General features: G+C 62.8%; 65 protein-coding genes, 1 tRNA gene and 1 pseudogene (1 of these 67 running past the window's edge). 20 read left to right on the plus strand and 47 right to left on the minus strand.

Features of this window, described 5'->3' with window-relative positions; translation table 11 throughout:
• Both AC1DKD_RS04205 and AC1DKD_RS04210 read left to right on the plus strand, forming a co-directional pair.
• On the plus strand, positions 1–812 hold an 812-nt coding region (locus tag AC1DKD_RS04205; RefSeq protein WP_477142971.1), incomplete at its 5' end, for a hypothetical protein.
• Between the two features lie 220 nt (positions 813–1,032).
• A pseudogene (locus AC1DKD_RS04210) lies at positions 1,033–1,687 on the plus strand (SOS response-associated peptidase).
• A gap of 475 nt (positions 1,688–2,162) precedes the next feature.
• Here the strand turns inward: AC1DKD_RS04210 and AC1DKD_RS04215 are convergent.
• Positions 2,163–2,444 carry an excalibur calcium-binding domain-containing protein gene (locus tag AC1DKD_RS04215; protein ID WP_441626866.1) on the minus strand — a complete coding sequence of 94 codons (282 nt, stop codon included), beginning with the start codon at positions 2,442–2,444 and terminating at the stop codon, positions 2,163–2,165.
• A gap of 399 nt (positions 2,445–2,843) precedes the next feature.
• Here AC1DKD_RS04215 and AC1DKD_RS04220 point away from each other — a divergent pair, with 399 nt between their 5' ends.
• Positions 2,844–3,977, plus strand: coding sequence for a PD-(D/E)XK nuclease family protein (locus tag AC1DKD_RS04220; protein WP_441626868.1), 1,134 nt, complete (start codon positions 2,844–2,846; stop codon positions 3,975–3,977).
• Positions 3,978–3,980: 3 nt separating this feature from the next.
• A complete protein-coding gene (locus AC1DKD_RS04225; RefSeq protein ID WP_441626870.1) occupies positions 3,981–4,277 on the plus strand; it encodes a cyclic-phosphate processing receiver domain-containing protein in 297 nt (98 codons plus the stop codon).
• A 97-nt stretch (positions 4,278–4,374) separates the two neighbouring features.
• Here AC1DKD_RS04225 and AC1DKD_RS04230 read toward each other — a convergent pair whose 3' ends face one another.
• From AC1DKD_RS04230 to AC1DKD_RS04260, 7 genes are all read right to left on the minus strand, one after another.
• Entirely contained in the window at positions 4,375–4,665 is a 291-nt protein-coding gene (locus AC1DKD_RS04230) for a hypothetical protein (protein ID WP_441626872.1), read from the minus strand.
• Complete coding sequence (locus AC1DKD_RS04235) at positions 4,662–5,087, minus strand: hypothetical protein (RefSeq protein WP_441626874.1); 426 nt, start codon at positions 5,085–5,087, stop codon at positions 4,662–4,664. Before AC1DKD_RS04235 ends, AC1DKD_RS04230 begins: the two co-directional genes overlap by 4 nt.
• Positions 5,088–5,239: 152 nt before the next feature.
• Positions 5,240–5,623 (minus strand): ubiquitination-like system serine protease family protein, encoded by a 384-nt coding sequence (locus AC1DKD_RS04240; RefSeq protein WP_441626876.1) that lies wholly within the window; start codon positions 5,621–5,623, stop codon positions 5,240–5,242.
• Positions 5,620–6,168 (minus strand): glycoside hydrolase family 19 protein, encoded by a 549-nt coding sequence (locus AC1DKD_RS04245; protein WP_441626878.1) that lies wholly within the window; start codon positions 6,166–6,168, stop codon positions 5,620–5,622. The genes AC1DKD_RS04240 and AC1DKD_RS04245 overlap by 4 nt, the downstream gene beginning before the upstream one ends.
• Complete coding sequence (locus AC1DKD_RS04250; RefSeq protein WP_477142972.1) at positions 6,161–6,583, minus strand: hypothetical protein; 423 nt, start codon at positions 6,581–6,583, stop codon at positions 6,161–6,163. Before AC1DKD_RS04250 ends, AC1DKD_RS04245 begins: the two co-directional genes overlap by 8 nt.
• Positions 6,584–6,671: 88 nt before the next feature.
• Positions 6,672–7,754: an acyltransferase family protein gene (locus tag AC1DKD_RS04255; protein WP_441626882.1), complete on the minus strand. Its 1,083-nt coding sequence runs from the start codon at positions 7,752–7,754 to the stop codon at positions 6,672–6,674.
• Between the two features lie 443 nt (positions 7,755–8,197).
• Positions 8,198–8,272: transfer RNA gene (locus AC1DKD_RS04260), tRNA-Arg, on the minus strand.
• 165 nt (positions 8,273–8,437) lie between these two features.
• On the opposite strand from AC1DKD_RS04260, the gene AC1DKD_RS04265 reads away from it, so the two are divergent.
• Together AC1DKD_RS04265 and AC1DKD_RS04270 are read left to right on the plus strand one after the other, a co-directional pair.
• Positions 8,438–9,478 (plus strand): site-specific integrase, encoded by a 1,041-nt coding sequence (locus AC1DKD_RS04265; protein ID WP_477142973.1) that lies wholly within the window; start codon positions 8,438–8,440, stop codon positions 9,476–9,478.
• A gap of 23 nt (positions 9,479–9,501) precedes the next feature.
• Entirely contained in the window at positions 9,502–11,340 is a 1,839-nt protein-coding gene (locus AC1DKD_RS04270; RefSeq protein ID WP_477142974.1) for a hypothetical protein, read from the plus strand.
• A 351-nt stretch (positions 11,341–11,691) separates the two neighbouring features.
• Here AC1DKD_RS04270 and AC1DKD_RS04275 read toward each other — a convergent pair whose 3' ends face one another.
• The 38 genes from AC1DKD_RS04275 to AC1DKD_RS04460 all read right to left on the minus strand — a co-directional run bounded on the left by AC1DKD_RS04275 (position 11,692) and on the right by AC1DKD_RS04460 (position 41,583).
• Positions 11,692–12,531 (minus strand): S1 family peptidase, encoded by an 840-nt coding sequence (locus AC1DKD_RS04275; protein ID WP_477142975.1) that lies wholly within the window; start codon positions 12,529–12,531, stop codon positions 11,692–11,694.
• 152 nt (positions 12,532–12,683) lie between these two features.
• Positions 12,684–13,475, minus strand: a complete 792-nt coding sequence (locus AC1DKD_RS04280; protein ID WP_477142976.1) for a DNA adenine methylase — start codon at positions 13,473–13,475, stop codon at positions 12,684–12,686.
• Between the two features lie 139 nt (positions 13,476–13,614).
• A complete protein-coding gene (locus AC1DKD_RS04285; protein ID WP_477142977.1) occupies positions 13,615–14,172 on the minus strand; it encodes a lysis system i-spanin subunit Rz in 558 nt (185 codons plus the stop codon).
• Positions 14,156–14,452 carry a phage holin family protein gene (locus AC1DKD_RS04290; protein WP_477104052.1) on the minus strand — a complete coding sequence of 99 codons (297 nt, stop codon included), beginning with the start codon at positions 14,450–14,452 and terminating at the stop codon, positions 14,156–14,158. The genes AC1DKD_RS04285 and AC1DKD_RS04290 overlap by 17 nt, the downstream gene beginning before the upstream one ends.
• Positions 14,453–14,461: 9 nt before the next feature.
• Positions 14,462–15,103, minus strand: coding sequence for a glycoside hydrolase family 19 protein (locus AC1DKD_RS04295; RefSeq protein WP_477142978.1), 642 nt, complete (start codon positions 15,101–15,103; stop codon positions 14,462–14,464).
• Between the two features lie 82 nt (positions 15,104–15,185).
• Positions 15,186–15,536 (minus strand): hypothetical protein, encoded by a 351-nt coding sequence (locus tag AC1DKD_RS04300; RefSeq protein ID WP_477142979.1) that lies wholly within the window; start codon positions 15,534–15,536, stop codon positions 15,186–15,188.
• Positions 15,533–15,790, minus strand: coding sequence for a hypothetical protein (locus AC1DKD_RS04305; protein WP_477142980.1), 258 nt, complete (start codon positions 15,788–15,790; stop codon positions 15,533–15,535). Before AC1DKD_RS04305 ends, AC1DKD_RS04300 begins: the two co-directional genes overlap by 4 nt.
• Complete coding sequence (locus AC1DKD_RS04310) at positions 15,787–17,013, minus strand: hypothetical protein (protein ID WP_477142981.1); 1,227 nt, start codon at positions 17,011–17,013, stop codon at positions 15,787–15,789. Before AC1DKD_RS04310 ends, AC1DKD_RS04305 begins: the two co-directional genes overlap by 4 nt.
• Positions 17,013–17,222 carry a hypothetical protein gene (locus AC1DKD_RS04315; RefSeq protein ID WP_447429498.1) on the minus strand — a complete coding sequence of 70 codons (210 nt, stop codon included), beginning with the start codon at positions 17,220–17,222 and terminating at the stop codon, positions 17,013–17,015. The genes AC1DKD_RS04310 and AC1DKD_RS04315 overlap by 1 nt, the downstream gene beginning before the upstream one ends.
• Entirely contained in the window at positions 17,222–17,485 is a 264-nt protein-coding gene (locus AC1DKD_RS04320) for a spike base protein, RCAP_Rcc01079 family (RefSeq protein WP_477142982.1), read from the minus strand. The genes AC1DKD_RS04315 and AC1DKD_RS04320 overlap by 1 nt, the downstream gene beginning before the upstream one ends.
• A 62-nt stretch (positions 17,486–17,547) precedes the next feature.
• Positions 17,548–18,093, minus strand: a complete 546-nt coding sequence (locus AC1DKD_RS04325) for a hypothetical protein (RefSeq protein WP_477142983.1) — start codon at positions 18,091–18,093, stop codon at positions 17,548–17,550.
• Complete coding sequence (locus tag AC1DKD_RS04330) at positions 18,090–18,986, minus strand: tail fiber domain-containing protein (RefSeq protein ID WP_477142984.1); 897 nt, start codon at positions 18,984–18,986, stop codon at positions 18,090–18,092. The genes AC1DKD_RS04325 and AC1DKD_RS04330 overlap by 4 nt, the downstream gene beginning before the upstream one ends.
• A complete protein-coding gene (locus AC1DKD_RS04335) occupies positions 18,986–19,912 on the minus strand; it encodes a hypothetical protein (RefSeq protein WP_477142985.1) in 927 nt (308 codons plus the stop codon). The genes AC1DKD_RS04330 and AC1DKD_RS04335 overlap by 1 nt, the downstream gene beginning before the upstream one ends.
• A 1-nt stretch (position 19,913) precedes the next feature.
• A complete protein-coding gene (locus AC1DKD_RS04340) occupies positions 19,914–21,401 on the minus strand; it encodes a hypothetical protein (RefSeq protein WP_477142986.1) in 1,488 nt (495 codons plus the stop codon).
• Positions 21,398–26,188: a tape measure protein gene (locus AC1DKD_RS04345; RefSeq protein WP_477142987.1), complete on the minus strand. Its 4,791-nt coding sequence runs from the start codon at positions 26,186–26,188 to the stop codon at positions 21,398–21,400. The genes AC1DKD_RS04340 and AC1DKD_RS04345 overlap by 4 nt, the downstream gene beginning before the upstream one ends.
• Before the next feature lie 47 nt (positions 26,189–26,235).
• Positions 26,236–26,559, minus strand: coding sequence for a DUF1799 domain-containing protein (locus tag AC1DKD_RS04350; RefSeq protein WP_477142988.1), 324 nt, complete (start codon positions 26,557–26,559; stop codon positions 26,236–26,238).
• A 59-nt stretch (positions 26,560–26,618) separates the two neighbouring features.
• Complete coding sequence (locus AC1DKD_RS04355; RefSeq protein ID WP_477142989.1) at positions 26,619–26,966, minus strand: hypothetical protein; 348 nt, start codon at positions 26,964–26,966, stop codon at positions 26,619–26,621.
• Positions 26,967–27,041: 75 nt separating this feature from the next.
• Entirely contained in the window at positions 27,042–27,974 is a 933-nt protein-coding gene (locus AC1DKD_RS04360) for a phage tail tube protein (protein ID WP_477142990.1), read from the minus strand.
• A gap of 3 nt (positions 27,975–27,977) precedes the next feature.
• Positions 27,978–28,196: a hypothetical protein gene (locus tag AC1DKD_RS04365; protein WP_477142991.1), complete on the minus strand. Its 219-nt coding sequence runs from the start codon at positions 28,194–28,196 to the stop codon at positions 27,978–27,980.
• Positions 28,197–28,205: 9 nt separating this feature from the next.
• Positions 28,206–28,637 carry a hypothetical protein gene (locus AC1DKD_RS04370; protein ID WP_477142992.1) on the minus strand — a complete coding sequence of 144 codons (432 nt, stop codon included), beginning with the start codon at positions 28,635–28,637 and terminating at the stop codon, positions 28,206–28,208.
• Positions 28,634–28,939, minus strand: a complete 306-nt coding sequence (locus AC1DKD_RS04375; protein WP_477142993.1) for a hypothetical protein — start codon at positions 28,937–28,939, stop codon at positions 28,634–28,636. The genes AC1DKD_RS04370 and AC1DKD_RS04375 overlap by 4 nt, the downstream gene beginning before the upstream one ends.
• Positions 28,939–29,157 carry a hypothetical protein gene (locus AC1DKD_RS04380; RefSeq protein WP_477142994.1) on the minus strand — a complete coding sequence of 73 codons (219 nt, stop codon included), beginning with the start codon at positions 29,155–29,157 and terminating at the stop codon, positions 28,939–28,941. Before AC1DKD_RS04380 ends, AC1DKD_RS04375 begins: the two co-directional genes overlap by 1 nt.
• Positions 29,158–29,222: 65 nt before the next feature.
• On the minus strand, positions 29,223–30,158 hold the full coding sequence (locus tag AC1DKD_RS04385) for a hypothetical protein (protein WP_477142995.1): 936 nt from the start codon (positions 30,156–30,158) through the stop codon (positions 29,223–29,225).
• Positions 30,159–30,217: 59 nt separating this feature from the next.
• Positions 30,218–30,592, minus strand: a complete 375-nt coding sequence (locus tag AC1DKD_RS04390) for a DUF2190 domain-containing protein (protein ID WP_477142996.1) — start codon at positions 30,590–30,592, stop codon at positions 30,218–30,220.
• A gap of 37 nt (positions 30,593–30,629) precedes the next feature.
• On the minus strand, positions 30,630–31,988 hold the full coding sequence (locus tag AC1DKD_RS04395) for a S49 family peptidase (RefSeq protein WP_477142997.1): 1,359 nt from the start codon (positions 31,986–31,988) through the stop codon (positions 30,630–30,632).
• Between the two features lie 42 nt (positions 31,989–32,030).
• Entirely contained in the window at positions 32,031–33,617 is a 1,587-nt protein-coding gene (locus AC1DKD_RS04400) for a phage portal protein (protein WP_477142998.1), read from the minus strand.
• Positions 33,614–33,829 carry a DUF6148 family protein gene (locus tag AC1DKD_RS04405; protein ID WP_477142999.1) on the minus strand — a complete coding sequence of 72 codons (216 nt, stop codon included), beginning with the start codon at positions 33,827–33,829 and terminating at the stop codon, positions 33,614–33,616. Before AC1DKD_RS04405 ends, AC1DKD_RS04400 begins: the two co-directional genes overlap by 4 nt.
• Positions 33,830–33,832: 3 nt before the next feature.
• A complete protein-coding gene (locus tag AC1DKD_RS04410) occupies positions 33,833–35,938 on the minus strand; it encodes a phage terminase large subunit family protein (protein ID WP_477143000.1) in 2,106 nt (701 codons plus the stop codon).
• On the minus strand, positions 35,922–36,452 hold the full coding sequence (locus tag AC1DKD_RS04415; RefSeq protein WP_477143001.1) for a terminase small subunit: 531 nt from the start codon (positions 36,450–36,452) through the stop codon (positions 35,922–35,924). Before AC1DKD_RS04415 ends, AC1DKD_RS04410 begins: the two co-directional genes overlap by 17 nt.
• A 148-nt stretch (positions 36,453–36,600) precedes the next feature.
• Positions 36,601–37,239 carry a hypothetical protein gene (locus AC1DKD_RS04420; RefSeq protein WP_477143002.1) on the minus strand — a complete coding sequence of 213 codons (639 nt, stop codon included), beginning with the start codon at positions 37,237–37,239 and terminating at the stop codon, positions 36,601–36,603.
• Between the two features lie 323 nt (positions 37,240–37,562).
• Positions 37,563–37,937: a hypothetical protein gene (locus tag AC1DKD_RS04425; RefSeq protein ID WP_477143003.1), complete on the minus strand. Its 375-nt coding sequence runs from the start codon at positions 37,935–37,937 to the stop codon at positions 37,563–37,565.
• A gap of 289 nt (positions 37,938–38,226) precedes the next feature.
• Positions 38,227–38,622, minus strand: a complete 396-nt coding sequence (locus tag AC1DKD_RS04430; protein ID WP_477143004.1) for a sigma factor-like helix-turn-helix DNA-binding protein — start codon at positions 38,620–38,622, stop codon at positions 38,227–38,229.
• Between the two features lie 14 nt (positions 38,623–38,636).
• Positions 38,637–38,957 carry a hypothetical protein gene (locus AC1DKD_RS04435; RefSeq protein WP_477143005.1) on the minus strand — a complete coding sequence of 107 codons (321 nt, stop codon included), beginning with the start codon at positions 38,955–38,957 and terminating at the stop codon, positions 38,637–38,639.
• Positions 38,954–40,087: a hypothetical protein gene (locus AC1DKD_RS04440; protein ID WP_477143006.1), complete on the minus strand. Its 1,134-nt coding sequence runs from the start codon at positions 40,085–40,087 to the stop codon at positions 38,954–38,956. The genes AC1DKD_RS04435 and AC1DKD_RS04440 overlap by 4 nt, the downstream gene beginning before the upstream one ends.
• 2 nt (positions 40,088–40,089) lie before the next feature.
• A complete protein-coding gene (locus AC1DKD_RS04445) occupies positions 40,090–40,275 on the minus strand; it encodes a hypothetical protein (protein WP_477143007.1) in 186 nt (61 codons plus the stop codon).
• A gap of 5 nt (positions 40,276–40,280) precedes the next feature.
• Complete coding sequence (locus AC1DKD_RS04450) at positions 40,281–40,685, minus strand: hypothetical protein (protein WP_477143008.1); 405 nt, start codon at positions 40,683–40,685, stop codon at positions 40,281–40,283.
• Positions 40,682–40,945, minus strand: a complete 264-nt coding sequence (locus AC1DKD_RS04455; RefSeq protein ID WP_477143009.1) for a hypothetical protein — start codon at positions 40,943–40,945, stop codon at positions 40,682–40,684. The genes AC1DKD_RS04450 and AC1DKD_RS04455 overlap by 4 nt, the downstream gene beginning before the upstream one ends.
• A gap of 65 nt (positions 40,946–41,010) precedes the next feature.
• Positions 41,011–41,583, minus strand: a complete 573-nt coding sequence (locus AC1DKD_RS04460) for a hypothetical protein (RefSeq protein ID WP_477143010.1) — start codon at positions 41,581–41,583, stop codon at positions 41,011–41,013.
• Between the two features lie 599 nt (positions 41,584–42,182).
• On the opposite strand from AC1DKD_RS04460, the gene AC1DKD_RS04465 reads away from it, so the two are divergent.
• The 13 genes from AC1DKD_RS04465 (at position 42,183) to AC1DKD_RS04525 (ending at position 51,883) form a co-directional block, all read left to right on the plus strand.
• A complete protein-coding gene (locus AC1DKD_RS04465) occupies positions 42,183–42,923 on the plus strand; it encodes an XRE family transcriptional regulator (protein ID WP_477143011.1) in 741 nt (246 codons plus the stop codon).
• A gap of 229 nt (positions 42,924–43,152) precedes the next feature.
• Positions 43,153–43,485 carry a hypothetical protein gene (locus AC1DKD_RS04470; RefSeq protein WP_477143012.1) on the plus strand — a complete coding sequence of 111 codons (333 nt, stop codon included), beginning with the start codon at positions 43,153–43,155 and terminating at the stop codon, positions 43,483–43,485.
• A gap of 333 nt (positions 43,486–43,818) precedes the next feature.
• Positions 43,819–43,953, plus strand: a complete 135-nt coding sequence (locus tag AC1DKD_RS04475) for a hypothetical protein (protein ID WP_477143013.1) — start codon at positions 43,819–43,821, stop codon at positions 43,951–43,953.
• An 8-nt stretch (positions 43,954–43,961) separates the two neighbouring features.
• Positions 43,962–44,471 carry a hypothetical protein gene (locus tag AC1DKD_RS04480; protein WP_477143014.1) on the plus strand — a complete coding sequence of 170 codons (510 nt, stop codon included), beginning with the start codon at positions 43,962–43,964 and terminating at the stop codon, positions 44,469–44,471.
• 374 nt (positions 44,472–44,845) lie between these two features.
• The gene (locus tag AC1DKD_RS04485; RefSeq protein ID WP_477143015.1) at positions 44,846–45,235 is read left to right on the plus strand and encodes a hypothetical protein; all 390 of its coding nucleotides are present in this window, start codon (positions 44,846–44,848) and stop codon (positions 45,233–45,235) included.
• Entirely contained in the window at positions 45,232–45,654 is a 423-nt protein-coding gene (locus AC1DKD_RS04490) for a hypothetical protein (protein WP_477143016.1), read from the plus strand. The genes AC1DKD_RS04485 and AC1DKD_RS04490 overlap by 4 nt, the downstream gene beginning before the upstream one ends.
• Before the next feature lie 28 nt (positions 45,655–45,682).
• Complete coding sequence (locus AC1DKD_RS04495) at positions 45,683–46,396, plus strand: hypothetical protein (protein WP_477143017.1); 714 nt, start codon at positions 45,683–45,685, stop codon at positions 46,394–46,396.
• Positions 46,397–46,416: 20 nt separating this feature from the next.
• Entirely contained in the window at positions 46,417–48,519 is a 2,103-nt protein-coding gene (locus AC1DKD_RS04500) for an H-NS family nucleoid-associated regulatory protein (protein ID WP_477143018.1), read from the plus strand.
• Positions 48,520–48,527: 8 nt separating this feature from the next.
• On the plus strand, positions 48,528–49,109 hold the full coding sequence (locus AC1DKD_RS04505; RefSeq protein WP_477143019.1) for a hypothetical protein: 582 nt from the start codon (positions 48,528–48,530) through the stop codon (positions 49,107–49,109).
• Complete coding sequence (locus AC1DKD_RS04510) at positions 49,106–49,708, plus strand: hypothetical protein (RefSeq protein ID WP_477143020.1); 603 nt, start codon at positions 49,106–49,108, stop codon at positions 49,706–49,708. Before AC1DKD_RS04505 ends, AC1DKD_RS04510 begins: the two co-directional genes overlap by 4 nt.
• Positions 49,705–50,634: a hypothetical protein gene (locus tag AC1DKD_RS04515; RefSeq protein WP_477143021.1), complete on the plus strand. Its 930-nt coding sequence runs from the start codon at positions 49,705–49,707 to the stop codon at positions 50,632–50,634. The genes AC1DKD_RS04510 and AC1DKD_RS04515 overlap by 4 nt, the downstream gene beginning before the upstream one ends.
• A gap of 5 nt (positions 50,635–50,639) precedes the next feature.
• The gene (locus AC1DKD_RS04520) at positions 50,640–51,647 is read left to right on the plus strand and encodes a phage Gp37/Gp68 family protein (protein ID WP_477143022.1); all 1,008 of its coding nucleotides are present in this window, start codon (positions 50,640–50,642) and stop codon (positions 51,645–51,647) included.
• On the plus strand, positions 51,644–51,883 hold the full coding sequence (locus AC1DKD_RS04525; RefSeq protein WP_477143023.1) for a hypothetical protein: 240 nt from the start codon (positions 51,644–51,646) through the stop codon (positions 51,881–51,883). The genes AC1DKD_RS04520 and AC1DKD_RS04525 overlap by 4 nt, the downstream gene beginning before the upstream one ends.
• Before the next feature lie 191 nt (positions 51,884–52,074).
• On the opposite strand, the gene AC1DKD_RS04530 is transcribed toward AC1DKD_RS04525, so the two are convergent.
• The gene (locus tag AC1DKD_RS04530; protein WP_441626884.1) at positions 52,075–52,461 is read right to left on the minus strand and encodes a YXWGXW repeat-containing protein; all 387 of its coding nucleotides are present in this window, start codon (positions 52,459–52,461) and stop codon (positions 52,075–52,077) included.
• 992 nt (positions 52,462–53,453) lie between these two features.
• Here AC1DKD_RS04530 and AC1DKD_RS04535 point away from each other — a divergent pair.
• Positions 53,454–54,911, plus strand: partial view of a DEAD/DEAH box helicase gene (locus AC1DKD_RS04535; protein ID WP_276286664.1) — the 5' portion only. Its footprint extends 486 nt past the window's final position; 1,458 of the gene's 1,944 nt are visible here — the first part of the coding sequence; the start codon lies at positions 53,454–53,456; its stop codon lies off the right edge, out of view.

Here is a 54,911-nt window from a genome sequence, read left to right on the forward strand (position 1 = left end):
GGTTCTTGCCGGGAACATGGGTCGAATATCTCTGGTTCCCGATAAAGACTGCGTTTGAGAAGAATCGGCTTCACACAGAAGAGAACATGCGTGATCCGCGACTGCTGATTGGCGGGGTCATCGCCCTACTATGGCTTTCAAAATCTGCGGCCCTCTGGCTTCGAAATCGCGCCGTGGACAGCCAATCTCAATTTAAGCTATTCCTCAGCATCACCTTTGTCGGAATGTACCTGTTCTGGATGACGATGTTTGGCATTTACCGATATGCCATCCTGCTGGAGATACTGTCGATCCTGATGGCGGGTATGGTAATTGGGGAAGCGATCGATAGCGGCCACCGACGAAAAGCACTCTGGATTGCGGTGCTGGTATATGGCTCCGCCGCCATCCTGACGAGATCCCCGAACTGGGGAAGAACGCCGATGGATGGGAACCTGTATTTTTCCACCGAGCTTCCCAAGCTGCCGCAGAAGTCGCTGGTTCTCAATCTAGTGAACGGTCCGGTGGGGTACCTCGCTCCGCAATGGCCAGACAACCCCCCGTTCGTCTACCCGATCTCGAACCTTTCAGGCCCTGGGCGCAACGAAGCCATCCAGCGGATCATCAACGAAAGAGTCATGTCCCATCGGGGCGAAATCTCCGCACTATGGGATGGCATCGACTTCACCGACTCTATGCGCCAACTGCTTGCGAACTATCACCTGCATGTGGACATGGCGTCCTGCCGGCCGGTGTATCGCCCATCGCTTGCCACGCTTCTAGTTTGCCCAACACGGCGCACAGGCAACAACAGGACACCCGCTGCCGAGTGAAACATGAACATCGCTGACGCGTTTGCAGTTGTTGAATATCTTCCAGTCCGGGATCGGTAGGAAAGACGCCGCCCGATTGAGATGCCTTATCGAAGGTGATCCAACACCTGGTTCGCCGCCATGACCACCGATTCACCGGCCGGATGATCCCAGGCCGTGCCTTGAAGGCGCCTCAAGGCACGGGCGAGGTTTGCCGCTCACGCCCCGCAAGGAGATGAGGATTTGCACTAACTACGCCCCCGTGCAGCGCCAGCTGCTGCGCGATGTGTTCGGCGTCGAGCCACCGCAGCTCGACTATCCGCTGGAGACCCGGCCGGACTGCCGCGCCGTTCATCGTCAGCAACGGTGGCGGCCGACAGGCGCTGGTGGGGACATTCGGTATGGTGCCAAAGACCCGGATCCCGCCCGGCGGGGCCAAATTCGACACGACCAACGCGCGATCGGAAACAGTCGGTGAGAAGCGGTCGTTCTCAGGGCCCTGGAAGAAGGGCCAGCTCTGCCTGGTGCCGGCCAGTTCGTTCTACGAGCCCAACTATGAGAGCGGGACCAAGTCCGTGCGCTGGCGGATCTGGCTGAAGGACGAGCCTGAGTTTGCCATCGCTGGGCTGTGGCGCGCCTGGCCGGACGAGGACGGCGCGGAAGTGTTCAGCTTCACCATGCTTACCATCAACTCGGACAAGCATCCGCTGGTGAACCGCTTCCACGCCCCCGGAAAGGAGAAGCGGATGATCGTCATCGTGCCGCGCGCCGAGTGGGGTGACTGGCTGACGTGTCGGGATCCGGAGCGGGCGCACAGCTTCATGCGGCCCTACCCCCCCGAGCTAATGGACGCTGCGCCGGCGCCGCGCGCGCCGCGGGCAAAAGCTGCCGAGTAGCCTTGCGCATCCCATCGAGAGAGTTATGTTCCCTCGGACCTAATTCCACTAGAGTGATGCCGGGCAAACGCGATTGCCCCGTCTTTCCTTCAGCACCCACTCCTTCCCGGCAGCGGGTGCTTTTTTTTACCGCCAGCGCGCCCGCACCTCGTCCGCCAGGTCCATGAGCCGGCGCACTCCGTCGCGCGCCCATCACTAGTAGGGTACCAGCTGTTGATGCGACGCATTATCATTAGCGATGGCAACAGATTGGACCCCTTGTTGCTTTCCGAGGTGTAGGCGCCATCTCCCTGCGCCTACACCCCTTTCTCCCTCTAAGGTGCCTACCATCAGCGCACCAGAGTACCTACGCTTTACCCCAACTCGTTCTCCAGATTCGCCAAGCCACCTCCCCTGCTCCGCCGCGCGCTAATTGACAAGCGGCCACGGCGGCCTCCAGCCGGATCTAATACGGCGCGCGCTGTGCCACCGCCATCTATGAACACTGCAGTGGTGGCACTTCGCAGGGGATCCCGTCTCCGTCACCGTCAATCTTCACGCCAGGGCAATTGCGCAGGTAGAAGCGAGCTTCCTGACAGGAAGTCATTTGGCTGCAGTGCTGCTTCCCCTGACATTGAAAGACCGGCGAAGCTGCCGGAAGTGCTGTCGCTTCAATCATGGGTTCAGCAGGCTGGGCAGCTTGTTCGGCCTTGGGAGATTGCTTGAAGTAGAACCAGGCGGCGGCGACCGCGACAGCGACCAGTAGGAATTTGTTCAAGTGACCCCTTCTTTTTATGCGAAGGATGCCACATTTTCTCCTTTATCAGGTCAAAGCGACGGAATAGCCGGCCTCGTCTTTCGCACTGTAGGATACCTTTCCTATTCCAGAATGACAGGCTGGTGGGGTAGATGCGGTCAAGACTCAATGGCTCTGGCCTACCCATCGCGGTCAGTCACCTAGTGCCCAGTGAACAACCGAGCCTAGCTGAAAGCAGCCTCCAAGCGCGGTCATCGAGATGCATTTTGCGTGCATCCTTCACTGCTGTGTCCTGCCCTATGCCGGACGGCGACTCTGCCTTGACAATGCCGTTACCGCTCGCGCGCCGGTTGCTGGCAGAATCGCACATGACACCGGCTTCTCGAAGCCGGCCAAGGACAAGCACCAATGACACTCCCGATGGATGACCACCCCCCACTGATGAGGAACACCCTCGAAGATGCCCTCCCAGTTGCAGCAATGCGACCAAACCTCTTCAAGTACGCGACGTCCGAATTGTCTCAGGACGCGGTAATCTGCTGGATCCTGGCAGTGGCGGACGTCCATTTCCGCGATTCTTGTCCAGAATTGCATGCGTTCGGCCAGGCCTTCGTCCGGTCACTCCTTTCACGAAGCGCCTCCTGCCCTCAGCCACAGGAGGTCAGAAGAGTCCGCGTCGTCCAGCAGGAAGCAAATATCGACATCCTGTGTTGGATCAACGAGGAAATTGTAATTCTTATAGAGGATAAAGTCGGAACCAAGCAGCACAGTAATCAGCTTCATCGATATAAGAACCACCTCGCAAAGGCGCGGGACCGCATAGCGCATTCGGTACTGATTTACCTTCAGACTGGAGATCAGTGCGATTATTCTCCTGTCACGGATGCGGATTATCATGTCCTGCATCGGCGTGATCTGATTGATCTACTTGGTACCGAGAGCGGACGTCAAGGACGCTTGAAGAGTGACATTCTGGAGGACTTCGCATGCCACCTCGAGCGCATCGAGACCTTAGTCCAGGGCTATCCCGTTATTCCAGTGAAGAAATGGGGGAAGAACGCTCGAATCGGCTTCCTCTCGCGCCTCAAGCGAGACCTAGACAGCGGATCATGGAAGTATTGCCCCGATCAGACCGGGGGGCACTATGGCTATTTCGGAGACAAGGTGCAAGTCGATGGCGCGGCGATTTACTTGCGGGTAGTGCTCAGCGATCGTGAGAACAAACTGTTCTTCAAGATAGACGTTTCTACTCCTGCGGAGCAAGTCCGTCTCAGAGACATGTGGACTAGCCTAATCGTTGGCCACGCATGCAAGCTGGGACTGGCGGTTAGCAAGCCTAGGCGGAAGTTCGACAGTAGCACGATGACAGTCGCTATAGTGGGCCATCCATTCCCAATGACCGATCCAAGCGGCTGTCTCGACCTTGAACAGAGCCTTGAGATAATTCGCGAATGCCAAAGGGTCATTGATACTTGCAAGCGCGAGGTTGTCGATGCGGCCACGGGCTACCACGATCGCGCCGCCCGACAACATGCCGGGTTCGTGGAGGCTTGAGCGATGAAGGTCTACTTGGACGACGAACGCCCCACGCCTGCGGGCTGGACGAGAGCGTATTGGCCATCAGAAACAATAGCACTACTTGAAACCGGTGAGGTCACCGATCTGAGCCTCGACCATGATCTTGGAGACGATGAGCGCGGGACCGGCTACGACGTCATCCTGTGGATTGAGGAGGCCGTGGCGCTTAGGGACTTCGTCCCGCCGCGAATCACTGTCCATTCCTCGAATGCATCGGCCGCTGAAAAGATGCGCGCTGGCATCTTGACCATTGAGCGATTGGCAGGAGGCCGTTGATAGGCCAAGGGAGCGCTACCTCTCTCAGCCCAGAATGCCCCGCGCCCGAACTTCATTCTCCAGGTCTGTCAGCCGCTTCCCCTGCTCGGCTGCGCGCTCATTGGCACGCCGCCACTGCTGCCTTCAGTCTGACCTCATACCCCCCGCGCAGCGCCAGCTCGGCCAGCGCCGCGCGAAAGAACTCGAAGTCGCCGGCCGTCTCCGGCACCTTCGCCAACGGCCAATCCGGCTCGGGGATCTCGGGCGTCTCGCACGGCACGGCCACTGGCACCCTCACCTCCACCGGCTTCTCGATCATCTGCGGCGCGGCGGCGCAGCCGGCCAGCAGAAGCACCGCAAGTACCGCACACGCCGCGAAATTGCGTTTTTGCGCAAGTTGCCACTTCATAGCTTCCCCCGCTCGGTCATAAAGGTCTCGCGCAATCCATGCAGCGATGCGCACAGGTCCGACCCCGGCACCTGCGCCTGGATCTTGCCGGCCAGCAGCGTGTACTTGGACTGAGCTGCCTGAGCCTCGGCGTCGGCCTTCGCTGCCTGGTACTGCCGCAGCTTGGCCTGCGCCTCAAGGGCAGCCACCGCGGCGTTCTGGGTGGTCAGAGATCCGGCCAGCGCCCGGTTGTCACCCTTGGCCTTGACCAGGTCGGCCAAGGCCTGAGCCAGCTCGGCGCGAGCAGCGTCACGCTCGTGCCGGTAGACCAGCACCGAACCGCCAGCCAGCGCCAGCACCACCAGCACCGCGACGAAGAAGATCCGCTGCGGCGTGGCGAAGACGGCTTTGATGACCGCCCCGATAGCGTCAAGAATCGGCATGGTGGATCACCTCCGTGGGACTGAACTGGTAGCCTTCCCGCGCATTCCTCTGGGTGATCCAGAGCGGGAACGGCAAGTCGAATGAAAAAAAACCGTTCGAAGGCGGCTGGAATGAAAGAAAACTGGGAAGGCTGAAAGAAAACTTGGGGCCGTCAGCGGCCCCACCCCTCCGGAAACTCGGCCAGCGGCACGATCTGGCCCGCCAGCGCGTGCGTGCAGTCGCCCAGGAACTGGATGCGGCCATCGGTCACGAAGCTGTGGCAGGTCTTCTTGACGTACGGGATCTGATAACTCGGATCGGCGCGCTTGCGCGCGACCTGGGCGCGCAGCTCATCGGGGTTGCCTGCAGCGGCCGGCTCATCCCACCAGGTCAGCACACTCGGCGTGAACGTCGGGCGCTCCACGTCGCCATTCCAGCCCCAACGCGGTCCGTCACCGGCACCGTGCTGGATATGGTGCGGGCTATCACAGCCAGGGCACCAGAAGGAAAGCCCGTTGCCCGGTGAGTCCTGAAGGACCTTCGATAGGATGCTCATGAAACCCCCAATGCAGTTTTGGCGCGCGCCCAGAAGGCGCGCCGCTCCGCAATACCGTTGATCCCGCCGTTGATGGCTCGCGTCAGACCCACGAAGTCGCCAGCGTCGGCGAACCGGTTCAGGCTATGGGTGTGCCAGTACCAACCGGCGGACGCCGCCGCGTGCACAGGCAGTTCCAGCAGTTCGGGATGCGTCAGCAGGTCCAGGTGCAGCCCGAACCCGCACAGCAGATAGTTCTTGCGGCGGGTGACCTGAATCAGGCCCCGCCCCATGAACCGCTTTCCGTCGCCGGGCTCGGTATTGCCCAGGTCCGCCCGGCCCTCATACCGGCGCTGCGTCGGCGTCGGGCCCCAGATCTCGCGTAACAGGCGCAACTGCCCGGACTCGTGCGCGACCTGCGCCACGAAGGCGGCCGCGCGTGTGGGCGTATTGACCTCGAACTGCAGCATGGCGGTGGCCAGCGGCGCAGCGAACACATCGGCGCGCGCGCCGGCCAGCGGCATGATGGCGTGCAGCTGCACCGCGGTGATAAGCGGGTCAGCCATGCTTCGCCCCAGCCACCGCGTCACGCACGTCCTCCGCCACCTCGGCCAGGTCCTTGTCGCGACGCTTCTCGATGAAGTTGAACAGCCAGCGCACCACCGCCCAGCCCGGCAGGCCGCAGGCGAACACGACGCCGAACAGTGCGACCAGACCGATGTAATCATGCGTCCAGGCCTGCAGCCCGAGCTTCTGCACGACGGCCGCGCCCCCGGCGACGCTGGAAACGACGGTAGAAATCAGCCCTACCGCCCACTCTCTTGGGCTTCGTGGAGTCATCATCATCATCATCATCATCATCATCATCATCACTACGAGGGCGGCCAGGCCGGAGGCGCCGGCGGCAACCGCCGCCGGGCCGCCGAAGGCTTTGAAGGCAGCAGCGCCGGCTGCGGCGCTGCCGCTGATTGGTTCGGACATTTGTGACCCCGGAAATGAAAAAGCCCGCAGGACGCGGGCGTAAAAAAGCCGCCCGAGGGCGGCATGGTGATAGTTCAGAGTCTCAGTATTAGGAGGCTGGCTGAAGCCCCTTGTCGCTACTTCGCAAACGGCGCAGCCCGGCCTCCACCAGGACGACCAGCATGTGGACGAGCGCGGCCATAGCCACCGTGGAAACAAGGTAGAAGACATAGATCGCCCACAACGGCTGCTCGACGAATCCGAAGAAATGCCGATAGAAGCCGACGAACGGCATGTGCACCAGGTAGATCTCAAAGCTGAGCTTGTTCAGCCAAGCAAATGACCACGGTAGCCGGGCTATCTGGTAGACGCAGATGAAACCGCTGATGGCAATCAGCGGGTCGACCGCTGCGGCGCCGATGTTGTACAGGCTCATCAACGTAGCCGCGAGCCAAAGGACCAAACCAATCGGCCAACTCTTCCTCAGCCGACTTTCAAGCTTCTGGCGATCCTCGTGCAAAGCAATGCCGAAGAGGATACCGACGCAAAAAGATCCCATCACAAAGGAGATATACGTGAACGGCGTGAGTACACCAAGGTCCGGAGGGAACTTGAGCACAGCCGCCTGTATGCACGTTGTGACGACAAGCGCGAACACGCCAAGTTTCCTGCATAGAGCGAAGAACAACGGGAACGCCACGTACAAAACCACCAGGCTAAACAGGAACCAATGATGCGTGGAAAGGTAGGTGGTTCCGCCTATGTTCAGCAAAAACACGTTGGCGACCCACTCCTGAGCGCTCTTCGGCAACACATAGGGCACATCCCAGCTTCCTGCCCAGCGCATAGCGGCTTGATAGATGAGGATTGTGCTAATGGTGACCCAGTATGGCAGGTAAATCCGCCATGCCCTGGCCACTATGAACTGCGTCCAACTCGGACGCTTCCTCATGCACGACAGAGCAAGCCCCAAGCCGCTTGCCGCGAAAAATAACTGATTCCCCTGCCAGCCCAACTCAAACGGGATGGACAAGAAGGCCTTGACGCTGGATAGAAAGTGCAGCGGATCAGTAGTCCGCTTGTTGAAGAACAGCCAGAAATGGAAGGAAATCACCCCCAACATCGCCAGCAACTTGATGTTGTCGACCCAGAGGATGGGCCCGCCACCCCTGTTTTCACCCTGTAATGCCACGCGCCGTCCCCCGGACGTCTAATTTGACGGCGGAAGGATAGCGTATTTCCGAACAGAACACGGGCGCCGGGGGCTCAGGCAGCCGAGTTCAAATTCGACAACGCCGTTCGTAATACAATACGCCGCCCAAAAAAGGATCCTACGCATGACGGCCGAGAAGCCGCACGGGAAGAACCAAGAAATTCAGATGCTTCGCGGGATTTCGATCGCGTTCATCCTGGTCCAGCACTACTACCCTGCTCTCCCGGCGCCGGCTTGGTTTTACGAAGCCGTCCATGCCACAAGCCTACGGAGCGGCGTGGATCTGTTCTTCGTCATCTCAGGATTTGTCATTTCCAAGTCTCTGCTCGAAACAATGCGAACTTTGGCAAACGCCAAATGCCCGGGATGCCTTGATTTATTTAGGGGTGGAGAACTTCAGAGAACTTCTGCGGACTTCATTATGGTCCCGCCGGCAGGAATCGAACCTGCATTTCACGCTTAGGAGGCGCGTGTTCTATCCATTGAACTACGGCGAGCGGATAGGTTCTGCCCAGTAGCTGGAAACCCTTGTCAGGACTGGCTCTAGCCTTATCCTGCCTGGGTTTCCGGGCGATTGGTCGACACCGAACTTATCACTTTGCATCATCCTGTATCATCACATTTCACGCAGCGCGTGCTACAGATTTGCTACAGGAGACCGCATGGCATCGATCCTCAAGATCGGGGAGCGCTGGCGCGCTCAGATCCGGAAGCAGGGCCGGAGTATATCAAAAACCTTTCGCACCAAGGCAGAAGCGCAAGCGTGGGCGAAAAATTCAGAAGTGGACATTGAGACGCCGCGCGTGGCCGCCAGCCTCACGGTCGGCACCCTCATCGATGACTATCGGAAAGCACGCGAGAAATCGGGCCGCGCTGTAGCGCTGCAGTCCAACGAGGAGTACATGCTCCGCAAGCTCAAACTGGCCTTTGCGGACCACCTGGCACACCGCCTGTCGACTCAGGACATCCTCAAATTCGCTCAGGATCGGAAAGCCGCCGGCGCAGGCCCGTACACCATCAGCATGGACATCTCCAAGCTCGGCACGGTCATGCGCCATATGAGCAGCATTCAAGACCTCGCCCTGCCCGATGTAGTGAAAAATGCCTGGCCCGCCCTAAACCACCTCAAGCTGGTCGGCCCTGGGGGCAAGCGCGAGCGCCGCCCCTCCCCCGCCGAGCTAGGAAAAATCTTCGCCTGGTTCCGCGAGCATCCCGAGCACAAGCTGCCCATGGAGGCGATCATCCGCGTCCTGATGCAATCTGCCTTCCGCCGGGGCGAGATTTTCCGCATCACATGGACCGACCTAGACGAAGCTCGCCGCCTTGTGCTGGTGCGTGACCGGAAAGACCCCCGCCAGAAGCAAGGCAATGACGAGTTGGTGCCGCTCATCGGTGATGCTCTTGAGATCATCCAGCGCCAGCCTCGGAACGCCCCCGATGACCGGATTTTTCCCTATGTGCCAGGCACGGCCAGCAAGTATTTCAAGTGGGCGTGCGACGGGAAGCAAATAGCCGATCTGCACCTGCACGACCTTCGGCACGAGGCCACCAGCAAGCTGTTCGAAGCCGGCTGGGACATCCCCGAAGTCGCGGCCGTTACCGGCCACAAGGATTGGCGGAACCTGAAGCGGTACACCAATCTGGATCCCGCTGACGTGGCCGAAAAGGGCAAATTACTGCACTTCAAGCCCAAAGCGGCCTAGCGCGGCGACCGGCAATCCTGTCGTTGGAACGGCTGGCAAGGGTGCGCAGTTTTCAGTACATTACAAGATTCGCCGGAGAAATCGGCCGCAGCCTGCCACAGGCACAGGAAAACCACAATAGACCACAAATGACAAAAGAAGCATTGGAGAATAAGGCGCTGCGCATCGAGGGGCGTGCCAAAGAAGCGCTAGAGCGAGTGAGGTCCGCAATTGCAGACACAGGAATCGAGCAGGCCTGCTACGCGGTGCGCGCGAGGGTCAAGTCGGAGAACCGCCTTGTCGAGAAAGTTGGCCGCAAACGCGAAACGAAACCTGAGTATCAACTTGAATCGATCACCGACGTCATTGGCATTCGCCTCGTCACATTGTTCCGGCGAGACCTTCCGGAGATTCTGACGAAGGTGCTCGACATCATCGAACATGAAGTTGAGCTCATGCCCAATCCAGTGAAGAAAGCCAGCCTGGAAGAGATCATCGTCTACAACAATGAGCTCGATAGCTCCCCCTTCAACCTCCTGATCAAGGAAACACTTGATCAACGGCGTGTGCAGTTTGCGAAGCTTTCTTCGAAAGAAGGGTACTCAAGCCTGCATATCGTATGTCGCGTTGGCAAGCACGTAGTGAAGTGCGCCGACATCGGGCCGGAGTATCTGCTGCCAATCGAGATCCAGATCCGGACAGTCTTTGAAGACGCATGGGGCGAGATCGACCACAAGTATGGCTACGTGGCACGGTCTGGCAAGGAACTGACGCTCGCTGGAAATCAAGCCCTGATTGGCCCGCATCTCAGGGTGCTCAAACAGTTCACCGATGCTTGCGCGGCTTACGCTGACACCATTAAGGAAATGTCGTCCGAGTATGCGACGGTGAGCACCAAGGCCGGCAAGATCTTGTCCGTGGAGTCAGACGACGACGTGTTGCGACGGTTTGAGCAACTGGATGTCCCCCAGCCCTATATTGATCAGTACGCCAACGGTCGACTGATTCGAGAAAAGTGCGCCTCCGAGCAACTGAGCAAGCAAGATCGCGCGCTGCGCTATCTCGAAGCGTCCCAGTATTTTTCGTCGATTGCACAGGAATGCGAGAACGAACTGCAGGGAGAAGGCCTGAAGCTGTACTGGTACTACGTCACATTGAATGCCGCATTCTGCTTGCTTTCGACCAATTCCAGCGAGAGCATTGAGAACGCCGTAGGCATCTATCTAGACCTCAGCGAAAAGTATCCTAACTTTCCCTTGGTCAAATTCCGTCTCGGCCAAGCCTACTCGAAGCTGGGACGGACCGACGATGCAATACGACTCTTCGAGGATGCGCTGGGCGACGTCGAACAAATTGCGGCAGCAAGCAAGGCAAAACAAAGTTGGGACGACAATCTGCCCCTGCCGGACTACACTCACATTTCCACGGCGCTGCCCAAGCTCTTGGGTTACCAGTACTGGGAAAAGGGCGCATACCGCACTGACGCGGGAGATGTGCAACAGCGCCTCACCTTGTACCGCAAGGCCTACGAAGTTACGTTGCTGGCCTACGCGCTAACGCCGGACAGCGCTGACCTCGCGAATAACCTCGCCTACTACGCCCTCGAGTATCTGGGCTTGGATACCAACGACGAATTCAGAAATACCTTGGTGGACGGCCTGGAGAGGTACCTGCCGACTATTGAGACCGCAGCGGACTCCCCCGAAGCAGATGCACTGCTACTCGACACACTTCTTCAAATCTACATTGTCACCGCCCAAAAAGAGTCTTCTGCGTCACTTGCAACACGCATTGCAGATGTTCTAGATGAGGCGGAAGATATTCCAGACACGATCGCTAGGTCCATCCAGGCGCGAGTGCTGAGAGTTATGAAGAACACCTAACTGATGCAGGGGCTTTTCGCAATCGCTTGACTTCCTGGCTCTCAAAACGTTAAATCGACACACGAACCCATTTTAACCCCCGCCCGGAGACCATCGTGACTACAGCTTGGCCCAACAATGACGGCTAAATGTTGCTCATAGATCACCAAATAGACAAAAACGCCTCCTTGGAGGCGTTTTTGCATTTCCATTCGCTCACATCACAGGCGCCCCGCAGACGGCTACCCCAAATAGCGACTGCCGTCGCGCCTACCTGACCCAATGGGCCCGGCGACGCTCTCGTGCAGTCCGCGTCCGTCGCATCGTCGGCCAAAATGGGCACTCGCTAGATCTGGCCGACAGAAGGAAGTGTCAAGAGCTTTGCGCTTGCGGGAAGATCAGCGAGTCAATTTCCTTGACTGCAGAAGCATGCAAGGAAACCCCAAGATTCAGGGAAGTGTTGAAGTTCGCAATCTGCCGTGCCGCTGAGGGAATTTCCTCCACTCGGACCTCACCTTGTTGCGTGCGTTCAATTGCCCCCCATATGACACCGAGTAGCTTGACCTTAGATCCTGGTGCAATGGAGCCATCTGGCAGCGTGTAGAAGGGGGATTGGTAAGCGAATACTGGTGAACCGCTTGATCCAGGAAAGATAGCGATGTCCAAGAGGAAATCTCGACGATTCTGATATGCGGCCAAAGGGTGAGTTGCAGTGGTCCCCATTCTGGCCACCGGCATGTTGTTGTGCGAGTCCCATATACCAATGGGATAACCGATGACGACCACGTGCTCGATGTCTCGCAGGGAGTCTTCGGCAGACGCGATCCAGTGTGAATCGAGCAGCACGGCTCTGTGCTGAAGCCCAGCCTGTACCACTAGACCAAATGGTACTGTGACGTCAATGCCGCAAAGATCAATGTTCGAATCAGGGTGCGGATACAGGTTGCCCTGCAAGGCGACTTCAAAAGTCTGGTCAACTCGGCCGCGCGGCTGGTGGACTTCGTCGAGATCGTTGATCGACGGAGCTGTGGAAGCGACGAAGCGAATCGAGTCTGCGCCAGCGACAACATGCTTGTTCGTCAAGATGAGGATTTTGCCGACACCCCCGTGCTCGACCTTATAGTAAAAGCCTGTACCTGTTGAGTGGACGTTACCACCGGCACAGGCAAGTAGCCTGACTGTAGACCTCACGATTCCATACTCGATGTTCATTCTCGCGGTCCTTTGATGCTTTTGGGCCTATCCCAATGCTCGTTTCAGGAGGTGTGATTGTACGGCGGAGGGCTGGAAGATGCGACGCACGATGTAACGTAACGAACCCAGGGCCGGCGATACGCCGGCCTTCCATTTCGACTGCCCTGTGGCTAGAACAGGCCAGCCGGCTCAGCAGCACGATCCCAGCTGTAGATGATCACCTCCCGACGTGCAGCCAGCTTGTCGCCGCCAGCCACCTGGTAGTTGATGTCGAGTGTCTCCATCTGGAAGCGCGCAAAGATGCGACGGATCTCCGGATGGTCGTTCAAGCTGACGATGGCCTTGCCCTTGAGCTGGCGCATCACCTCCGCCATGCGCACGTATTGCTCGAGCGGGAAATCGACGCCATAGCCCTCTGTTTCCCAATAGGGCGGATCCAGGTAGAACAGCGTGTGCGGTCGATCGTAGCGCGCGATGCACGCCGCCCAATCCAGCTGCTCGATGTAGGCGCTGGCCAGGCGCAGATGGGCGGCAGACAGGCTCTCCTCCAGTCGCAGGAGATTCAATCCCGGCGGCGTGGTGGTTGCGGTGCCAAACGTCTGTCCGGCCACCTTTCCGCCGAAACAAGCCTGCTGCAGGTAGTAGAAGCGGGCAGCGCGCTGGATGTCAGTCAACGTCTCCGGCCGAGTGTCCTTGAGCCACTGGAACACCGTGCGGCTGGTGAGCGCCCATTTGAACTGGCGCACGAACTCCTCCAGGTGGTGCTGCACGACGCGGTAGAGATTGACCAGCTCGCCGTTGACGTCATTGATGACCTCAACCGCCGCCGGCGGCCGCATGAAGAACAGCGCGGCGCCGCCGGCGAACACCTCCACATAGCACTCGTGCGCCGGGAAGCGGGAAAGCAGGGTATTGGCCAGGCGGCGCTTGCCACCGAGCCAGGGAATGATGGGTGTTGCCATTGTGGTGAGCCTTTCACATTTTGGTATGATTCGCCCGCCTCCTAGGAAGGTGGCAGGGCCTTGGCTGGGCTCACTGGTAATGTCAGTGTGTTCGGTGGCCACCGCCGGTGCTCCAACACCGACAGTGGCCGCCCTGTCTTTACCGCTGCGCCTGGTTCAACGTGCCGCGGACGGCGTTGTAGGCGTCGATACAGGCATTGGCGTCGCGGATCCCGCGGTCGCCGTCCCGGGCGATGCCGTCGAGAGCTGCTGCAGCCTCCGGAGCAAGTTCGGCTCGCGCTTCACCAGCTCCGCCGGCAGCGCCGGGATCTGCGGTGCCGCCACCGGCGCCGGCCTGACAGGAACGGACGGCGAGGGACAGCCGGCGAGCGCCAGACAGGTACTCAGCGCGAGCAGTAGCTTTTGCGATTTCTTCACGATCTCTCTCCTCTTTGGCGTGTTTCACCACGGCCGTGATTGCCTCTCCGGCCGCGCGCTCCAGCCCGCGGTACTTCGTGACCTGGTCGGCCTCCGCTCGCGCGGCAGCCTCCCGCTCGCCGGCGACCTGCTCGCGCAGTTCGGCCAGCGCACGCTCATAGCGATTGCCCTGCAGCCACCAGGCGGCAGATCCGCCCAGGACCGCGCCGGCGGCCACCATCAGAAAAGCCACCAGCAGGCGGCTCTTCCAGGCGGCGAGAAACTCAAGCGCCTTTGCCATGCCGGCCCTCGCTCTGGCGCAGCCTGCGCTTGAAGTAGCTCTCCAGGGCCTGCGCGCCGACGATGCCGAACGCGCTGCCCAACCCCACCAGCGCCACCGGGTTGAGCCCGGGGAACTGGATCAGCGCCATGCCGGCCACCATCGACGCCGCGGCCCCCATCACCGCCCGGCCGAACACCAGGCGCACGGTGATCGTCTCGTCGCTGGCCAGCAGCTTGCCCAGGCCGATCATGGCGCCCACCCCCACCAACATAAACAGACTCTTCTCAGGTTCTTGCATGGGGCTCCTTTACCCTTGAATGCATTGCGTGGCCCGCACGTAGCGCTGCATGCGGTCGTCCAGCCCGTTGTAGCCGCCGTTGATGCGCTTGGTCAGGGCGCGCTGGTCGCCGGCGTCGGCCAGCTGGTTGCAGCCGTTGGCGAACCAGAACCACCCGGCCGAGCGCGCCGCCAGCCGGTCGTCGGTGGCGAGCAGCTCGGGCTGCCTGACCAGGTCGATGCCGAGGGCCTGACCGCAGGCCATGTAGTTGTCGTTGAACGTGATCTGCTTGAGACCGCGGCCGCGGTACCGCCAGCCATCCCCGGTGCTGGCATCGCCGTTGCCGTAGCGCCCGGCGTAGACGATGCTGGCGATGCGCTGCTGGCGCTCGAGCGGCACCATGCGCTCGCCGGCCTGGCGGCCGAGGGTCTTGGCCAGCGCCGGCGAGAGCCGCTTATCGAAGGTATCGATCAGCCCACCCACCGAGTAATCGAAGGACTCCGCCAGGGTGGAGAAGCCCTTCGATTCATGGCCGACCTGGGCAATCCAGGCCGCCACCCGGTGAGGGAGCAGGATGCCGAACTCGAACAGCGCGGCGTCGACGTGCGGCCACCAGCGATCGGCCAGCGCCTCGTTGATGCCGGCCGCCTTCTGAAAGGTTGTTTTATCCATGACCTCGAATTGAAAAAGCCCGCATGCGGCGGGCAAGAAAAAACCACCCCGCAGGGTGGTCGATGGTGGTGCGGCTGGCGTGCTAGGCCGTGAGCAGGCGGTAGGCCTCCTCCTGCGTGATGTCCAGGTCGTAGTGGCTGGCCAGCACCGCGGACAGCGGCAGCGCCGCCGGCAGGCCGGCGACGGCCAGCTGCGCGCGGTAGGCCTCCAGCTCAAGGCGCAAGCGCCAGCGGCGGCTGACCTGGTACAGCAGGCCATTGCAGCCCAGCCAGCGCCAGAACTGCCGCGCATGGGTCTGCTCATGCGCCAGCAGTGCGGCGCTGGTACCGGGCCGCACCAGCACCACCGGGCCGACCGTGTAGCCGTCAAAGCGAGCCGGGATGAGGTGGCGCGTCTGCACCACCAGGCAGAGAGGGCGCAGGCAGAGTTTCATGCGGCCCACACCCGGTAAGGCGTCTCCGGAGGAGCCAGCGTGTACTCCGACAGCTCACCAGGGTTGAGAGGGCGAGCCATCCGGAGATTGGCGAAGTAGCCAGGCTGCAGCGTCAGCGGCACGCCGTCGGCGTCATACGTGGCCGGAATCTGGCCGATGTAGTCAAACGAGGCTTCCGGCTCGGCATATTGCTCGCCAACCGCCAGAAGCTCCTCCGCCGTATCGGCGCGCAGGAAGTAGTCGCTATAAGTCATGGCTTTGTCGTAAAGGCAATCAGTTCGGCATCGGATTTGAACTGCGGAATATATTCGAACAGCGCAATATCTCCGCCCAGGCTATTGGAAGCATTGGTGTTGATCCCGCCGACACCTAACCGGCTGCAGGGCGGAATGCCAGCAGTTGTCACGGAATAAATCGCTCCATTCACCGCAAGCTTTGCGACAGTGCCTTTAACGGATACCGCCGTCTGCACGCGAGTCCCCGGCTGGATGACACCGGTGTTTGGTACCCCAACCGTTACCAGGCTCGTGCCGCCATACGTCCCACCTAGAACCACCCCGCCTGACGTGAGCTGGCCGAGATAGAAGCGGTTTTGCAGCGTGTTGTCCCCGAACTCCCAAGCGGTGAGCGTGGTGTGCGGGAATCGCGGCTGCGTGAAGTCGCACAATACGGTGGATTCCGCAGCGTTATATGCCAGCTTTGACAAGTCCGTTTGTAGCATCCCGTCAAGTCCGCGGCTTACCTGCGCCGTGGTGGTAACGATTGGGGGTGATGGCACGATTGCGCCCACCTCCATGCTGCAGTGATGCACGATGATTTCCTCGCCCATCGGCGTACCCGACACGTAGGGATAGACCATCAGCGTTTGATTGGCTTGCTGAATGACCGATACGTAGAGCCGCCATACCTCGCCGCCATTCGGCCCAACGTTGGCGATCTTGTAGGCGCCATAGGAGCGGTTGTTCGCCCCCGGTCCGTTTAACGAAATGGCCTGCGTATTCGGCACGAATCGAACACCGGTCCAGATCTGTGAACTTGGAGAGGTCTGGTAGAAGTTCAGATCGATTGCCGACGACGGCGTTACGCCCGGCACGATTTCAATAATCATGCTGGCGCAATATGGCGAAGTCGAAGGCGTAGCCGTCGAAGCCAACGACGCGCCGGCGTCCGGGCTCATCGGCGGCATGCCAACCGCGACATGCTTGTAACGGTAGGCCTTTTGAATGCCATCGGAGAACATGGACGGCACTTCCGTTACGTCGTAATACGTCGTCGCAATCGAAATGCGGCTAGGCCAAATGCTATTGGCACGCGCAGGCTGCGCCGAGTAACCCCGCGCCAGGCCCGTAATGCCATCGTATGCCATTGCCGGAACACCGATCGCAACCGGAACGTAGCGGCTATTCGGACCCATCACATAACGGGTAGTTGTCCGCGTGAACTGCACGCATTGATCTAGTGTCTTTTGAGACAGCATTATGCTTTCACCTTGAAAATGCCGAGTAGCCCATAAGGCCAAGCCGGATCATCGTCCCAGCTCCGATAGTCTTGCCCGACGAAATTGAGCGTCATGGTGCGATCGTTGACGGCGACGAAGTTGAGCGACATCGTGCCTTGGGCCAAGTCCAACACGTCGTACCGCCCCCTGCCTGCCATCGTTACGCTGTAACTGATGCCGAGCCGCATCACAGCACCACGAAGTCGTTAGCGGTAGTGCCCGTTGCGTTGATGCGGATGCAACGAATCGGCAGGATGCCGCCGGGCCAGTTCTTGAAGAGCACCGCAACGCCGTCTTCTCGCACCGCCATAACGTCGCCGGGCGTACCGACATAAACCGAACGGGCAAAGGTTGCGAAGTCGACGGTGTCGCTCTTGTTCGCCGCATAGTAGTCGCGCGACGGCGAATCCAGTTCCTGCCGGTGATACCGGTACTTGTCTTCTGCAGGCATGCAGTCCTCCAAAATGAAAAAAGCCACCCGAAGGTGGCGAGGTTGATTCAACGCGCGAGGCGCTACAGCTTGATCAGATTGACCATGAAGATTCCGGTTGCGACGAACAGACAGGTGCTGGTGTCTCCCCCGCCCAAGGTGGCCGACCTCCACTGGACCACAGCCTGCGCGTTGTAGGTGAGCACCACCTCCCGCACCACGTTGTAGTTGTCGTCTAGCAGTTGCGCCTTAATGTTGTTGCGGAAGCCGGGATCCGATTGGAAATTAACGATCGTGTCATTCCCGGAGGCAGAGACAGTTGACATGATCGCGGTAATCGGCATGTTGCCGAAGTACGGATCCACTGCCGCCGCCAGCCCGCCATCCGATTGATTCCAGCTGTACCACATGGTCCCTGGGATGTCGTTTTGCCTGACCGGCACCAACCCCCACCAAGGCCGTGTCTTGCCTAGAAAGTCAGAGAGCGAGATGGGCCCAGGATGAAGCCGGCTCATGCCGAGGAGGCGCTTGACGTTGTCCCAGCTGAGCGACAGACCTTCACCCGGCAACAGCCGCAGCTCTGTGGCGATGTCCTGAAACGAAATTGGCGGTACAGCAGGCAAGGTCATGCTCGCACCTCCTCGAGCTGGCGTACCCTGGCAGCAAGCTCTTTCAATGCCTCGATCAGCACCGGCGAGAGCGCACAGTAGTCGACGGCCAGATACCCATCGGAACCCTCTTGCACCGCTTCCGGCAGCACCGAGCGCATCTCTTGCGCGATCACACCCACGAAGCGCCGGCGATCCTCAAGGTCGTTACGCACATAGGAAACGCCACGCATACGTTCTACCTTCGATAGCGCCTGCTCGATCGGCTTGACATCCTCCTTCAGTCGTCCATCCGAGGTATATGTCACATTGACGGTCGCCACCAGCGCCCCGTTGCATCGCATACTTCCCTCAAAGATGAACTTGTACAGCGCGTCATCCGCCGCGCCACCGAACAGGTGCCGGCCGGCGCTGTTGACCTGGTGCTCGGCGACATACGTGCTGAAGTCCCGCGCGGCCGCCGTGTTGCGCAGCAGGGCATAGGCGCCACCCTCGACCTGCGTCTGGAACACGCCCACCGCGCCGGCCTGGTCAGTTTCCACGTAGCGCACCAGCGGTTGCGTATGGCTCATCGTCAGGGCCGGGAGCGACTGCACCCAGGCCACGCCGTTGGCCGCCGCATTGACCGCCAGGAACTTGTTCGCATTGCCGGCCAGGGCGGGCACGCCGGCCGCTGACTGCGCCGCCGCGGCATAGGTCTGCGCCTGGCCGGCCGAGGTGGCCGCCGCATCGCGGTAGCCGAGCACCAGCGCCGCCGTGGTTTTCACCCAAAGCACCACCTTCATGAACTGCGCCAGCGCGATCATGAAGCGCGTGCGGTGGCCACCGTTGCCGAGTCCGGTGGTGGCGCTGTCGCTGTCGTCAATGGTGATGTTGTCGCCGCCGACGTCCGGCGTAAAAGTCACGCTCGTCATTAGAGTTCCTCGATTTCAAAAGCGTTGCTGTGATTGCCGACCATGACGCGCGCGATCGGGCTGAGCTGGCGCAGGCGCCCCAGGTAGGACTGGCGCAGCAGGTGGATGGCATCGTCCTTGTCCCACACCAGCAGGAGCTCGCCATCGATGCCGGCCTTGCGCTGGATCTCGAAGATGCGCCCCAAGGCCTCATCCTTGGTCAGGTAGCCCAGCTCGAAGCGGGTGACGCGACGGCCAGCCTTGCGATCGAAGTACGGCTGACCGGACATGGCGCGCTGCATGCCGGTATCGGTCTCCCAGCCGATCGAGGCGCCCCAGTTGGCGTTGTAGATCGGCTGCCAGGCACTCCCCACGAACAGGCGCCCGAACTCGACATAGCCATCCGGATTGGTCTCGTCGTCGACCTCCACCCGGAGGTAGCGGCCGGCCACCGGCTTCGGCAGCACCGCCAGCAACAGGGACGGATATTCCTTGCGCTCCTCCTCGGTGATGCTGCCGGCCCAGAAGTTGTCATCCTCCCATTCCAGCACGCTAGTGGGGAACAGCGTCGGCCAGGCCAGCTGCCAGTCCGGATCCCAGGCCAGGTAGGTCTGCGTGGCGAAGTCCATCAGCAGGCTGGGCCCGCCGTCCGGTGGCACCGTGACCGCGTTGTCGTAGACCGTGCTGGTGAAGCCCGCATTGTTGGCCACCCTCACCCGCCACTTGGCCGCGGTGGACAGGTTGTGCCGGACGACGGCAATCACGGAAATCAGGCGACTGCGACCGAGATCCAGCGTGAATTGCGTGTCGGCCTTGCTCGCCGTCGCCGTACGGGCCACGCGCGAGAGCTGGCGATCCTTGAGGTTGTCGCGCGAGATCTGCCAATTGCCACCGCTCAGCGTGCCGGTGTCGGTGATATTGGGATGCGCTAGGAGAACGTTCGCCACCCTACCCCCACAAAGTCAGTTTCACGGTATCGGAATCGACACCGGCATCCAATCCGATCACCCGCAGCAGCCGGCCGGCGAGCCCGTAGCGCGGATGATCCAGGGCCACCACCACACCCAGGTCGACCTGGTCGCCCAACTCGGACAGCGGCACCTCGACGTCGACTAGGATGCGCCGCACGCTGTACAGCGCGCTGCGCCGGGTCGCCTCGGCCGCGGCATCCGCTTCGGCGACCAGCGCCGCATCGAATGTCACCTCTTCCGAGGAAGGCCACGCCGTTTTGACCGCCACCACCTCGACGGCCGTCTGCCGGTATTCCTGCGCCAGAAAGGCCTTGCGCGCTTGCGCCACGCTGCCGGCTGGCTGCGCCTGCACCGTGTAGTTGCGACCAAAGCGCACCACCGCGCGCCAGTTCGGCACGCCGGCGGAACGCAACACCAGGCTGGTCACCGCGTCGACGGACCACCGCGCCACCGGCACGCCGGTCGGGGCAGTCAGCCGGCCCATGCGCAGGCGGTTGAGGCGATCGAAACCGTACCAGGCGCCGATGGCGTTGGCCAGCTCATCCATCACCGTCTGCGTGTTGGCTTCGCTGTCCACCCACACCCCCACCGGCGCACTGTTGGCGGCGTTGAGCGCTGTCACGTCGGCATCCACGATGTCGCCGGCCGGGATCTCCCCATCGAGCGCGAGCTGCTTGAGCAGCGCCCCGGCGCGCTGCTCCGCAGTGCCGGCATCCGCCGTCACCTGGCCGGCCGGCATGGATCCCAGCCGGAACAGGCCCAGCCAGCAACGGAAGGTGCCGGCCGCCGGCGCGGTGGCCAGCAGGTCGGCCTGGTTGGCATAGTCAGCGCCGCGCGCGAGGGCCACGCAGTTGTCATAGACCACGGTCACGGTGCAGGCCTGGTCGGAGACCTGATAGACCAGCTTGGAGGTGTTGACGGCCTTGGCCGGCACATTGAACACGCCGCCATAGACGCGCGGCTTGTACTGGTCCTTGAGATCGTCCTTGGTGCCCTCCACGCCATCCGGGAGCACATTGCTGCCGGCATACTTCGGCCGAGCCAGGGGCCGCCCCAGGAATGCCAGGCGATCGCGCACCTGCAGGCTCATGGCGCCGTCATCCGCGCTCACGTCATCGAGCAGCCCCGACATCACCGTCGCCCAGCCGGACACCGGCGTGCCCGGCTGCCCCACCTTGACGGTGAAAGGCCGGCCATCAAACGCATAGTCGGTGACCAGGTTGTCCAGGCCACCATCGGTGTTCAGCAGCCGGATCTTGCCCGCCGAAGCGCGCGAGGCGCCGTAGGTGGTGGCCCGGTCGAACAGCGTGCGCGACAGCCGCGGCTGTTCGACCAGGCGGCCCTCGAAATACGCATTGGCCGGCGTATCGGTCGGCCGCGTGGTGAAGCCTGCGCTGGCGAAGCGCAGCACCTCCACCGCCGCGGCCGAGATCCGCCAGGCGCTTACCTCTATCGCAATCGTCATGATTTGCTCTCATTGATCATTTCATCGAGCAGCCGGTTGCCCTTGCCGGCTACCGCAACGGCCTCCTGGTGGTTTTCCTCGGCCTGCTGCATGCGAGCCGCAGTCAGCTGCCGACTGTCATTGCGCAGCGCCTGCACCTCGGCCCGCAGCGACTTGATTTCCGCCACCAGGGCAGCGCTGCCGCCACGGCCAAACTCCGACCAGTTCGGCGCCTGGTTGAACCGCATGTTTTCCGCCCGGGTCAGCACCCGCTCGCCCTCGTGGAGCACAGGCCGGTAGCCGTCGAACGGCACGTACGCCAGACCGTTAGCGTGGGAGCCGTCCGGCTTGAAGCCCTTGACGCTGTTGTAGTCGGCGGCGTACTGCCCACCGCTGGCGTAGTAGGCGCGGGAGGCCTCCAGGAAGGCCTGCGCGATCTGCGTCCACTTCGACTGCGCGTCGGCATCGCCACCCAGCGCCGCGGCCGAGGTTTCCTCATAGCGCCGCCGGGCCTCCGCATACTGCTGCTCGGGCGTCAGCGTCGACAGGTTGCCCAGGTCCAGCGAGGCCTGGAACTCCCGCACCTGCTTGCCGAAGGCATCCAGCGCCTCGGTCAGTTGCGCGAAGGCCGGCGCGATGCCCAGCAGCGTGGCGTACAGCTTGCGGCCGCTCTCGTCGTTGAGGTTGATCCCCTCCATCAAGGCGCGGAATGCCGCCTTGCTCTGCGGCATCGCCACGTTCAGCGCGGCGAACTGGGCGGCCAGCTGCTTCCTGGCAAATGCCTGCTGTTCGCCCGCGCTGTAGTACGCCTGGAAATAGCTGTTGAGCCCCGAGGTCAGCGCCTCCATGCCGCCGGCAACCTTGGCCAGTTCCAGCGCAGCCGAGGCCGACAGGTCCGCAAAGCCCTTGAATGGCAGCTTCTTGACCGCGTCGGCAAACTGGTAAAGGCTGTCGAGCGTGGCCAGCACAGCCTGGACATCATCGGCACTGAGCTTGGAGGCGTCGATGCTATCGATGTAGTCCTTGAACGGCCGATCCAGGTTCGCGCTCTGCAGGCCCTGGATGATGGAGCGCTGCAGCTGCAGGTTCAGGGCCTCGAGCACCTTGCCGGCATCCTTCTCGCCGGACAGGTCAACGCGGTTGTCCTGCCCCAGGCCGGCGAACACGAAGGAGCGGCCCTTCTTGGGGCTGACTTCCCAGCCAGCCCGATAGCCGCCGGTGCCGTCGAGCGAACCGCCGTAGCGCTCGGTGAGCGACTGCAGCGAGCCATAGGTAGTCTCGATCGCCTTCGTCACCTGGTCGGCCGCCGGATCACCGCCGGACGGCCCACCGCCCTTGCTGGCCTTGCCGCCATTCACGTTATAGCCGGCGCCGTAGCGGGTTTCCCCGCCTCCACCGATCAGCGAGCCCAGCGCAGCACCAATGACGGCACCGGCGATCGTGCCCACTACAGGCAACGCAGAGCCCAGGCTGGCCCCCACGGCGCTGGCCGCGGCCGCGCTCGACCCTGCCACCGCCAGCCCGCCGACTGCCCCCAGGCTGCCACCCAAGGACGAATAGCCCTTGTTATTGAACAGGGCACCGCCCAGCATCCCGCCGGCGATACCTGCACCGGCACCCCACAAGCCCGAGGCGCCGTTGACCCAGGAGCCCATGCTGCTACCGGCGCCGGAGGCAAATCCGCCCGAGCTGGCCGTCGCGCTCAAGCCGGCGACACCGAATTCGCCCGTTTGCGCAGCCAGCATGGCGGCCTGTTGGCTGCCGACAGTCAAGCCGGGCACCATGGCGCCATACGCGCCCGAGTTGCCCACCAGCAGGCCACCCAGCATGCCGTTGACGCCGTAGGCATCGCCAAGCAGGTTGGACATCTGCATCAGGTTGGATGTACCACCCATTCCCCCACCGCTGCCATAGCCGCTGGCAACACCACCCGGGCCACCACTGAACCCCAGCGCGCCATTCACCCCCGCCTGGACGTACTGGAAGGGAATACGCAACACCGTGGTCTTGAACAGGTTTTTGAGGCCATCCACGAAGGTGCGGCCCATGTCCTTGCCCGCCTCGAAAGCCCGGAAAAAGGAATCTGTCAGCCCCTGCCCGATCTCGTCATAAACACGCTTCCATTCCTCTGCGGTTTTCTTCGCCTGGTCATAGCGCGCCTCAGTGGCTTCCTTGGTGTAGAGCGCATCCCGCAGGCGCTGGCGTGCCTCGATCTCCGCGTCAATCGCCTTGAGCTGCTCGCTCATGGGATCCAGCATGGCGATCGCCTCCCTCCGCTCCTGCAGGCGCGCCACGGTCACGGCCTCGATCGCCGATGGCAGGCGCCCATACAGCAGCGTTTCCTGCGTCACAGCCACAATGCGCTGTTCCAGCCCCAGCAGCGTCTTCTGGTCGAGATCGGTCTGCTGGCGGTAGAGCAGATCGGTCTGGTCCTGCAGCGCGTTGATGCGCTCCTGGCCCAGGCTCTTGAGCTCGGCCTCGATGCGTACGCGCTCGCCGCGGTACTTCTCGCGCGCCGCCAGCTCCTTCTTGCCAGCGGCCAGGTCCTCCAGCTGCTTCGATTGCTCCAGCTCGCCCTCCAGGGCGGTCTGCCGCGCGTCATAGCTGCGCGTGAGCGCCTCGGTTTCCGTGATCTGCCCGGTCCGGCGCAGGCGCTCGACATTGGCCAGCTCACGCTTGAGCGCATCCTCGCGCAGCTTGCTCTGCTGCTCGATCGCGGCCATCTGCCCGCCCAGCGCGTTCTGGAAGGCCTTGTTGGCCTCCTCCGCGTCCTTGGCCCCGCCAGCCCACTTGTCATAGGCCACCTTGACGCGCGCGGTGTAGGTCGTCAGGTTGATGGCGCCCTCGGCCAGCAGCGCCTTCTGCGTGGTGACGTACTTCTCGTAGTTCTCGTTGACCCCCTTGAGCTGGTTCTCGAACTTCGCGTTGTCCGCTTCCAGCTTGCGCACGCGCTCGGCACGCATGGCAGCCTCGGCGGCCACCAGGGCGTTTTCGAGCCGCGCCTCATCCAGCAGGTTCGGGTTGTAGGGATTGGCCGCCCGCTGCTCCGGCGTGAGGGCGGCATTCTTGGCGCGCAGATCCGCCAGCGCCTTCTTCTGGTCGACCAGCCTGGCGCCATCGCCCGCCGGCGTGCCGTCGCGGATCTCGTTGCGCTCCCGGTACTTGGCAATCTGCTTGTTCAGGTCGTCAATGATCTGCTGCGTCGACTGCCCACTGACCGCGACCTGCTTGCCCGACGAATCGACCGCCTCGCGCGCCGCATCCCGCTGCCGCGCCGAATAGATCTCCCAGGCCGTGACGCCCAGGCCCAGCACCGTGACCACCGCGCCCAAGGGGCCGCCCAACAGGCCGAGCGCCCGGGTCGCCAGCCCGGCGCCGGCACCGGCGGCGGTCTGCGCCGTCGCCAGCGCGCGCTGCGCCACCGCATTGGCTTCGGTGGCCGCCGCAATCTCCAGGTTCACCCGGACTTGCTGCTGGCCGAGCACCGCCAGCTCGGCGAGCGCGGCCGACCGGGCCGCCGTGGCCGCGGTCGCCTGCAGCTCGGCCTCACGCACCAGGCGCAGCGAACCGGACAGAGCGCCAGTGGCCGTCGCGGCGGCAATGGTGGCCTCCGCGCTCTGCAGTGAGGCATTGGCACTGGACAGCTTGGCCATCTGCTCCGCCCGGGCCACCCCGATGGCAGCAGAGACCGCCGTGGTGTCAGCAGCGACCGCCGCGGTATGTGCTGCCTCCGCCTCGACCGCCAGCAGGGTCGCCGTCGCCTGCTGCCGGGTCGCCTGGCTCAGCAACAGAGCGGCGTCCGCCTTGCGAGCGAACGACGACGCCGCATTGAGCGCCCAATCGGCCGCCTTGGCTGCCACCAGGCCAGTCAGGGCCGCCGTGACATAGTCCAGGTTGGTCGCCAGGAACGACACGCCGTCCGCCAGCTTGCGGAACACCCCGGAGGCCTCGTTCATGTCCGAGATGCGCTTCATCAGCGCATTCTGCAACTGGGTGAACGACTGCTCGACCGTCATCGGCATCTGCGCAAACTCGGCGCTCAGCTGCTTGCCCGCCTTGTCCAGCGCATCGAGCAGCTGCGCCGGCACCAGCTGGCCGGCTTCGCCGAGCTTGCGCAGCTCGCCGATCGAGACGCCCAGTCCATCGGCCAGCGCCTGCGCCAGGCGCGGCGCCTGCTCCAGCACCGAATTCAGCTCTTCGCCGCGCAGCGTGCCGCTGGCCAGGCCCTGCGAGAACTGCACCAGGGCGGCCTGCGTCGATTCCGCGGAACTGCCGCTCAGCGCGATCGCCTTGGACACGTTTTCCGTGACGCGTAGGATCTTGTCCTGGCTGGCGCCCATCTCCTGCCCGGCCTTGGCCAGGTAGGAGTACGTCTGCGCCACCCCGGCCCACTGCTGGCGCGTGCGCTGCGCGACGTCATACAGCGCGCTTTGCGTCTGCGCCGCCCCCTGCGCCGACGACGACACCAGGCCGATCCGCGCCGACAGGTTGGTCGCCGCATCCGACATGCTGACCATCTCCGCAATGGTCAGCCCCAGGCCGATGCCGCCAATCGTGCGCATGAGGCCGTCGAAGCGGCGGTTCAGCGCGTCGGTGGACTCCACCACCCGGCCCATCGAGCCCGCCATCCGGTCCGCACTGCGGGCGACAGCGACCGCGCTTTGATCGGCCCGGGTCGCCACCCCCTGCAGGGAACTCTCGACGTCCCGGCCGAACTTCTTGGCGGTCGCCGCGCCGGCCGCCATGCCCTGGTTGTAGTCCGTCAGGTCCGCCCGATACCTGACCATCATGTTTCCGAGCTCGGACACAGGCCCCTCCCCTCAATTGAAAGCACCCGCCGCAGCGGGTGTTGATGCTATTGGCGCCGCGCCTCGGCCTCATCCATAAAGACCTGCAGCGCCGCTTTCTCCATCAGCTGCAGATCCGCGAACAGGGCCGCCAGCCGCTTGCGTCGATATCGCTTTTTGCTCATGACGCTGTCGACGCCGGGATAGTTGAGGCCGGTGCGCACCACGCCGGCCATGGTGCCCACGTAGTTCCACTGAGTAGCCACGTCGAAGAACAGGAACAGGGATTCCTCGTTGTCGGCGTAGTAGAAAAAATCCTCGCCGGTCGGCCGCGCGCGCACCGCATCGAGCACGTCCTCGGGGGCGCCGAATGCCGCCAGCGCGTCGGCCACGTCGGCGTCGGCCTCGAAGTCATCCTCGCGGAAGCCAGCCCAATGGCGCGCGGCCGCAATCAGTTTTTTGCGCGCGCCGTGACGATGTTGTCCCAGAACGCCTGCTGCACCGCTGCGGCCGCCGGCGGGATGCTGAGCAGGAATGCCTTGTTCTCCTCGTTGAACTCGGCGACCGTGCCATCGTCGGCGACCATCTCTTTCCAGCCCACCAGGACCTCGCGCGCGATCCAGATCGGATCGTTAGCGCCCTCCACAATCCAGCGGGCCTTGAGCGCTTCCAACTCATCCACGGTGTACCGGGTGAAACTGGCCAGGAACTGCGATTTTTCGAGAATGCCTTTCTCGTTGAGGACCTCAACGTTGACGCGCGCGCCGAAGGTGGGTTTCATTGCCAGGCGGAATGCCATGGGGATCTCCTGAAGATGCAAAAGGCCCGCACAGTGGCGGGCCTTGATGGGTTTTGGTTGGTGCGACCAGGTCGCTTACTTGACGGTGATCACCAACTCATCGTTGCCGGCCGACGGGGCGACGATCAGGTTGGCGGTCATCATCGCCACGCCGTCCTGGTCGGTATAGGCCGGATTCGACAGCTGCACCTGTGGCGCGTCGAACTTGACGATGTTGCCGGGGACCGTGCCGTGGGTGATCGACAGCGAGCCGGTCAAGGCATCGCGGACCGTCGACCACCAGTCCTTCGAGGCGACGGTGGTGAGCTCCATGTTGATGCTGCCTGCCACCTGGCGATCGGTCTGGGCTCCGCCCTCGTAACCGATCAGCGAACGCCAGACCAGGGTGTTTGCCAGGTCGATCTGCAACGCCTGCAGCGGGCCCGTGTACCCCTGAATCGACCAGGTCGCCGTGTTCGTCTTGTTGGCGAGAACCGGGCGTTTGAACTTCGTGTAGTCGACGCTCGCCGGGTTCCCCGCATCGGTCACCGGGCTGAAGGCGCCGAGGAACTTGTAACGCATCACCGGAATGCCCTTGCTGGTAATGTCGAACGCGACCGTGCCCATGCAGCCGAGCAACTTGTGCAGCAGTCCATCAATATAGCCATAGATGGACACCGTCTCGTTGCTGCCAGTGATCGGCGCATATTTGACGTCGGTGGCCGCGGTGACCGTCTCCGACATGCCGCAGGCACGCATCAACGGTCCCCAGGCTGGGGCGGTACCGGCCGCGCCAGCACCGGCGAGTTCGACCTCAAAGTCCAGCTCACTATGGATACCAGCCGGCAGCTGGTCGCTGTTGCCGAAATAGGCGCGGATCAGGTTGCGCGGCACATTCTCGGCCACCAGCGGCTGGATGTTGACCGACCGCACCAGGATGGCATTGGCGGCGCCGGTGGGAATCGCATCCGTGCCGGATGTGGTCTCGATTTTCGCCAGAATGACGGTCCGTCGATTGAGCTTTGGCATGGCTTACTCCTTGGAAGGGTTGTCGGGCCGCGTGGCGAGTTCCAGCGCGGGGCCAGCGGTCGGGGTGCGCCGGCCCGTGACGGGATCGAACATGAACGAGCCACCGATGCCGGCATATTCATCGGTGCCGATGGCGATTTCCGAATCCAGCGGCACACCGGCCTGCGCGGCCGGCAGGCCCTCATCCGCCGGCGCATCATCGCCGGCCATGGTTGTCATCATGGGGATCTCCTAGGCACTCAGGCTGTCACGACTGGTGCGGTAAAACAGGTCGTAGTGGACGGTGCGCGCGCCGACGATGCCGCCGAGGTTGTCGTAACTCGGGGCATCCGTGCCGAGCTCGCCGATATCGATCAGGGCGGGATCCGTGAAGGCCATCACCACCGGGTGGACCAGTGCCAGCGTGGCCTCGGAAAGCGCATCCGGGTCGGCGTCACGGGCCACCACCGTAATCAGCAGCTCGGCGTGGCGATCGATCTCCGCGGTGGACTCGGCGCCCATCTGTTCCTGGCCGTGATGGACCACCAGCACGCGCTTGGTGGTGCGCATGTCCAGCGCGGCGAACAGGGAGCGCGAGAACACCAGGCCTAGCCCCTGCAGCGCTGGCGCAGCCTGCAGCGCCTGCAGCACGCCTTGCGCCATGGCCTCTCGTTTGGTTGTCATGTCGGTACCGGGTTAAGGTCGATCGCCACAAACGCGCCATCGCCGCGCTTGACGGGCGGGCCGACCGGGTTGTAGGAGCCGGCGCTGTTGCCTTCGGTCACCACCACCACGTCTGTGGCGGTCAGGACGCCAAACACGTCCGCGCGGCCGAGCAGCTGCACGCCGGCACCACGCGAGAGGCCGTTCAGCGTCTCGCCGGGTACCTGGCTGAGCAGCGCCAGCCGGGATATGCCCAGGCTGGCCACCGTCACCAGGTCGCCGAAATCCTCGACAAAGACGTCGAGGTCCTCACCGGGCAGCATCAGGCAGCCGGAGGGGTGGGATCGCCACCGGCGCCACCGTCGCCGCCGTCACCCTCCGGCCCCTTGCCGCCAGCGTCCTCATTCTTCTTGCGCCCCACGTTCTCGACCGCGCCGGCGGCTACCAGCACGGCGCCCTGCTCGTCGCTGACATCGAACACCGAGCCGGTCTCCTGCAGCTTCTTGCCGGTATCGACCGGCCAGTTTGCTTTGACTTTCATGGAATCCTCGAATGCAAACGGCCCGCTCATGGCGGGCCGCTGGGGTTATGTGTGCGACGCCAAGCTTAGGCGATCACGTTCTGGAAGAAGTACGACAGATCCGGCGCCGTCACCAGCTCCTGCACCCGCTCGCCGGCGCGCACCTTGTAGGCGCCTTCGAGACCACCGAAGTCCTTACCGAAATCCGCATCGGCGATGCGATCGCCGAACTGCGCGGTGAAGCCCCAGGTGGTCGACCGGGTGCTGTCCGATGGGATCTCGCGATAGGTGAAAGCGGCATGCTTGCCCCAGGTGCGCTGCAGAGCCATGGCCTGGCCGCGGCGGGCCGTGTTGACGAATGCCTCGCCCACCTGGATCTCCTCGAGCTCCAGCGCGTTGGCCAACTGCTGCCGCGTAACACCGCCGGAGGTGCCGCCTTTGCCGTTGACGTAGTCGATCACCTTGGGATGCAGGATCAGCTTGGTCCAAACCGCGCGACCGACCGTCATAACGTTCGGCCGCATCACCGGGGAATCGAGCGCGGTCAGGATCGCGCTGATCGGGTCGGAGCTGGTGTAGTCCGACCATTGCGAGGAGCCGTTCAGCGTGACCTTGTTGACGTGGTTGGCCGGGTTGAACACCGCAGCCGCTACCCGCACCTCACGGTCGAGCGTCACCAGCTTCATGGTGAATTCCGCCGCGGTGGCCAGGGGGTCGACGCCCTCCGGCGCATTCTTGACGTCATCGACCGGCACGACTTCATCCAGACCGTAATCGTTCACGGACGCGGTCTGGATCACACCGGTGCTTTCGACCTGGTTGGGCTTCGCCTTGCGGCCCACCTTGGTGTCGGGGACGGTGAACTGGTCCGCCATGCTCTGGACCAGGTACTTGAACTCGGCCTTGCCGACCGGCACGCGCGGCATTACCGAGTCGGCGATCATTTGGCCATTGGCATAGGCGATCACGACCGACGCAATAAGCGGCTGGTTGATCGGGTACGGGGCGACTGCAGTCGTCATGTAGTACTCCTAGAAAACGCGAAGAAGAAGAGGAACATCGGGGCGGCGTAGCCGGTGGCTTAGCCCTGGATCTGGTTGGGGCAGACCAGCAGCGAGCCGATGTCGCCGAGCACGCCGGAGACCTCTGCGAAGCCGATGGTGCGGGCATTCACGCCGGCCGCCGGTGCGGCGACGATGGCACGGCCGCTGGCGTCGCTGGTGAGCGGCGCGCCACGGGTGACTGCACCGCCGTACTCGACGTCGGCGATACCGCTGCGCACGATGCTGGGACGGTCGCCGGCGACGTAGGCAAAGCCTTCCGTCACGCCGAGCAGGGAATCGGTCGATGCCGAGCCCTGCTTGACCGCACCGTCGCTGGCGCCCTGCGCCACGATGCGGAACTTGCCGAGTGCACCCTCGGCGATGTGGGTTTTGATGAGACCAGGATTGCTCATGATGTAGTCCTGTGAGGATGGTTGGAGAAGGCGCCGATCAGGCCTGCGCCGACAGTTCGTTGAATGCCTTGGTGGCGGCCGCGGCGTAGCCAAGACGCTGACCGCTGGCCATGGCCGCCTGCATCAGCTCGGTCGCCCGTGCGCTGATTTCCTGCTGAGTCGGCGCCTTCTTGCCTCCGGCGTCCGGGTTATCAACCTTGGGTGGCAGCGGGTTCGGCGCATCGATCACAAGCGACTTGGCCTGCGCTGCAAGCGCACCACGGTGGGCGGCCAGGACTTGCGCGGCTGCCTGGTCCGGCGTGGTCTTACCATCGGCCTTGAGCGTGGCGATCAGCTTTTCGTGGCCGGCCATCGCATGGGACTCGATACCCAGGATGCGCTCGCGCTCGGCGGTGGCGCCGGCGGCGCTGGCCTCGGACTGGATTTGCTGCAGCAGCTCGGGCGATTGCGCCGCCAGCTCTTCGCGGGTGATGCTCATGGAGGTTCCTTTCGGAGAGGTGGGCAGGTCTGCCCGGGGTTTAGAAGGGGGCACGGTGCGCGCCCCGGTCGTGCTGAACTCGCCGGCAGCGAGCCGTCCTACCAACTGGTCTAGCGTGGCAATGCCGTCGACCAGGCCGGCATCGATGGCCTGCTGGCCAACGAAGATCCGCCCATCCGCCATATCAGCCAGCACCTGGTCGACGCCGGCGCCGCGGTTGTCAGCCACGGCCTGGACAAACTGGCTGTACAGGTAATCCACGTAGCCCTGCACCGACGCCCTGCCCTCCTCGGAGAGTGGGGCATAGCTGCTGGCAATGCGCTTGAACTTGCCGGAATAGACCTCGGTGGTCTTCACGCCGCGCTGGGCTTCTGCGCCGGACACATCACGGTGGCTGGTCACGACGCCGATCGATCCCACCTCGGTGGTGCCATCGGCGATGTACACGGCTTTCGCCGCGCTACCGATCCAGTACGCCGCCGATGCCATGGTGCCGTCGCCTAGCGTCACCAGCGGCTTGGCCGCGCCGACCTCGCGCACCACATCGGCCAGCTGCTGGGTGCCGGCAACGGTGCCGCCCGGCGAATCGATATGCAGCAGGATCGAGTTCACACGGCTGTTGGCTGCGGCGGCCCGCAGATCCCGCGCTACCAGGTCGCTGGAGGCACCGCCGGAGATGTCGCTGAACAGGTTGGCGCGCCGCCCGATCGTGCCCATGATGGGGATCACGGCCACGCCGTTGACGATCTCGTAATCCTGCGGCTCGCTTCCTAGCGGCCGGCCAAGGCTTGCCGCGACCGCCTGCAGGTCGACCTGCTCGCCCAACATGCGCGCGTCGTAGGCAGCGACGATCTCGATGAGCTTGCCCGGCAGGATGGCCCAGGGCGCGGTAACAACGTCGAGTAGTCGATTCATCATCGTTCCTGAAATGCAAAACCCGCCTTGGTAGGCGGGTTCGCTTTATTGGTTGGCACTGTCCGGCGGTGGATCCGCGTTGGGATCCGGCGGTGCTGGAGGCGTGGCCTCGGCGAGCAGACCATCCCGCCGGCGCGCCTCGATCTCCCTCGCCTGCTGCGCATGGTTGTCGACCCAGCTGCTGCCGTCATAGGCCATCGTTTCCTTCGCTAGCGTGGTGCGCCCGATCTCCAGGTTTTTCTGCGATGCGAGCGCTTCCTTGAGCGGATCGACCGCACCAGGCGCATCACCCACCCACTGGCAGCCCAGCCAGGCGCGCCGGATCAGCGGGTTATCGAAATAGCCCGGTGCCGAGATCCGGCCATTGGCGACCGCCTCATCCATCACCAGCTCATAGACGGGCTGGCAGAAGTTGGTGGCCAGCCAGAAGCGTCGCATCTTGAAGAAGCGCCAGGCGTCCAGGATCGCTGCCCGGGCCGCCGTGTAGCTGGAGGTGTAGTGCTTGATGAGCATCTCGAACGGCAGCTCCAGCGCCACGCCGATCTGCCGCAGGATCGACTGCACGAACGGATCGAACAGTGCGTTTGGCCTGCCTGGATTGATGATCTCCACGCTATCGCCCGGCGCGCCCTGGATGATGGCACCCTTGCCCAGCTTGTAGTCCGGCGCTGTATCGTCGCCCCCCTCCGTCGGATCAAAGGCACCTTGGCCGTCCTCGGTCTTGATGAACACCGTGAACATGCCGGACACCACCGCCGCGGCCAACTCAGCCTCGGTGTACACGCCGAGCTGGCGCAGCGGATCGATCACCGGCGCCAGGTAGGGTTGCCCGCGCGTCTGGCCCACCCGTCGACGCTCGAACAGGTGCAGGACGTTGCGCCGGCCGGTACTGGTACCGAACACTTCGCGCCGGTCCCATACCCTATCCCTTACCCCCAGGCCGCCAGGATGTGAGCGCAGAAAGTGACACGCGACGGGCGCACCGAAATCGTCCAACTCCACGCCACCCGCCAGCTTGTCGGTATCGCGCACGTTTTTCGGATTGCAGCAACGGTCTCCCTCGATCAGCTGCAGCCGCGTGCGATAGGCCGTGCGGTGGCGCTCGAGCATTGGCGTGACGCAGAACACGTCGCCGTTTTCCAGCGTAGAGCGGAATGCCAGCGCCTGCATTTCGTAGAAGGTCTGCGCCAGCGTGATGTCGCATTCCTTGCTGTCGGCAAACAGCGAAAACTCAAGCTGCGCCTGTTGCTGCCAGGCGGCCGCCTGCTCCTCGGACAGCCCCAGCACCTTGGCGTCGATGGTTGGCTGCGGCGCGAGGCCAGTGCCGACCACGTTGGTCACCACCGTATTGATCGCACCGACCGCCAGCGGATTGTTACGACCGAGGTCGCGGCTGCGATTGCGCAACTCACCGAGTTCCGGCAGCAGATCCGCGTCGGCCGATCGACCGAAGGCGAACCAGTTGCGCAGCGAGCGCTTGGTGCGGGAAGCGCCATCATAGGCGCCCGAGTAGGCCTGCGCCGTGCGGGCCTGCGCGCGCCGATTGCCAGCGGCCGGGTTGAAATAGTTGACCAGGCGGTCGGGCAGCGTCAACTTGCTGGCCAGCACGGCGCCGAGCTTGGCGTCCTTCATTCCGCCACCCCGTAGCCAATCCGCATCCGGCGGCCGCCGTTTTTAGCGGCGCTGATCCTGACCTCCCAATAGTCGATCTGCTTGCGGATCTCGGCAGCGTCGGCCCGCGTGAGCTTACGCCCCTCGATCTCATAGGATTGATTGCGCGCCACTGCCAGGCTGGCCGCCAGCCAGGCATCGAGCTGCGACTGTGCTTGTGCCGCTGTAATCATGGGTCATATCTCCACGCCACCTGAGACGGTGCCGTAACGGCGCCGGCGTCGCGGTGGCAAGTTGGGGGTTTCGTTGGTGGTGACCGGCGCTGGCGCTTGCCGATGCCGCGCCGGCGGGGCGTCCTGGTCGTCTTCGTCGTCTTCCGCGTCGACCTCGCGAGGTGCGGCCGGCGGCTCCGGTGTCGGGACTGGCTCGGGCGGCGCCGGCTCGTCGAAGAGCCCGGCCTGCGACAACCGCGCCTCCAGGGCGGCCCAGTCGCGCTCCTGCATCAAGTGGACCTTGGCGGCACGCGTGGCGTGCAAGGCGTACACCTCGCAGTCCAGCGCTTCGTTGCGCTTGCCCACCTTCTTTTGCCAAACGCGAATGACGTGGCCGTTTTGCTGCCGCGTCGGCGCCTTGACCTCGGCCAGCAGCTGCTCGAAGTAGTCGGCGATCACGTTTTTGTAGACGTGGAAGCGGCCCGGCCCTTTGCCCTCCATGCCAACGCGGCCGCGCTCACCAATGAGTAGATCCTTGGCGCGGCCCACGCCGACCATGAACACCGCAACGCCGTACTTGGCCGCCTTGGTGTTCTTCTTGTTGGTGTCGATCACTGCGCTGGGCTTGCGGAAGATCTCCGCATCAGCGTTTGTCGAACCCTTGATGGCCATCACATGCGGCACACCGCGGCCCTGGCGCGAGCGCACGTACTTGTAGACCGCATCGGACGTATTGCCGTCTGAGCTGTCGATCGACGCGGCGGAGATCGACAGGCCAAAGCCGCGAACGTGGCGATACTTGCCAAAAATCAGCTTGTCGAGCTGGTTCCAGACGTCATCGGTAATCAGCGCAGTTTGTCCCCACAGCTGGTCATAGCGCACCAGCCAGGACTCTTCGCCGCGGCCGTAGGCACGCACGGCCACCTCAAGACGGCTGGGCTGCACGTCGACGCCAATCACCAACATCAAGCCGCCTTCCGGCACGATGCCAGCCTCATAAGGCAGCGCGCGCTCAGCCAGCTCGTCGGCCTTGGGCTGGTCGCCCTTGAATGAGTAGGCCACGCCCATCGAGCTATTGGTGAACGCCACCAGCTTGCTCTCATCACCCATCGCCAGGTGGTGGAGCGCCGTGAGCCAGTTCTCCATCAGAATCGGCATCACCGAGCCGGGAAATGGGCTATACAGCTCGTTGATGAAGTAGCCGGCGATGCCGTTGAACGGCGCGGTGGCCATCCAGCGGCCGGCCTTCACGTTGCGGCGCTTCTCCGTATCGTTCCAGATGCCGCCGCAGTGCGGGCAGACGTAGTAGGCCTTCTCCGGCACCTTCTTGCCGAAAATCGGATGCGATGCGCCCTCCTCTTCGGGGCATTTGAGGTAGTCGAAACTCAGCGCGTGCTCTTCGCCGCAATGATGGCAAGGTACCATGCCGACTCGCTTGTCGGAGAGCTCCATCTCGGCCGCGATGGTCGATGTGCCCTCGACCGTCGGCGTGCCGCCGATCACGATCTTGACGCGCGAGCGGCGAAACGTCTTGGTCCGCTCCTTGGCCAGCTTGATCGAGTCGCCCTGGCCGCGCAGGTTCAGATTGCAGTCGTCGGGCTCTTCGATAAAGATGCGCGGGATCGGACTGGACTTGACGCTGGAAGGCGAATTGGATCCGACCAGCTTGAGGAAGCCGCCGCGGAAACGCTTGAACAACATGCGCTGCTGCGACTTTCGGCTGCGCAGGTCCACTGCCCTGCGCAGCCGCGGCGTGGCGCTCACCATCGGCTCGAACTTCTCGGCCATGTATTCCTTGGCCGCGCCCTCTTTCGGGAACAGGCCAAGGATCGGCGACGGGTCCAAATCGATCCACTTGCACAGGATGTTGCCCAGCACGCCTGAGGTCCACGCGACCTGCGCTGATTTCTGGCAGCACACCTCGATCACGGTCGGATCATCGAGCGCCTCGAGCGGATTTCCCGGCCAGCAGAGGTAAGGCGTCACCTCCGGGTCATACTTGCCGGCGCGATCGGCCTCGACGCTCGACAGGAACCGATACTTGCGCGCCCATTCCAGGGCATTCATGCGGGGCGGCAGGGCCCAGCGCGAAACGGCCATACGCAGCGTGCGCTTAGCCGTATTCGTCATCCTCCTCATCGTCTCCGGCATCGTCAGGATGCTCAGAGTCCGGGTCTCCATCTCCATCATCGTCTTCGTCCAGGTGTTGGAGCTTGGCCAGGCACTCCTCAATGAAGGGCAGCACGAGCTGCTCGTCAATCTCGATGTCGTGCGCCTCGAACACGGCATCGGCCACCTTGCCGGGCAGCAGCAGCATCTCGGTCTTGGCCGCCTCGACGTGGCTGGCCCACAGGCCTTCAAACTTGGCCGCCGGCGCCAGCAGTTCCAGCTTTTCGCCGATGCGCAGCTCGACCTCGATTTTTCGCGCGCGGTCGAGCTCATCCTTCGGACTGGACAGGCCTGCGCGGTGCAGCTCGCGCTGCGTGTACCAGGCGAGCACGGCTGCGGTGTCGTATTCGTTGCCGCGGCCGCGCTGGCCAGCCAGTTCCACCGGCATACCCTCCTTCGCTTGCCAGCGGATCAGCGTCTGCACCGCGAATCCGGTGATCTCCGCCAGCTCCTGCAGGTTCACCTTCTTGCCCATGACACCCCCAAAACTAACTAACCCTAGAGCCCCTTTCATCTAGGAAAAGAACGCGGTGCGAATGACCCCCGCGAGACGGGAGGCCGGAAGGACCCGCGTGCGCCCGGCTGCACCCCACCGGGCGCCCTGCCCTGCCCGCCGGCGCCGGCTACCGCGCCGTGGCCAGCGCCTGCTCCCAGGCCTGCAGCATCTCTCGCTCGAAGTTCGCGCGTGCCGTCAGCTCAGCCACCTCGCTGAAGCGCAGCCGTTTCTCATACTGGGCGCTGGTGGCGAAGACCAACACCGGCACGATCTTGCGGTTACGGTCGACCCGCGCATAGATGGCCTCGGGCAGGTTGTGCCCGCGCGGCTTGCCCTTGAAATACCGCTTCGACGTGCCAGAAGAATTGAGCTCGGCTGCAATCGTCTTGATCGTGCCGCGGGTCAGGTTGCCGTACTGGTTCAGTTTCGCGCCGGCGCCTGGCAGCGCGATGCCCTTGCCGAACAGCTTCTCGAACGTTTTGAGCTCACGCTGGCCGCCCTCGACTTCGGTGCGCAGGTAGCGAGCCTGTCGGTCCTTGATGAAGACCGAGGATTCCAGCGAGGTCTTGTTGGCCGGCGTAGTGCCCACCGCCGTGCGCGTGAATGGCGCAGGATTATCGAACGCGCGCATGATCTCGCTGGTCTCAGCCCCCTGCGCCAGCTTGGCTAACCGCGTGAGCGCCACGGCCGCGGCGAACGGCATCTGCCGCTGCTGCAGGCCGAAACCCTGCACCACGCTGCTTACATCAACGCTTACGGCTGACATGGGGTATCCCCTCGCTCGTTCACCTGGCGGCTCCTGTTCGGCCCCGTGAAGATGAGTCGCACCCGCCTCTTACGAAAGACGCGCGGATCGACGCAAGCGGCGCCTGCGCGACAAGCAGGGCCGGCGAGTTGCGCGGCAAGCTCTACTGCCCATTCAGGTGAAAGCTCAATGCTCGCTGCCCGCCGCCCCTCGAATACCGTCAGCGTACGAGTGCCATCCAGCTCATGCGCCACCGCATAGGAGAGCATCGACTGCATTGCCAGCCTGTTCTTTGCGAACAACTGCATCAAGCGAGAAAGGAAAGGACTGCGCTTCGCCATATGCTAACTCCCCGTAGCTTGGGCCGGCTCTTCTTCGTGGGCCGTAGTGCACAGGCATTGCGTCAGGATGATCACCAGCAGAAGCATCGTCGCCAGCCATTGATGCTCTGTCCAGGCCAGGTAGGCCACAGAACCGAGCGACCAGATCCAGCGCGCGACCGGGTATCGCGGAAAGTCCGCCTTCTTGCTGCGAAGCGCGATGCGCCCGGTTTCGGTCAGGCACGTTGCGACAACGAGGAGTGCCAGCGTTAGCCCGAGTGTCGCCATCACGCCGTAGACGACGACCGCGACCCGGCCAGCCCCATCGTTACCCGCGATATGCAGCCCGGCGAGCGCAGCCGCAGCAATGCGCAGAATCCAATCAAAAGCCGTCTTCAAGACTCACCTCCGGAATGAAAAAAGCCCCGCCGGCATGACCCTGGCGGGGCGAATCGGGCGGGATGCCCGAGGAGACAACTGGAAATCAGGCGGCGCAGAATGCAAAAAGCCCGACCAGGTAGGGACCGGATCGGGCTTCGCTTTCACTGCACGCACTGAAACCACAGCGTAGCCGAAATCTACCCCTACCCAGTCAGGATTTCAATAGCGAGCGTCAGGGTCCCCCTTTAACCATTTGATCCATAAAAGAAAAAAGGCGCTACCTTGAAAAATGGTTTTGCTGGTTCTGTCAGGGCTTCAGCAGCAGATGCAGCGGCAGCACCTTGGCCTGCGGATTCTTGAGGCAGTACTCGAGCGCGACCAGCAGCGAGTTATGCAGGCGGCGGACATGGCTCTCGCTCACGCCCAGCCGCTGCCCGATCTTCTGGCGCGTCAGTTCCTCGACGTACCAGGCCATGGCCAGCTTGCGCAGATCGAGCGGCAGCCGCCACAGCGCTTCGTGCAGCTGCTCGCACTCGGGCGGCGACATCGGAATGAACGACCGCAGCGGCATCGAGCGGATCTCCTCGAGCGTGAGGCAGCTCTCGCCGTAGCCATTCGGCGCGCCGCCGGACTTGGCCCATTTGCCCCACGAATGTAGGCGATCGACCGCCCACTCCAGCCGCTCGCGCTCGCGCTTGTCCACTCGAATCCCGACCGTCATCGCTTCGCCCTCCCCCCAACGATGGTGCGCATCCGCGCGAATTCCAGTTCGGCCGCGGTCGCGTCCGATGGCATGTTCTCGGCCTCCGGAATGCCTGGAATCGGTGGCAGGTGTTCACGCACGCAATCCGACCACAGCCATTCCCAGCGCGATCGCGCCTCCGGCCATGCCACAACCAGCACCTGGTCGAGGCCAAAGCGCACGGCCGTCCAGAACACGGCGCGCGAGCTCCACCGGTCGCGCTTGACGGCACGCATCTGCAGCTGCTCCACCGCCTCGGCATAGGCAAGCTCGGCGCTCCGCTCGGCCGCGCTCATTTGCGGCCGCCCCTGCGCACCAGCTTGCCCAGCTCACCACGCGGCAGCGGGCCGGGCTCGCCATCGATCTGCGCGGCAAACGCGGCATCTGCTGCGGCCTGATTGACGAGCCGAATGCGCTCCTGCTCGCGCGCCGCTTCCACATCCTCGGCGTAGTGCGTTTCCCAGGCCTCGCCACACTCTTTCGCATTCCGCAACAATGAATTGAAGTACGGCCAAGGCTTACCGACCACCCCCGCCTTCGTAGCGCCATGCCATTCGTCCAAAACGCGCTGGGCGAGCGTTTTGCTCAGCGGCGCCGTCGAACATGCGATGTAGGCCCGCTGGCGCTGCGTGATACCGGTCGGCCAGTCCAGATGCGGCTCCCAGGTGAGCACCGGCTCCGAACCCTTCTCCCCTGCAAGCCGGGCCGGAGGCCGATCCCCACCGCCATTCAACGGCTCGTGGCGTTGCTCTGAGGGCCCGTTGCGCCCTTGCGTCGCGGTGGGTGTTTCGTCGCCTTTCAGGGGGCTGCCTTCCTCCTGCGCCGCAGGCGCGGGAGGGTTGATCGCCTTGGTTGTTTCGTCGTCTTTCAGGGGGTTATCAGCCTCCTGCGCCGCAGGCGTGGGAGGGTTGATCGCTTTGCCATCCTCCTCGTGCCGCAGGCATGAGGGGGTAGGGGGAGTAGGTTTTAAGGTTTTACCGGACTCCTGATGTGTGGCGGCTTTCGCGTTATCCACAGGGGCGCGAGTGCGCTGCGAACCCTTGCCACGACTAGCCTTAACGGGTGCTGTAGACTGTATCGAGGTCGTATCGGGTTGTTTCTGGACATTTTTGTCCTTATCAGCCAACGGGCACGCGAACACCATCTCATAGGGACCGCCCATCCTGCGCAGCAATCCCATCTCCTGCAGCCTGGTCAGCATGCGCTGCAGCTTGCTCTTGTCGTGCGCCAAGTACTTCACGCCGTGCCGAGCGTTGCGCTCCGTCCATTCCTTGAGCGCCTGGTAAGAGATCCGCACGCGGCGCCCCACCACGCCCGTCTTGAAGTCCATGCGTGGCCGCAGCGCGCCCACATAGAGCTGGAAGATGTCCGCGCCGGCACCATGCAGTGCGTCCAGCTCCAGATCGTTGATTCGGAAGGCAGGCATGGTTAGAACTCCTCGCCGACAGCATCAATGAATTGCGGCCGTACTTCGCGCACGTAGCCGTTCTTCCATGCACGGCAGTGACCTGTGCCGTCCGCGTACGGATTGGAAGCAATCGGGCACTGGCCAGCTAACGCGGCTACCTTGCCCTGCTCCTCGATCTTGCTGATTGGTTGAATTGGATAGTCCATGGTCTTTACGGCCGCTCGCTGGCGGTTTCACATAGAAGGTCAAAGGTCAACATGAAGGCACGCGGGTTGTACGGCCCGGTCTCGATGCGATCGGTGGCGATGGCCACCTCAGCGCGATAGGCGATACGGTCGCTGCCTGACAGCTGCAGCCATCGCTCTTTGCAGATTTGGGCCAGCGTCGACATCTGCCCGGCGCCGGCGAACACATAAAACACATCGCGCAGGGTCCAGAAGGTCAGCAGATGCCGCGCGAAGGCATCAAGGCCCTTCCCGCCCTTCACCAGCGCAATCTCGCTGGCCCGCCGGCGCGCGCACGCCAGCTGGACCGCGTGCCTGCATGCCAGGCCGGCCCACACTCGCGTGGACTTGCAGCACGTCATGCCAGGCTCGAAGCGAATCTCCATCTTCACGCGGGCGGCACCTGGTCGAACGTGCAAAGGTCTTCCCACACGTCGCCGAGATTGGCTCGACCGTCATAGGCAACCGCAAGGCAATGCTTAAACGCTTCGTCCAGACGCAGCTGCGCCTTGTATTCCTCGCTACTCACGCTTAGCAGCTTGAATTGCCGTCCGCCCCCCACCTTGATCGCAAAGACGCCGAATGGCTTGCCGCCTGCCACCACGCGCTTCTTGATGCGCGCGAAAAGCTTACGCAGCTCTGCCTGTGTCAACGGCTTGCGCTTCCGCGGGGATTTTGTAAGTCGGCAGCGCGCAGTAATGAACGCAGCGCCTGGCGTCATACCTTGCGCTTCCGCTTGGTGATCAACTTGCCGAGCGTGCGCAGGAGCCGGCGCTTGAAGCCAACCGCCTCGCGCAGCTCGCGGTGGGCGTCCTGCACGGCCTCGTCGGAGGTGTCGGTGGCAAGGCGCAGCACGGCCTGGTGCCCTTTCGCATCCTCGCGCATGAGCTTTCCCAGGGCCGCATGGACACACAGCTCCGGCTCCGGCTCGCCGACCTCGGCGCGCACGAACAGACCGAAAGGCGCCAACAGTTGATCGAGCACGTTGATCCGGAGATCTGCCGGCAGCGCTGCCAGGATCGACGGGATGAAATTGGTCGGCAGTAGGGTGCTTTCCTTCGTTTCATCATCGAGCCAGCGAAACACGCGCTCGGCATTGACCTTCATGCGCTCAAACGTATCTCGTGTCATCGGCTCGAAGCGGATACCCGTTACATCATCGTAGCCGAGCCGCTCATGGGTGCTGACAATGAGATCGACCACCGACTCCCGTCCCATCCGCTCCCGTGTCCGCCAAGTGTTGACAGCATGGCGCAGCATGCCAATCAGTCTCTGAGGTTGGTTCTGCATGAATTGTTTTCCCCGGTGGATACACTGCCGTCTAAACCAAGCGCAACCGCACGCCTTACACCCTCGGGATGAAATCTGTGTTCCAACCCAAGTCAAAATTGCGTCGACTGACCCCGCTGGAGCGCCGCAGGATCGCTGTCCTGCAGCGCACAACAACACGCAGGACTGGCCTCACCCCGATAGCTCCGACTGACGTGGCACAGATCGCGGCGCTAGGTGCAAACAGAGAGACCTAACGTGGACGCTCTAGTCCCGGAGTAGTCAACGGGAAATGGACTTCTCGGGCGGGGATGCCAGCTAACTCCGGCCAGCGCTTCACCCATGTGTCCGGGCACAGTTCCTTTCGCGTCACAGTGCCTGCGGAGTTCTGCTCGATCGCCACACAAAGCTCACATTTGAACTGGCGGCTCGTGCTTATCGCTCTCCGCATATAGTTTTCAGAGGTACCGCACGCAGCGGCAAACGCGGCGCGCGCTGACTTATCTAAGGAGTTGAGGTACGTGAGGAGGTCCATACCACAAGCATTACATTTATGTAATTTCAAGTCAATACAGTTCTGTGATTTACCTTAATGTAATTTGGCCGGACAATCCGAACGCATGACCACCGCAGATAACCGCCGCCGCCGCCTGTTGGCGCTCATCAAGGAACAGTTCGGGACCCAGGCTGAGTTCGTCCGCCGTACCGGCGAAAATCAGGGTGCTATCTCAGCAATCCTCAGCGGCGCCAGGCCGTTCGGGGAAAAGAAGGCCAGGGATATAGAGGACAAGGCCGGTGTACAGGCAGGGTGGCTGGATCAAGCGACAGCAGACGAGAGTGCTGTCAACCCCACTTCAGTGGAAAAACAATCTGTGCCACCGAAAGGCCAAGGGGCCTCAGCCAGCACTTACAATGCGCTGCAGGGAGACAACTTCGAGCCAGGCCCCGACCTTAGGCCGAGGCGCTACCCTGAGATTTCTTGGGTGCAAGCAGGGATGTGGACGGAGAATTGCGAGAATTTTGTACCGGACGAGCACACAATTTGGCACCAGTGCCACATTGATCTTGGGCCATGCGGCTTCGTGGTCAGCGTGCGCGGGCCTTCCATGACCGCACCGGCCGGCATTCATCCATCCTTTCCTGATGGCATAAAGCTGTTTGTCAGCCCTGATTCCGAGGCATTGCCAAGCAAGTTTGTAATCGTGCGCCGTGATGGAAAAGCCACATTCAAAAAACTAACGCTAGTCGACGGTGACCTTTACCTTGAGGCCATAAATCCCGATTGGCCGGATCGCTATATTCGCGTTCAGGATCACGATCACTTCTGCGGCGTAGTCCGGCATGCGGGATTCGACCTCTGAGCGTGCCCCAATGTTGATCGGGTAGGTATTGTCGACGTGCGCCGCCTTAGTGCTTCGAAAAGGAGGCTGCATGCGCAGTACCGAAAAATGCTCAGCCTGCGGGGCATATGTAGCAAAGCGAGCGCAATGCGTAAGGTGTGGCGGCCCGCTGCAGGAAGCGGTCTCTACTGTGCCAGAGGCTACGGCAGCGCCCTCAGAGCATCCTGTGGACTCAGTGCTTAGCGCAGGCATGTTCCTCATTGTTGGCACCGCAATTGCCGCCCTTTCCATCTGGCTACTGTCCTCTGCCAGTAAGCCTGGCAATGAAGCGGAAAGCAGCGATGCTTGGATCGCCCGCAACCAAAATATTGTCAGAAAGGCCCTCCGCGACCCAGATAGCGCCGCATTCTCTGACACTAGGATTGGGGTCAATAAGATTGTTTGCGGCCGAGTCAACTCACGGAACGGTTTCGGGGGGATGACTGGATACCAGCGCTTCATTGCTGGTGGAGAATCATTCGGCCCGTACCTTGAGGAACAAGTTCAGCACTTTGATATTGTATGGGAACGATACTGCCCTTGATTCTCTGTTTGCGAACTGATGGCGCCTGACGGCAGCCGTCCTTCGCAGTAACCCTGCCAGATCCGCACTTTACTAGCCCGCCAACCTCTGCGGGCTTTTTTGCGTCTCGGCACAGCGACAATCGGTCTGCTACCCATAGGAGGCCATACCGGTGCAGCCCTCCCACCTCGCACTCGCGCCTCTCCCCCGTACTTCTTCTGCCCGATTCTGCACCTACTGACATACAGCAAGCGAGCCATCATCGATAAATTACATTTTTGTATTGACTCGTTAATTACAGTTTTGTAATATCAGCCCATCAATGCATCGCAACGCCTCTTGATGGAGACCGCAGTGAACAAGCCCACCCGCACCAAAGCCTGCATCGCCTACCTCGCCTTGGTAGCCGCCGCCTTCGCAGCTCACGCCTGCGCCGTAGAGCGCGACCAGCAGGCCACGCCGACCACCGCCGCAACCCGCAGCGCGTGAGGCCGGCCATGAAACTCGAACACTGGAACGGCATCACTAGGCCAACTCCCTGGGTCATCATTGACGACTTCGGCGGGGAACATGACCTCCTCGATGGGATTGGTGATTTCGGTGGAGGCGCCGGTCTTGCGTATCAGAATCAGTACCCCATCAAGCGTAGCCGGCTCGAGGACCCCGACTTCTGCCGGGCGCACTTCACCAGACCGCAGCCCTTTTTCGTCCGCGAGAGCTCGACGTTCGCTAGTCCTTTTGGCATCAGCCTGGAATTGCCCCTCCGCGTCGACTTCACGCTGCACCCGTTCTGGGACGACGAAGCGGGCGAACCACGGTGGACTCAGGCGGAAGGCGCAACCGTCGAAATTCAGGTGGCGCGCGTAGACGACTTCGACGTCTACCCTGCATCGACAGTGCTTGTCCGCGCTGCGCTGGAAGCCTTCTGCTGGGCCTACATCGACCTTGAGAAGGCTCGCGAAAAAGAGCGCCTCGCCAAGCTAGAAGCGGAGACGAGTCATGCATAGCTCTGCCATCGACCGCCTCGCCAACGGCTACTTCAGCCGTCATCCCATCCAGGGCATGGTCGTGTTGCTGCTGGCCTTCGGCCTGGCCGGCGGCATCGCGCCGCTGATTTGAAATGGCTCCGCGACGCCGCCCCGGCTGGGATATCTCCGACGCGCAAGCGCGAGCTGAGTTCATTCGCAGGAACGGCCCAAGCGATCCCGCATACGTCGAAGAGCAGATTCACACCAGCTATATCCGGGACGACCTCGCACTCACACGCGCGGAATACCGCCGCCAACAGGCGCACCACCCACACCCCCTACGCCGCCAGCGCCGCCCCACCGGCCCCGACTGGAAACAACTTTCAGCCAACGACAAAGACTGAGGAGCAATCATGCTGATAGGACTCACCGGCCCGGCAGGCGCCGGCAAGGACACTGCCGCCGATTACATTGTTTCCGCCCACAAATTTGTTGCGGTCGCATTCGCGCAGACGCAATGCCCCGCGTGGGATCAGACGCTTAACGGCCTGCAGGAAGCGGGCATCGACGTGGTCGTGAAGGAGATCCGCTCGAATGTTGAGGCGGCCATCATCCGTGACCACGGCGGTTTCATCGTTCGCCTGGTCCGCACATCCGACGAACGCGGCTCACTGATAAGCGCCGCCAGTGTGCGCCTGCGGGAAGCCGACCGCGAGATCCACAACGACGGTACGCCCTTTGATCTGTATGACAAGCTCGACGCCATCATCGGCGAGGAGTCTTTCGTGGGGGCCGTGTCGTGAGCCAAGCCATCTCTCTTCGCCACCCGCGCCGCGCGCACCTAACCTCGCTGCCGTTTCTACGCAGCACCCGACCCCTGACCTTCTCCGCCAGCCTGGTCGCATTCATCAGCGCCCCCACGCCCAGCGCCTACATCAAGCTAGAGCGGAAACTCGACCTGCTCGCTATCGCAATGCAGGTCCAGCGCGGTACAGCGTACCTGGTGCAAATCCAGTCAGCGCGGCGCGCGATGGTCGCCATCCTCGATCGCGTCGAGCGAATCAGTGTGCTCGCCGTTTCGACGCACGATGCGCAGTCCTTGCGCGCCGCCGCCCCGCATATCGAGGCCGCTATCGGCTCCATCCGCCTCGACGCCTTCTGCTTCGCCAACGCCATCGTCCAGCACAAGACACAGCTGCAGAGCGCGGCGCTAACCCACTGATCTTATCGATCAACCCGAGGCACTACCCATGACCACCATTCAAGTTGCGCTCACCATCCTCGCCGTGTCCGCACTCGCCGGCGCCGGCATTTTCCTTTACCTCATCTGGATCGCGCCCGAGCCCGAATGCGCCGAGATCTGGCCAGATGAGTCCACTCCGCGCCGCCCCTGGTTTGCCTTCCTCAAGCTGGAGGACCTTGCCGTGGACCTCATGCAGCCTACAGGTATGCGCGATGAAGCCGGCTACTGCAGCCATCCGGCCCTCCCCGCTTTCCCAGAGAACACGAACTACCACATGCTGCTTGAGGCCATCGGCCTCGCGGCAGCCTTCGTCTGCATGGAATCCGATTGCAAGAACGAAACCTTGATGGACCGGGTATGGGAGGGTGGCAGTTGCCTCGAGTGGACCCCGACCACCCCGGCCGGCGAGGATTGGAATCTCCTGGAGATCTACTCGACGGAGGACGGTCCCTATGCACTGTTCGCGCGCCCACTCAGCCGCGCTGAGCAACAAGAGCGCATGCAAATGGGCCAGTTCAACGCGTCCACAGTTGCCGGCTATCGGAATGTCCTCACTGCCCTCGCCAAGGACCTGGACGCACTTGCGGCCTTCGCTGAAGACGCCACACACCCGCCGGCAAGTTTTGCCGATCGTGCCGCACGCCGTGCCGTGAGAGCCGTTTCACACCTGCACAAGGAAATCGAACTACTCAAGTCCGAAGCCTCGCAGCGCGCCGCATAACCCATTGAGAGACCCCCACCATGACCGCAACCACCACCGGCACACATCGCCTCATCTCGCTTTCTCGTCTGTTCCTATCCCCGCGCAATGCCCGCAAGACAAAGCCAACGCCTGCCTCGATCGAGGCCCTTGCCGCATCGATCGAGGCACATGATTTGCTGCAGAACCTGGTCGTTATGCCCGAACTGCAGGACGGCAAGGAAACAGGCCGCTATGCCGTCCTCGCCGGTCAGCGCCGCTGGCTCGCCATGCAGCTCCTGGTGTCACGCGAACAGATGGACCCCCACCACTCGGTGGACTGCGCGATGCGCCACGCAGGCTCCGCGATCGAGGCGAGCGTGGCTGAGAACACCATGCGCGAGGCCATGCATCCCGCTGATGAGTTCGAGGCCTTCAAGGCCATGATCGACCAGGGCGCCAAGCTCGAGGACGTGGCCGCAAACTTCGGCGTCACGCCGCTGGTGGTCCAGCGTCGCCTCAAGCTGGCCAATGTGTCACCCAAGATGATCCAGCTCTACCGCGACGACCAGGCCTCGCTCGACCAGTTGATGGCGCTGGCCATCACCGACGACCACGACGCCCAGGAGCGCGTCTGGAACGAGAGCGACAACTGGGACCGCCAGGCAACCCGCTTGCGCGCCAAGCTGGCCAAGGGCGCTGTGGAAGTGCGCAGCAACAAGCTCGCACGCTTTGTCGGCATGGATGCATATGAAGGCGCCGGCGGCCATGTGGAGCGCGACCTCTTCAGCGACACCGGCAACGGCTACATGAGCGACGCCGAGCTGCTCGAACGCCTGGCCAACGACAGGCTGGCGGCCGAGCTCGAACGCGTGCGCGCGGAGGGATGGTCATGGGCCGAGGTTCGCCCCGACTTCTACGAGACATACAACTTCAACCAGGCGGAGAGCACGACCCGCAAGCCTACCGCTAAAGAGCGCGCGCGCATCAAATCGCTCGAGGCGGACCTGGACCAACACCAGAAGGCCCTGGAAAAGCTCGAAGACGCCGACGACTACGGCGCCGAGCACGACACGCGCCAGGAGCGTATCGAGGAGATCGAGGAGCAGCTCGCAACGATCCGCCTCGCACTCAGCGACTGGACCATCGACGCCAAGGCCACCGCCGGCGCGATCATCGCCGTCAGCGGCGCCGGCGAGATACAGATCCATCGCGGCCTGATCGCGCGCAGCCGCGGCGCAGCCGGCACGGCAGAGTCTGCCGCCGGCGTCATTCCAGGCGAGAAGCCAAAGAAGCCCGCCGTGTCGGAGAGCCTGGCGAAGCGCCTCACCGCGCACCGTACGGCTGCCCTGCAGCTGCACCTGGTCGAGCAGCCGCATATCGCCCTCGCGGTCCTGGTGCACGCACTGGTAGGCAAGCTTTTCCGCAAGGTGCAGTCCTACACCACCAACAAGACCGCCCTGCAGCTCTCGATCGAGAACGGGATGGATCCACTGCCCAACTCCGCAGATGACATCGAGACCAGCCCGGCCTGGACGAAGCTGCAGGCAACTCGGAAGGAGATCCTGGCCACGCTGCCGAAGTCCGACAAGGACCAGCTGCAGCAGCTCATCGCGCTGCCCCAGCAGGATCTGCTGCAGCTGCTGGCGCTGTGCACCGCCGCCGGCGTGAATTCAGTGACCGGCATCGAGGGCCCGAACCCGGCCGATGCGATCGCCGAGGCCGTGGAACTGGACATGGCGCAATGGTGGACCGCCACGCCTGCCAGCTACCTCAACCACGTGCCCAAGGCCCGCGCGATCGAGGCCGTCGCCGAGGCCACCAGCAAGAAGGACGCAGAGGCGCTGGCCACGATGAAGAAGGACAAGCTGGCCAAAGCCGCCGAGCAGAAGCTGGCCGGTACCGGCTGGCTGCCCAAGATCCTGCGCGGCCCGAAGAAGGCGGCGGCACCCGAGAAGAAGAAGCCGGACGCAAAGCCCACCGCACCAGCGACGACAGCTGCGCCGGAAGACTTGGCCAAGCCGACCCTAAAAAAGTCTACGCATCCGGCCGTGCGGTACCGCGACGCTGCAGGCAACACCTGGACCGGCCGCGGCAAGCGCCCCGGCTGGCTCTCCGCAGCGCTGGCCAGCGGCAAGACGCTCGATGCATTCCTGACTCGGTGAGACACCACATGAAGAAAACTCAGAAGACAAAGCACGCCCAGCCCTGCCTCTCGATGAACAGCCTTGCCGTGCAGCTGGAGGATAAGGGCCTGCGCCTGGCTGCCACATCGCGCACCAGGATCACCCCTCCCCCGCCGCTTCATGCAGATGACATTGCCGTCGACCAGCTCGCCACGGCAATGAAGGCAAAGCTGGCTGCCTGCCGCGCAGAAGGAAAGCGCGGCTGGGACAACCCACTGGAATGCTCCCACGAGCGGCTTGCCATTCTCCTCGGCGAGAGCCTGGTAAAGGGCAACCCGGTGAACATCGCCAACTTCGCTGCCATGCTGCACGCCCGCGGCGCTTCGCACCAGGTCATCGCCGAGCAGGCCATGCGCGCCCTGCTGCGCGGTAGCCGCGAGATCCACGCACACGACAAGCTCAATGCAGAACGCTACCTCAAGCTGCGCAACGTCAATGATGAGCAGCTCGGCGCCGCCGGCATCCCCTGCATCTCGATGCCTACCGGCCTCAAGACTGGCCACCACCTCAATGGCGATGAAGCCGACCGCGCCATCGATGCCATCCCCGCCGCAGGAGAGCCGCAATGACCGCCAGCACCCTCCCCGCTTTTCCTTCGAGTGTGTTTCACCTCGGCGGCGCCTTAGGCGCGCCCTTTGATGACGACAAGACCATGCCCCTCCCTACGCTGACGGGCGAACCCACCCGCGCGCAACTCGCCCTGGACCAGGTTTCTCGCTATGGCACCGCGACGCCGGCCGAGCTGGAGGTGCCGCCCACTCTTTTTAGCCGTGCCACGAAGCGCTCCAGCGCCGCTGTGCAGTCAATGCGGGTCTTCCAGGCGATCAACGTACTCTTGAGCCCACCGGATGGCCCTCGCCTGGGCGTCCCCATACCTCGCACAGTGCTCAAGCACGACGGACTCGGCAACCACCGCAAGGTCGCCCTTACTGACTCGGCCCAGAGACGCAAACATGCCGCCATCCAAGGGCTTTGCAAAGCCCTCAATCACGTAACCACGGTATTTTTCGATGGACATGGGGAATGCTCCTCCTATCGAAACCTGAGTGCACTGCAATTCAACGGCTGCCTTATCAAGCCTAGTATGCAACGCCATGCCGTGCTGCCCGAGCGCCGTTCTTACCACACCCTCTTTAGCGGGGTATCAACAGGGAGGGCTCGGACGTGAGCGGAAAAAACAAAATCGAGTGGACGGACCCCAACTGGCAGTTACCGCTTCGCTGGAACGGGATTCTGCGCATCCAAGCCTTCGATGTGCTTGTCAATCATCACTTGAATGGAGGCAAAGGAAGCGACGAAGGCGCTGTCAAGATCCATGAATCGCCCGGCCGCGACATCGTCGATAGGTACGTGGACAAACGTACCTTGGACCGTGAGCTGGACTCTCTGGGCAACAACGCGAAAACTCCCTGTGTGTTCCCCATCGACAGTCGAGGACATTTCAAAGCCGCGGTACGCACCGTAACGTTGTTCTTCCATCGCCGCCCTCCCAGCGCTTTGGGAACCCTAGCATGGTGGCTCGTGCTGCAGTCTCTCGCAGTCCACTTTGCTGAACGCGATCCTCTGCTCAACCTTGGCCCATTGCTCCTGAAGCGTGGGCCGCCCGGCGGCGATCAGACTGGCGTTGGCCCGGTCCATGGTATCGCGCATCACCCTGGCCAGATCGGCGACCTGGAGAGCTGCACCAATGCCAATGGCATCGGCGACTTCCTTGCTGAAAAACTTGTCCATTTGCGTCATACCGGGGCGGCGGATTGCAAGGCTTGGGCCAAGCGTCTAGTTGCGCAGCGAAACCAGCAACAACTTGGTGTCAATGGCGGCCCGTGCCAAATTCTCCGCTTCGTCAATGGCCTCCTGAGCGTTCCGGACCAGCCTGTGCTCCCGGCCATCGCAGAGGAATCTGTAGGACATGACCTCCTCTGGGCTCTCCGATGCGCTTTCGAAGGGAAATGCGTGATACGTAGCGACCCAAAGGCCCGTGAAGCTTTGCTCCGCAAAGGCAGTCACCTCGAAGTCGCGATAGTCGAAAAATTTGGCTGGCATGTGGGGGCGGCAATTTTTGCCCGCATCGTAGCATGGCCTCAATCGAAGTGAACAGCATGAGCGAAAACACCAAAATCGAATGGACGGACGCCACGTTCAACCCGTGGATCGGTTGCACTAAGGTATCCCCCGCGTGCGACCACTGCTACGCCGAGGTATCCACGCCTGCGCGCACACTGGGCGTGATCTGGGGCGCCAAGGAAAGCCGGCACCGTACGTCGCCCGCTAACTGGAAGCTGCCGCTGCGCTGGAATGCCCAGCACGCCGAGTTCTTCGCAGCGCACGGCCACCGCCGGCGCGTCTTCTGCGCCAGCCTGGCCGACGTTTTCGACAACCAGGTCGATCCGGCGTGGCGCCGCGATCTTTTCGACTTGATCGAGCTGACGCCGGACTTGAACTGGCTGCTACTGACGAAGCGCATTGGCAACGTCTTCCGCCTGGTCAGCGACATCCGCAGCCACGACTGGCTGGCCGGCCAGGATAACGTCTGGCTCGGCGCCACCATCTGCAACCAGGAGGAAGCCGACCGTGACATTCCCAAGTTGCTGGCCACCCCGGCGAGCGTGCGCTTCTTGAGCATGGAGCCCCTGCTCGGCCCCGTGGACCTCACCCGAATCTCGATCGCCCCTGGAACTTACCTGGATCCGCTCAACGGCGGTACGTGGAGTGATCGACCGGGCGAGCGATGGAGAGTCACCCACCTTCCACTCGGCTTGGACTGGGTAATTGCTGGCGGCGAGAGCGGCACCAGCGCGCGGCCGATGCATCCGGACTGGGCGCGTGGCCTGCGCGACCAGTGCGCGGCGGCCTTCGTGCCGTTCCTGTTCAAGCAGTGGGGCGAATGGGCGCCAGGCATCACCACTCCGGCAGGCGAGCCGGGGCGCTTCGCCCTAAGCTGGGCCGCCGACAGCTGGCATGGCGATAGATGGCACATGCTGGAGAGCGCGCCGCGGCAGTTCACCATGTTTGGCACCACCGGCCGCATGACGTACGTGGGAAAGAAGAACGCCGGCCGCCGGCTCGACGGCGTGCAGCACGATGGCTACCCGGAGATCCAGCGATGAGCCTGCTCACGCAAGCCTACTTGCTCGAGCAATACGGCCCGCGGTTGAGCGTGGCCCAGCTGGCGAGCCTACTAGATATTACGGAGGGAACGATTCGGAACCAGGTTAGCGCCGGGTCATTCCCAATCCATACGTATTCGGAAGGGGGACGCCGCTTTGCCTCTTACCAGGCAGTCGCCGAGTATCTCGACGCCATGGATTCTGCTGCGCGTGGGAGGGGCCTGAAGGCGGCCTGACGAAATTGACCTGCTACAAAAATGCTACAGCAAAGAACAAATCCGTTGGGAATCAAGACCTTAGATTATCATTCCTCGCCGTGAACTACGGCGAGAGGACAGACTCCGTGGACATGTTGGTGCGCCTTGGCGGCGCGGATCCGGGAGCAGGCCCGGAGTATATCAAAACCTCACCAGCCACGCTCCCCTGCTCAGCACTCGCCCTTCTTGGCGTGTCCCGGCGGGCAGTGATAACCCTTGTCTTTCTTGCCCGGCCTGCCATCCCAGCGCTCGGGCACCAGCACCCAGCCATCGCGCGCCTGCACCCAGCGCGGCGCCTCGTAGACATAGCCCGCGCGCTCGCGCTCCCACTTGCCCTTCTTCCACTTGTGCTTGTGGCCGCGATCATCCCAGTCCCAGTAGCCGGGCGCCCAGACGTAGCCAGGGCGCGCCACGGGAACAACTTCATAGACGGGAGCCGGCGGCGGCACGCCGATCAACACATTGACCGATACCTGCGCATGTGCCGCAGGCGCCATGCCCAGTGCGCCCATCAAGCCAGTTACAGCCGCCGCGCACAAAAGAATCCTTCTCGTCATCGCTATCTCGTTTTGCCAGTTTCAGGCCCGAGAATAACTTGACGCGAGACTTCCGGCTGTTAGCAAAGGTATCAATGGATTACCCGTGCAACATATGGGTCAGCTTAACGGAAGCCGGAAGTAGCGCTTGCGGTACCCCAAACCCGGAGCACGAACGAAAAAGCCCGCCAGTACACTGGCGGGCTGGTTGCGGACGGTCCGGACCATCCAGGTCAACGCCGGCGCTATCGCGGCAACAGCCGTGCAAGCAGGTTTTCCCATGATTCCGCCCATGACGCGGACGTCCCTCCGGACCACCCGGAGAGCCAAAGGAAAGCTGGCAATGACGCCGACTGCCGCGATATCAGCGGCTAGCGGCACTTAAAGCAAAGCGCCGAGGAAGGTCAGCGGGTTCTCATCGGTCCGCCACCTTGCCGGGCATCGATGCGCCCGACGGATTCAGTATAGGCAGGCGGCCTGCGGATGCAATATCGAATGCGGGATCGGCAAACCCCCATGAAAAGCGCCCAATGAGCCTCAAAAATCGCCGTTCGGCACCTCAAAGTAATTCCTATCGCAGTGCAACAAACTTACTTTTGTTTCTGCTATAATTCGCGCCGTGAGTTCGCACTGTGAGTTGTGCAACACGTCTACCGGTCTCTTCCGGCAGGCGATACCGCCCCCGCTCTCAAGCTCTGCTCCCCGGTCCCGCCGGCTGGCCTGCCTTAAAGTTGTTGAATCAAGGCCAAGTGGTGATACCCGACAGAACGCATTTCTCACCGACGTCGCCTCGTCTCCGATCCTGTTGAATAGCTCTACAGAGCTGTTTGCCTGCCAGGGACCGCGCGCCCGGCCTTGTGCCCGGTGTCGCCCTGCCTGCCGCCGTACTGTCAGCTGTGTCTGTCGTAACGGCCTCACCGATTGGCGCCGAAGCCTTTTTAAGACTTTGCACTGCGCCCGCCCCTGTTCGCTAGTTCGGCATGGGGTGCCATGCATTTAAAGAAAACTACGACATGACCCAGCACGACATTCGTGCGGAGCAAGCTTTTGCCTCCGCCGCCGACGCATCGACCGAAGCCGCCGCCATCGCCACGCCCGCTATCCAGGAACCGAGCCCGCTCGACAAGCTCGACGCCATGCTCAGCCCGGAAGCCGTTGCGCCTGCCGCCGCCGCCAACGTCAATGCCGAGAACGGCTTTGCCAAGCTTGGCCTCGAAGAAGCAATCCTGCGCGCCCTCGTTGAACTGAACTACACCACGCCGACCCCGGTGCAGGCACAAGCGATTCCCGCCTTCCTGGCTGGCCGCGACCTGCTGGTGTCCAGCCAGACCGGCTCGGGCAAGACCGGCGCCTTCATCCTGCCGGCCATCCAGCGCATCAGCGAAAAGGCTTCGCCGAATCGCCCGCGTTCCGATGATCCGGTCAAGCGCATGAAGGGCAAGCGCCCCCGTCCGTCGCCGGCGCAACCCGCGCTGCTGGTGCTGACCCCCACGCGCGAACTGGCCCTGCAGGTGACCGAAGCCACCGCCAAGTATGGCCGCCACCTGCGCCGCATCGTGTGCGCCAGCATCCTGGGCGGCATGCCCTATCCGAAGCAGCTCGCCGCGCTGTCGAAGATGCCTGACATCCTGGTGGCAACGCCTGGCCGCCTGCTCGACCACGTCGAAGCCGGCCGCATCGACCTGTCCGCGCTGGACATGCTGGTGTTCGACGAAGCCGACCGTATGCTCGACATGGGCTTCGCCGACGATATCGACGCCATCGTTGCCGCTACCCCGGCCACCCGCCAGACGCTGATGTTCTCGGCCACGCTGGACGGCCGCATCGCCCAACTGGCTTCGCGCCAGCTGCGCGACCCGCAACGCATCGAGATCGCCGCGACCCGCGCCGACCAGAGCAATATCGAACAGCGCCTGCACTTCACCGATGACATGTCGCACAAGGAAAAGCTGCTCGACCACCTGCTGCGCGACGCCACGCTCAAGCAAGCCATCGTCTTCACCGCGACCAAGCGCGATGCCGATTCGCTGGCCGAGCGCCTGTCGGATACCGGTTTCGCAGCCGGCGCGCTGCACGGCGACATGACCCAGGGCGCGCGTAACCGCACCCTGACGTCGCTGCGCCGCGGCAACCTGCGCATCCTGGTGGCAACCGATGTCGCCGCACGCGGCATCGACGTGCCGGACATCACCCACGTGGTCAACTTCGACCTGCCCAAGCAAGCCGAAGACTACGTGCACCGTATCGGCCGAACCGGCCGTGCCGGCCGCTCGGGCGTCGCCATCAACCTCGTGAACCATGGCGACATGTTCCAGTGGAAGCGCATCGAGCGCTTCACCAACAACCGCGTCGACGCTTCGGTGATCGAAGGCCTGGAACCGCGCCGCTCGCCCAAGCCGCGCTCCGGCTTCGGCGGCAAGCCGGGCGGTGACCGCGGTGGCTACCGTGGCAACAGCAATGGCGGCGGCTAT

The sequence above is a fragment of the Cupriavidus sp. 05T313 genome, assembly GCF_056396665.1.

Coding starts and splice junctions, on each gene's coding strand:
- AC1DKD_RS04220 (WP_441626868.1), top strand. CDS start 2,844: ATGGATGACCACCCCCCACTGATGAGGAACACCCTCGAAGATGCCCTC.
- AC1DKD_RS04225 (WP_441626870.1), top strand. CDS start 3,981: ATGAAGGTCTACTTGGACGACGAACGCCCCACGCCTGCGGGCTGGACG.
- AC1DKD_RS04230 (WP_441626872.1), bottom strand. CDS start 4,665: ATGAAGTGGCAACTTGCGCAAAAACGCAATTTCGCGGCGTGTGCGGTA.
- AC1DKD_RS04235 (WP_441626874.1), bottom strand. CDS start 5,087: ATGCCGATTCTTGACGCTATCGGGGCGGTCATCAAAGCCGTCTTCGCC.
- AC1DKD_RS04240 (WP_441626876.1), bottom strand. CDS start 5,623: ATGAGCATCCTATCGAAGGTCCTTCAGGACTCACCGGGCAACGGGCTT.
- AC1DKD_RS04245 (WP_441626878.1), bottom strand. CDS start 6,168: ATGGCTGACCCGCTTATCACCGCGGTGCAGCTGCACGCCATCATGCCG.
- AC1DKD_RS04250 (WP_477142972.1), bottom strand. CDS start 6,583: ATGTCCGAACCAATCAGCGGCAGCGCCGCAGCCGGCGCTGCTGCCTTC.
- AC1DKD_RS04265 (WP_477142973.1), top strand. CDS start 8,438: ATGGCATCGATCCTCAAGATCGGGGAGCGCTGGCGCGCTCAGATCCGG.
- AC1DKD_RS04275 (WP_477142975.1), bottom strand. CDS start 12,531: ATGAACATCGAGTATGGAATCGTGAGGTCTACAGTCAGGCTACTTGCC.
- AC1DKD_RS04280 (WP_477142976.1), bottom strand. CDS start 13,475: ATGGCAACACCCATCATTCCCTGGCTCGGTGGCAAGCGCCGCCTGGCC.
- AC1DKD_RS04285 (WP_477142977.1), bottom strand. CDS start 14,172: ATGGCAAAGGCGCTTGAGTTTCTCGCCGCCTGGAAGAGCCGCCTGCTG.
- AC1DKD_RS04290 (WP_477104052.1), bottom strand. CDS start 14,452: ATGCAAGAACCTGAGAAGAGTCTGTTTATGTTGGTGGGGGTGGGCGCC.
- AC1DKD_RS04295 (WP_477142978.1), bottom strand. CDS start 15,103: ATGGATAAAACAACCTTTCAGAAGGCGGCCGGCATCAACGAGGCGCTG.
- AC1DKD_RS04300 (WP_477142979.1), bottom strand. CDS start 15,536: ATGAAACTCTGCCTGCGCCCTCTCTGCCTGGTGGTGCAGACGCGCCAC.
- AC1DKD_RS04305 (WP_477142980.1), bottom strand. CDS start 15,790: ATGACTTATAGCGACTACTTCCTGCGCGCCGATACGGCGGAGGAGCTT.
- AC1DKD_RS04310 (WP_477142981.1), bottom strand. CDS start 17,013: ATGCTGTCTCAAAAGACACTAGATCAATGCGTGCAGTTCACGCGGACA.
- AC1DKD_RS04315 (WP_447429498.1), bottom strand. CDS start 17,222: ATGCGGCTCGGCATCAGTTACAGCGTAACGATGGCAGGCAGGGGGCGG.
- AC1DKD_RS04320 (WP_477142982.1), bottom strand. CDS start 17,485: ATGCCTGCAGAAGACAAGTACCGGTATCACCGGCAGGAACTGGATTCG.
- AC1DKD_RS04325 (WP_477142983.1), bottom strand. CDS start 18,093: ATGACCTTGCCTGCTGTACCGCCAATTTCGTTTCAGGACATCGCCACA.
- AC1DKD_RS04330 (WP_477142984.1), bottom strand. CDS start 18,986: ATGACGAGCGTGACTTTTACGCCGGACGTCGGCGGCGACAACATCACC.
- AC1DKD_RS04340 (WP_477142986.1), bottom strand. CDS start 21,401: ATGACGATTGCGATAGAGGTAAGCGCCTGGCGGATCTCGGCCGCGGCG.
- AC1DKD_RS04355 (WP_477142989.1), bottom strand. CDS start 26,966: ATGGCATTCCGCCTGGCAATGAAACCCACCTTCGGCGCGCGCGTCAAC.
- AC1DKD_RS04360 (WP_477142990.1), bottom strand. CDS start 27,974: ATGCCAAAGCTCAATCGACGGACCGTCATTCTGGCGAAAATCGAGACC.
- AC1DKD_RS04365 (WP_477142991.1), bottom strand. CDS start 28,196: ATGATGACAACCATGGCCGGCGATGATGCGCCGGCGGATGAGGGCCTG.
- AC1DKD_RS04370 (WP_477142992.1), bottom strand. CDS start 28,637: ATGACAACCAAACGAGAGGCCATGGCGCAAGGCGTGCTGCAGGCGCTG.
- AC1DKD_RS04375 (WP_477142993.1), bottom strand. CDS start 28,939: ATGCTGCCCGGTGAGGACCTCGACGTCTTTGTCGAGGATTTCGGCGAC.
- AC1DKD_RS04380 (WP_477142994.1), bottom strand. CDS start 29,157: ATGAAAGTCAAAGCAAACTGGCCGGTCGATACCGGCAAGAAGCTGCAG.
- AC1DKD_RS04385 (WP_477142995.1), bottom strand. CDS start 30,158: ATGACGACTGCAGTCGCCCCGTACCCGATCAACCAGCCGCTTATTGCG.
- AC1DKD_RS04390 (WP_477142996.1), bottom strand. CDS start 30,592: ATGAGCAATCCTGGTCTCATCAAAACCCACATCGCCGAGGGTGCACTC.
- AC1DKD_RS04395 (WP_477142997.1), bottom strand. CDS start 31,988: ATGATGAATCGACTACTCGACGTTGTTACCGCGCCCTGGGCCATCCTG.
- AC1DKD_RS04400 (WP_477142998.1), bottom strand. CDS start 33,617: ATGAAGGACGCCAAGCTCGGCGCCGTGCTGGCCAGCAAGTTGACGCTG.
- AC1DKD_RS04405 (WP_477142999.1), bottom strand. CDS start 33,829: ATGATTACAGCGGCACAAGCACAGTCGCAGCTCGATGCCTGGCTGGCG.
- AC1DKD_RS04410 (WP_477143000.1), bottom strand. CDS start 35,938: ATGACGAATACGGCTAAGCGCACGCTGCGTATGGCCGTTTCGCGCTGG.
- AC1DKD_RS04415 (WP_477143001.1), bottom strand. CDS start 36,452: ATGGGCAAGAAGGTGAACCTGCAGGAGCTGGCGGAGATCACCGGATTC.
- AC1DKD_RS04420 (WP_477143002.1), bottom strand. CDS start 37,239: ATGTCAGCCGTAAGCGTTGATGTAAGCAGCGTGGTGCAGGGTTTCGGC.
- AC1DKD_RS04435 (WP_477143005.1), bottom strand. CDS start 38,957: ATGAGCGCGGCCGAGCGGAGCGCCGAGCTTGCCTATGCCGAGGCGGTG.
- AC1DKD_RS04440 (WP_477143006.1), bottom strand. CDS start 40,087: ATGCCTGCCTTCCGAATCAACGATCTGGAGCTGGACGCACTGCATGGT.
- AC1DKD_RS04445 (WP_477143007.1), bottom strand. CDS start 40,275: ATGGACTATCCAATTCAACCAATCAGCAAGATCGAGGAGCAGGGCAAG.
- AC1DKD_RS04460 (WP_477143010.1), bottom strand. CDS start 41,583: ATGCAGAACCAACCTCAGAGACTGATTGGCATGCTGCGCCATGCTGTC.
- AC1DKD_RS04465 (WP_477143011.1), top strand. CDS start 42,183: ATGACCACCGCAGATAACCGCCGCCGCCGCCTGTTGGCGCTCATCAAG.
- AC1DKD_RS04470 (WP_477143012.1), top strand. CDS start 43,153: ATGTTCCTCATTGTTGGCACCGCAATTGCCGCCCTTTCCATCTGGCTA.
- AC1DKD_RS04480 (WP_477143014.1), top strand. CDS start 43,962: ATGAAACTCGAACACTGGAACGGCATCACTAGGCCAACTCCCTGGGTC.
- AC1DKD_RS04485 (WP_477143015.1), top strand. CDS start 44,846: ATGCTGATAGGACTCACCGGCCCGGCAGGCGCCGGCAAGGACACTGCC.
- AC1DKD_RS04495 (WP_477143017.1), top strand. CDS start 45,683: ATGACCACCATTCAAGTTGCGCTCACCATCCTCGCCGTGTCCGCACTC.
- AC1DKD_RS04500 (WP_477143018.1), top strand. CDS start 46,417: ATGACCGCAACCACCACCGGCACACATCGCCTCATCTCGCTTTCTCGT.
- AC1DKD_RS04505 (WP_477143019.1), top strand. CDS start 48,528: ATGAAGAAAACTCAGAAGACAAAGCACGCCCAGCCCTGCCTCTCGATG.
- AC1DKD_RS04510 (WP_477143020.1), top strand. CDS start 49,106: ATGACCGCCAGCACCCTCCCCGCTTTTCCTTCGAGTGTGTTTCACCTC.
- AC1DKD_RS04520 (WP_477143022.1), top strand. CDS start 50,640: ATGAGCGAAAACACCAAAATCGAATGGACGGACGCCACGTTCAACCCG.
- AC1DKD_RS04525 (WP_477143023.1), top strand. CDS start 51,644: ATGAGCCTGCTCACGCAAGCCTACTTGCTCGAGCAATACGGCCCGCGG.
- AC1DKD_RS04530 (WP_441626884.1), bottom strand. CDS start 52,461: ATGACGAGAAGGATTCTTTTGTGCGCGGCGGCTGTAACTGGCTTGATG.